The 55,951-nt window shown below is 71.5% G+C and carries 50 protein-coding genes, 1 pseudogene and 1 riboswitch; of the genes and pseudogenes, 29 read left to right on the top strand and 22 right to left on the bottom strand.

Translation table 11 applies throughout. The annotated features are described in order from the left end of the window. Positions 1-20: 20 nt before the first annotated feature. From hppD to JG616_RS05915, 4 genes are all read left to right on the top strand, one after another. Positions 21-1,121, top strand: a complete 1,101-nt coding sequence (hppD, locus tag JG616_RS05930) for a 4-hydroxyphenylpyruvate dioxygenase (protein ID WP_199362320.1) — start codon at positions 21-23, stop codon at positions 1,119-1,121. 379 nt (positions 1,122-1,500) lie between these two features. After that, positions 1,501-2,796 carry a homogentisate 1,2-dioxygenase gene (gene hmgA, locus JG616_RS05925; RefSeq protein WP_199362645.1) on the top strand — a complete coding sequence of 432 codons (1,296 nt, stop codon included), beginning with the start codon at positions 1,501-1,503 and terminating at the stop codon, positions 2,794-2,796. A gap of 86 nt (positions 2,797-2,882) precedes the next feature. Beyond that, a complete protein-coding gene (locus JG616_RS05920) occupies positions 2,883-3,509 on the top strand; it encodes a lectin (RefSeq protein WP_207748955.1) in 627 nt (208 codons plus the stop codon). A gap of 73 nt (positions 3,510-3,582) precedes the next feature. Further along, positions 3,583-4,536: a sodium:calcium antiporter gene (locus tag JG616_RS05915; RefSeq protein WP_199391999.1), complete on the top strand. Its 954-nt coding sequence runs from the start codon at positions 3,583-3,585 to the stop codon at positions 4,534-4,536. A 74-nt stretch (positions 4,537-4,610) separates the two neighbouring features. On the opposite strand, the pseudogene JG616_RS05910 reads toward JG616_RS05915, so the two are convergent. The 6 genes and pseudogenes from JG616_RS05910 to JG616_RS05885 all read right to left on the bottom strand — a co-directional run. Then, positions 4,611-4,922 (bottom strand): annotated as a pseudogene (locus JG616_RS05910) (Na+/H+ antiporter subunit G); the annotation flags it as partial. Further along, complete coding sequence (locus JG616_RS05905) at positions 4,919-5,161, bottom strand: K+/H+ antiporter subunit F (protein ID WP_234446655.1); 243 nt, start codon at positions 5,159-5,161, stop codon at positions 4,919-4,921. The gene JG616_RS05905 and the pseudogene JG616_RS05910, both read right to left, overlap by 4 nt. A gap of 68 nt (positions 5,162-5,229) precedes the next feature. Beyond that, positions 5,230-5,673 carry a Na+/H+ antiporter subunit E gene (locus JG616_RS05900; protein WP_199362642.1) on the bottom strand — a complete coding sequence of 148 codons (444 nt, stop codon included), beginning with the start codon at positions 5,671-5,673 and terminating at the stop codon, positions 5,230-5,232. 44 nt (positions 5,674-5,717) lie between these two features. Next, the gene (locus JG616_RS05895) at positions 5,718-7,268 is read right to left on the bottom strand and encodes a monovalent cation/H+ antiporter subunit D (protein WP_199362317.1); all 1,551 of its coding nucleotides are present in this window, start codon (positions 7,266-7,268) and stop codon (positions 5,718-5,720) included. Next, on the bottom strand, positions 7,268-7,627 hold the full coding sequence (locus JG616_RS05890; protein WP_199362316.1) for a Na+/H+ antiporter subunit C: 360 nt from the start codon (positions 7,625-7,627) through the stop codon (positions 7,268-7,270). Before JG616_RS05890 ends, JG616_RS05895 begins: the two co-directional genes overlap by 1 nt. Then, positions 7,627-10,458, bottom strand: coding sequence for a monovalent cation/H+ antiporter subunit A (locus tag JG616_RS05885; protein ID WP_199362315.1), 2,832 nt, complete (start codon positions 10,456-10,458; stop codon positions 7,627-7,629). Before JG616_RS05885 ends, JG616_RS05890 begins: the two co-directional genes overlap by 1 nt. A gap of 156 nt (positions 10,459-10,614) precedes the next feature. On the opposite strand from JG616_RS05885, the gene JG616_RS05880 reads away from it, so the two are divergent. Further along, complete coding sequence (locus tag JG616_RS05880; protein WP_199362314.1) at positions 10,615-11,487, top strand: NAD-dependent epimerase/dehydratase family protein; 873 nt, start codon at positions 10,615-10,617, stop codon at positions 11,485-11,487. 12 nt (positions 11,488-11,499) lie between these two features. Here the strand turns inward: JG616_RS05880 and JG616_RS05875 are convergent, their stop codons facing one another. The 3 genes from JG616_RS05875 to JG616_RS05865 all read right to left on the bottom strand — a co-directional run bounded on the left by JG616_RS05875 (position 11,500) and on the right by JG616_RS05865 (position 13,967). Beyond that, complete coding sequence (locus JG616_RS05875) at positions 11,500-12,387, bottom strand: DMT family transporter (RefSeq protein WP_199362313.1); 888 nt, start codon at positions 12,385-12,387, stop codon at positions 11,500-11,502. A 29-nt stretch (positions 12,388-12,416) separates the two neighbouring features. Continuing rightward, positions 12,417-12,902: an Mpo1-like protein gene (locus JG616_RS05870; protein ID WP_199391998.1), complete on the bottom strand. Its 486-nt coding sequence runs from the start codon at positions 12,900-12,902 to the stop codon at positions 12,417-12,419. A gap of 63 nt (positions 12,903-12,965) precedes the next feature. Next, positions 12,966-13,967 (bottom strand): mitochondrial fission ELM1 family protein, encoded by a 1,002-nt coding sequence (locus JG616_RS05865; RefSeq protein ID WP_343224984.1) that lies wholly within the window; start codon positions 13,965-13,967, stop codon positions 12,966-12,968. 82 nt (positions 13,968-14,049) lie between these two features. Here JG616_RS05865 and JG616_RS05860 point away from each other — a divergent pair, with 82 nt between their 5' ends. The 5 genes from JG616_RS05860 to JG616_RS05840 all read left to right on the top strand — a co-directional run bounded on the left by JG616_RS05860 (position 14,050) and on the right by JG616_RS05840 (position 18,303). Further along, positions 14,050-14,640, top strand: a complete 591-nt coding sequence (locus tag JG616_RS05860; RefSeq protein WP_199362310.1) for a malonic semialdehyde reductase — start codon at positions 14,050-14,052, stop codon at positions 14,638-14,640. Then, positions 14,637-15,548, top strand: a complete 912-nt coding sequence (locus tag JG616_RS05855; protein WP_199391996.1) for a hypothetical protein — start codon at positions 14,637-14,639, stop codon at positions 15,546-15,548. The genes JG616_RS05860 and JG616_RS05855 overlap by 4 nt, the downstream gene beginning before the upstream one ends. 62 nt (positions 15,549-15,610) lie before the next feature. After that, a complete protein-coding gene (locus tag JG616_RS05850; RefSeq protein ID WP_199362308.1) occupies positions 15,611-15,805 on the top strand; it encodes a zinc-finger domain-containing protein in 195 nt (64 codons plus the stop codon). Between the two features lie 25 nt (positions 15,806-15,830). After that, a complete protein-coding gene (locus JG616_RS05845) occupies positions 15,831-16,958 on the top strand; it encodes a glycosyltransferase (protein ID WP_199391995.1) in 1,128 nt (375 codons plus the stop codon). Next, positions 16,942-18,303, top strand: a complete 1,362-nt coding sequence (locus JG616_RS05840) for an O-antigen ligase family protein (protein WP_199362306.1) — start codon at positions 16,942-16,944, stop codon at positions 18,301-18,303. The genes JG616_RS05845 and JG616_RS05840 overlap by 17 nt, the downstream gene beginning before the upstream one ends. Here JG616_RS05840 and lpxL read toward each other — a convergent pair. Beyond that, complete coding sequence (gene lpxL / locus JG616_RS05835; RefSeq protein ID WP_199362305.1) at positions 18,297-19,202, bottom strand: LpxL/LpxP family Kdo(2)-lipid IV(A) lauroyl/palmitoleoyl acyltransferase; 906 nt, start codon at positions 19,200-19,202, stop codon at positions 18,297-18,299. The genes JG616_RS05840 and lpxL overlap by 7 nt on opposite strands. 68 nt (positions 19,203-19,270) lie before the next feature. Between lpxL and waaA the strand changes: the two genes are divergently transcribed. After that, complete coding sequence (gene waaA, locus JG616_RS05830) at positions 19,271-20,575, top strand: lipid IV(A) 3-deoxy-D-manno-octulosonic acid transferase (protein WP_199391994.1); 1,305 nt, start codon at positions 19,271-19,273, stop codon at positions 20,573-20,575. A 25-nt stretch (positions 20,576-20,600) separates the two neighbouring features. Here the strand turns inward: waaA and JG616_RS05825 are convergent, their stop codons facing one another. The 3 genes from JG616_RS05825 to JG616_RS05815 all read right to left on the bottom strand — a co-directional run bounded on the left by JG616_RS05825 (position 20,601) and on the right by JG616_RS05815 (position 23,416). Continuing rightward, positions 20,601-21,950: a TolC family outer membrane protein gene (locus JG616_RS05825; protein ID WP_199391993.1), complete on the bottom strand. Its 1,350-nt coding sequence runs from the start codon at positions 21,948-21,950 to the stop codon at positions 20,601-20,603. A gap of 25 nt (positions 21,951-21,975) precedes the next feature. Next, positions 21,976-22,629, bottom strand: a complete 654-nt coding sequence (locus JG616_RS05820) for a protein-L-isoaspartate O-methyltransferase (protein WP_199391992.1) — start codon at positions 22,627-22,629, stop codon at positions 21,976-21,978. Between the two features lie 130 nt (positions 22,630-22,759). Then, positions 22,760-23,416: a TetR/AcrR family transcriptional regulator gene (locus JG616_RS05815; RefSeq protein ID WP_199362301.1), complete on the bottom strand. Its 657-nt coding sequence runs from the start codon at positions 23,414-23,416 to the stop codon at positions 22,760-22,762. Positions 23,417-23,501: 85 nt separating this feature from the next. Here JG616_RS05815 and JG616_RS05810 point away from each other — a divergent pair, with 85 nt between their 5' ends. Next, on the top strand, positions 23,502-24,599 hold the full coding sequence (locus JG616_RS05810; protein WP_235972994.1) for an efflux RND transporter periplasmic adaptor subunit: 1,098 nt from the start codon (positions 23,502-23,504) through the stop codon (positions 24,597-24,599). Further along, the gene (locus tag JG616_RS05805) at positions 24,596-27,787 is read left to right on the top strand and encodes an efflux RND transporter permease subunit (protein ID WP_199391991.1); all 3,192 of its coding nucleotides are present in this window, start codon (positions 24,596-24,598) and stop codon (positions 27,785-27,787) included. Before JG616_RS05810 ends, JG616_RS05805 begins: the two co-directional genes overlap by 4 nt. A gap of 34 nt (positions 27,788-27,821) precedes the next feature. Here JG616_RS05805 and JG616_RS05800 read toward each other — a convergent pair whose 3' ends face one another. Next, positions 27,822-28,769, bottom strand: coding sequence for a homoserine kinase (locus JG616_RS05800; protein WP_199391990.1), 948 nt, complete (start codon positions 28,767-28,769; stop codon positions 27,822-27,824). A gap of 178 nt (positions 28,770-28,947) precedes the next feature. On the opposite strand from JG616_RS05800, the gene JG616_RS05795 reads away from it, so the two are divergent. From JG616_RS05795 to JG616_RS05770, 6 genes are all read left to right on the top strand, one after another. Beyond that, positions 28,948-30,786, top strand: a complete 1,839-nt coding sequence (locus JG616_RS05795; RefSeq protein WP_199391989.1) for an FAD-dependent oxidoreductase — start codon at positions 28,948-28,950, stop codon at positions 30,784-30,786. Continuing rightward, on the top strand, positions 30,783-32,621 hold the full coding sequence (locus tag JG616_RS05790) for a 2-oxoacid:acceptor oxidoreductase subunit alpha (protein WP_199391988.1): 1,839 nt from the start codon (positions 30,783-30,785) through the stop codon (positions 32,619-32,621). Before JG616_RS05795 ends, JG616_RS05790 begins: the two co-directional genes overlap by 4 nt. After that, positions 32,618-33,673, top strand: coding sequence for a 2-oxoacid:ferredoxin oxidoreductase subunit beta (locus JG616_RS05785; RefSeq protein WP_199362296.1), 1,056 nt, complete (start codon positions 32,618-32,620; stop codon positions 33,671-33,673). The genes JG616_RS05790 and JG616_RS05785 overlap by 4 nt, the downstream gene beginning before the upstream one ends. Positions 33,674-33,835: 162 nt before the next feature. Then, a riboswitch (TPP riboswitch) is annotated at positions 33,836-33,934 on the top strand. An 82-nt stretch (positions 33,935-34,016) separates the two neighbouring features. Next, complete coding sequence (thiC, locus tag JG616_RS05780; RefSeq protein ID WP_199391987.1) at positions 34,017-35,936, top strand: phosphomethylpyrimidine synthase ThiC; 1,920 nt, start codon at positions 34,017-34,019, stop codon at positions 35,934-35,936. Positions 35,937-36,044: 108 nt separating this feature from the next. Continuing rightward, positions 36,045-36,635 (top strand): DUF4136 domain-containing protein, encoded by a 591-nt coding sequence (locus JG616_RS05775; protein ID WP_199362294.1) that lies wholly within the window; start codon positions 36,045-36,047, stop codon positions 36,633-36,635. Positions 36,636-36,646: 11 nt separating this feature from the next. Then, a complete protein-coding gene (locus JG616_RS05770) occupies positions 36,647-37,399 on the top strand; it encodes an ion channel (protein ID WP_199391986.1) in 753 nt (250 codons plus the stop codon). On the opposite strand, the gene ppa is transcribed toward JG616_RS05770, so the two are convergent. Further along, complete coding sequence (gene ppa / locus JG616_RS05765) at positions 37,381-37,914, bottom strand: inorganic diphosphatase (protein ID WP_199391985.1); 534 nt, start codon at positions 37,912-37,914, stop codon at positions 37,381-37,383. The genes JG616_RS05770 and ppa overlap by 19 nt on opposite strands. 208 nt (positions 37,915-38,122) lie before the next feature. Between ppa and JG616_RS05760 the strand changes: the two genes are divergently transcribed. Together JG616_RS05760 and JG616_RS05755 are read left to right on the top strand one after the other, a co-directional pair. Then, positions 38,123-39,688, top strand: a complete 1,566-nt coding sequence (locus tag JG616_RS05760; RefSeq protein WP_199391984.1) for a M91 family zinc metallopeptidase — start codon at positions 38,123-38,125, stop codon at positions 39,686-39,688. A 92-nt stretch (positions 39,689-39,780) separates the two neighbouring features. After that, the gene (locus JG616_RS05755; protein WP_199391983.1) at positions 39,781-40,428 is read left to right on the top strand and encodes a hypothetical protein; all 648 of its coding nucleotides are present in this window, start codon (positions 39,781-39,783) and stop codon (positions 40,426-40,428) included. A 111-nt stretch (positions 40,429-40,539) separates the two neighbouring features. Here JG616_RS05755 and JG616_RS05750 read toward each other — a convergent pair whose 3' ends face one another. Then, a complete protein-coding gene (locus tag JG616_RS05750; RefSeq protein WP_199391982.1) occupies positions 40,540-42,570 on the bottom strand; it encodes a sodium-translocating pyrophosphatase in 2,031 nt (676 codons plus the stop codon). Positions 42,571-42,784: 214 nt separating this feature from the next. On the opposite strand from JG616_RS05750, the gene JG616_RS05745 reads away from it, so the two are divergent. Then, positions 42,785-43,294 carry a hypothetical protein gene (locus JG616_RS05745; protein WP_199391981.1) on the top strand — a complete coding sequence of 170 codons (510 nt, stop codon included), beginning with the start codon at positions 42,785-42,787 and terminating at the stop codon, positions 43,292-43,294. 15 nt (positions 43,295-43,309) lie between these two features. On the opposite strand, the gene JG616_RS05740 is transcribed toward JG616_RS05745, so the two are convergent. After that, complete coding sequence (locus tag JG616_RS05740) at positions 43,310-44,566, bottom strand: 6-phosphofructokinase (RefSeq protein WP_199391980.1); 1,257 nt, start codon at positions 44,564-44,566, stop codon at positions 43,310-43,312. Between the two features lie 137 nt (positions 44,567-44,703). On the opposite strand from JG616_RS05740, the gene JG616_RS05735 reads away from it, so the two are divergent. The 3 genes from JG616_RS05735 to JG616_RS05725 all read left to right on the top strand — a co-directional run bounded on the left by JG616_RS05735 (position 44,704) and on the right by JG616_RS05725 (position 47,308). Next, complete coding sequence (locus JG616_RS05735) at positions 44,704-45,270, top strand: adenylate kinase (RefSeq protein WP_199362287.1); 567 nt, start codon at positions 44,704-44,706, stop codon at positions 45,268-45,270. Then, a complete protein-coding gene (gene mpl / locus JG616_RS05730) occupies positions 45,267-46,643 on the top strand; it encodes a UDP-N-acetylmuramate:L-alanyl-gamma-D-glutamyl-meso-diaminopimelate ligase (protein WP_255531852.1) in 1,377 nt (458 codons plus the stop codon). The genes JG616_RS05735 and mpl overlap by 4 nt, the downstream gene beginning before the upstream one ends. Before the next feature lie 92 nt (positions 46,644-46,735). Further along, a complete protein-coding gene (locus JG616_RS05725; protein WP_234446511.1) occupies positions 46,736-47,308 on the top strand; it encodes an LON peptidase substrate-binding domain-containing protein in 573 nt (190 codons plus the stop codon). Here JG616_RS05725 and JG616_RS05720 read toward each other — a convergent pair. Beyond that, positions 47,305-49,329: a bifunctional DedA family/phosphatase PAP2 family protein gene (locus tag JG616_RS05720; RefSeq protein ID WP_199391979.1), complete on the bottom strand. Its 2,025-nt coding sequence runs from the start codon at positions 49,327-49,329 to the stop codon at positions 47,305-47,307. The genes JG616_RS05725 and JG616_RS05720 overlap by 4 nt on opposite strands. Positions 49,330-49,356: 27 nt before the next feature. Here JG616_RS05720 and JG616_RS05715 point away from each other — a divergent pair, with 27 nt between their 5' ends. The 3 genes from JG616_RS05715 to JG616_RS05705 are packed head-to-tail and all read left to right on the top strand — an operon-like array spanning position 49,357 to position 52,122. Then, positions 49,357-50,022: a serine/threonine protein kinase gene (locus JG616_RS05715; protein WP_199391978.1), complete on the top strand. Its 666-nt coding sequence runs from the start codon at positions 49,357-49,359 to the stop codon at positions 50,020-50,022. Positions 50,023-50,081: 59 nt separating this feature from the next. After that, positions 50,082-50,900, top strand: coding sequence for an NAD(P)-dependent oxidoreductase (locus tag JG616_RS05710; RefSeq protein ID WP_199362283.1), 819 nt, complete (start codon positions 50,082-50,084; stop codon positions 50,898-50,900). Between the two features lies 1 nt (position 50,901). Continuing rightward, the gene (locus JG616_RS05705) at positions 50,902-52,122 is read left to right on the top strand and encodes an acetylornithine transaminase (protein ID WP_199391977.1); all 1,221 of its coding nucleotides are present in this window, start codon (positions 50,902-50,904) and stop codon (positions 52,120-52,122) included. An 8-nt stretch (positions 52,123-52,130) separates the two neighbouring features. On the opposite strand, the gene JG616_RS05700 is transcribed toward JG616_RS05705, so the two are convergent. The 3 genes from JG616_RS05700 to thiE all read right to left on the bottom strand — a co-directional run bounded on the left by JG616_RS05700 (position 52,131) and on the right by thiE (position 54,848). Further along, the gene (locus JG616_RS05700; RefSeq protein WP_199362281.1) at positions 52,131-52,745 is read right to left on the bottom strand and encodes an HAD-IA family hydrolase; all 615 of its coding nucleotides are present in this window, start codon (positions 52,743-52,745) and stop codon (positions 52,131-52,133) included. Next, positions 52,742-54,034, bottom strand: a complete 1,293-nt coding sequence (gene hemL / locus JG616_RS05695; RefSeq protein ID WP_199362280.1) for a glutamate-1-semialdehyde 2,1-aminomutase — start codon at positions 54,032-54,034, stop codon at positions 52,742-52,744. Before hemL ends, JG616_RS05700 begins: the two co-directional genes overlap by 4 nt. Positions 54,035-54,155: 121 nt before the next feature. Beyond that, positions 54,156-54,848, bottom strand: coding sequence for a thiamine phosphate synthase (thiE, locus tag JG616_RS05690; RefSeq protein WP_199391976.1), 693 nt, complete (start codon positions 54,846-54,848; stop codon positions 54,156-54,158). Positions 54,849-54,927: 79 nt separating this feature from the next. Between thiE and JG616_RS05685 the strand changes: the two genes are divergently transcribed. Then, entirely contained in the window at positions 54,928-55,113 is a 186-nt protein-coding gene (locus JG616_RS05685; RefSeq protein WP_199362278.1) for a rubredoxin, read from the top strand. Positions 55,114-55,177: 64 nt separating this feature from the next. Here the strand turns inward: JG616_RS05685 and JG616_RS05680 are convergent, their stop codons facing one another. After that, positions 55,178-55,630, bottom strand: coding sequence for a DUF192 domain-containing protein (locus tag JG616_RS05680; RefSeq protein ID WP_199362277.1), 453 nt, complete (start codon positions 55,628-55,630; stop codon positions 55,178-55,180). Positions 55,631-55,951: the final 321 nt, after the last annotated feature.

Here is a 55,951-nt window from a genome sequence, read left to right as displayed (position 1 = left end):
GTCCACTGCCAGGAGCCGCCATGAGCGCCCAGACCCAGGCCAGCACCCAGCCGAACCTCGGCATGCAGGTCACCACCTTCGAAAACCCGATGGGCATCAACGGCTTCGAGTTCGTCGAGTTCGCAGCGCCCGCCGGCCGCGCCGATTCGATGCGCGACTACCTGCAGAAGCTGGGCTTCACCGCGGTCGCCCGGCACCGCCAGCGCGCGATCACCCTGTACCGCCAGGGCACGATCAACTTCCTGCTCAACGAGGAGCCCGATTCCTTCGCGTCCGGCTTCGCCGCCAGCCACGGCCCCTCGGCCTGCGGCTTCGCGATCCGCTTCAAGCGTCCGAGCGCCGAAGTGCTGGAGCACGTGCTCGCCAACGGCGGCGAGAAGGCCGACCACAAGGCCGACACCGGCGCGGTCGACTTCCCGGCGATCAAGGGCATCGGCGACTGCATGCTCTACCTGGTCGACGACGGCGCCGACGTCTACGCCGACTACGAGCCGCTGCCGGGCGTGGACCAGCATCCGCGCGGCTTCGGCCTGACCTTCATCGACCACCTCACGCACAACCTGTTCCTCGGGAACATGCAGAAGTGGTCGGACTACTACGAGACGCTGTTCAACTTCCGCGAGATCCGCTACTTCGACATCAAGGGCTCCAAGACCGGCCTGCTGTCGAAGGCGATGACCGCGCCGGACGGCGTGGTGCGCATCCCGCTCAACGAGTCGTCCGACGAGAAGAGCCAGATCAACGAATACCTGCGCGACTACAAGGGCGAGGGCATCCAGCACATCGCGCTGTTCACCGACGACATCTACGAGTCGGTGGAGAAGATGCGCGAAGCCGGCATCGCCTTCCTCGACACACCGGACACCTATTTCGACGTGATCGACCAGCGCGTGCCCGACCACGGCGAGGACGTCGATCGCCTGCGCAGGAACGCGATCCTGATCGACGCCGACATGGAAACGAAGAAGCGCCTGCTGCTGCAGATCTTCGGCCAGAACGCGTTTGGCCCGATCTTCTTCGAGATCATCCAGCGCAAGGGCAACGAAGGCTTCGGCGAAGGCAACTTCCAGGCCTTGTTCGAGTCGATCGAGCGCGACCAGATGCGCCGCGGCGTGCTGTAGACACGGCTTTGGCCACGGATTTGCGCGGATAAAGGCGGACTTGCGCGGATAGAGCGGAAAGGCGGAAAAGGCGGAGAAAGCGAAGGGCGTTTGGCCACGGATGACGCGGATGACGCGGATGACGCGGATGACGCGGATCAGTGCGGGGCCAGCGCAAACACCACGCCCCGCATCGGCTTATTCCTTCAATGGGCTTTCGGCCTCGTTCTCGCCTCGGCCAGATCCGCGCAATCCGCGTCATCCGCGTCATCCGTGGCAAAAAAAGGCTCCCGCTCTTTCCCGATAGCTCCTGCTTTATCCGTGCAAATCCGCGCCTTCAGCGTCAATCCGTGGCAAAAAAAGCGTCAAGGCTTTCCAGGAGACAACCGTGGTCGGATACATGTCGGGGTTTGGCAACGAGTTCGCCACCGAGGCGGTGGCCGGGGCGCTGCCGGTGGGGCGGAATTCGCCGCAGCGGGTGGCGCATGGCCTGTATGCCGAGCAGCTCACCGGGACGGCGTTCACCGCGCCGCGGCATGCCAACCGGCGCAGCTGGCTGTACCGGATCCGGCCTGCGGCGATGCATGGCAGCTTCGAGCTGGTGTCGCAGCCGCGCCTGCATGAGGACTTCTGCGCCGGGCCGGTGACGCCCGACCAGCTGCGCTGGGATCCGCTGCCGATGCCGGCCGACGGCCAGCGGGTCGACTTCGTCGACGGGCTGTTCACCATGGCCGGCAACGGCGGGTCCGCGGCCGGGACCGGCGTCGGCATCCACATGTACGCGGCCAATGCGTCGATGCAGGGGCGCTTCTTCTACAGCGCCGACGGCGAACTGTTGATCGTTCCCCAGGAAGGGCGGCTGCGCATCGCCACCGAGCTCGGCGTGCTCGAGGTCGAGCCCCAGGAGATCGCGGTGATCCCGCGCGGCGTGCGCTTCCGCGTCGAGCTTCCCGGGGCCGGGCAGGGCGGCGGCGCTGCGCGCGGCTACGTCTGCGAGAACTACGGCGCCCTGCTGCAGCTGCCCGATCTCGGACCGATCGGCTCGAATGGCCTGGCCAACCCGCGCGATTTCCTGGCCCCGGTGGCCGCGTACGAGGAGGACGAGGGCGACTTCGAGCTGGTCGCAAAGTTCCAGGGCCACCTCTGGCGCGCCGCGATCGGCCACTCGCCGCTGGACGTGGTCGCCTGGCACGGCAACTACGCGCCATACAAGTACGACCTGCGGCGCTTCAACGCGATCGGCTCGATCAGCTACGACCACCCGGATCCGTCGATCTTCCTGGTGCTGCATTCGCCAAGCGACACGCCCGGCACCAGCAACATGGACTTCGCGATCTTCCCGCCGCGCTGGCTGGTGGCCCAGGACACCTTCCGTCCGCCGTGGTTCCACCGCAACGTCGCCAGCGAGTTCATGGGCCTGGTGCACGGTGCCTACGACGCCAAGGCCGAGGGCTTCGCGCCGGGTGGCTGCTCGCTGCACAACTGCATGACCGGCCACGGCCCGGATGCCGCGACCTTCGAAAAGGCTTCGGCGGCCGACCTCTCCAGGCCCGACGTCATCAGCGACACCATGGCCTTCATGTTCGAGACCCGCGGCGTGATCCGGCCAACGCGCCAGGCGCTCGACGCCGCCCACCGGCAGCAGCAGTACCAGGCCTGCTGGGCCGGCCTGCAGCGGCATTTCCGCGCGGGGTGACGCCCGCCCCGCGCTGCCGGCGGCGTGCATGTCGCCTGCGCCCGGTTTTGTCGTAGCCTTGGGCTCCCGCTTCCGGAGCCCCACGCATGCGCCTGATCCGTACCGCCGCCCTGCCGCTCGCCCTGGTCCTTGCCCTCGCTGCCTGCAACGCCGACCGTGACACCGCCGCGGCGGTGGACGCGTCCACCGCGGCCATCGAGGCGCTCGAGCCCGGCACCGAACCTCCGGGTGCAGCGGATGCGATCCCGGCGTCCGGCGATTCGCGCATGGACGGCTACGCCGTGCTTGACTTCGGCATGTCCGCCGAAGAAGCGCGCACGGACTGGACCGGCAATCCGCTGGAGCCGGCCGGGCCCGCGGAGGATCCGATGGCCTGCCATCACCTGAGTCCGGCGGGGCAGGAGACCCCGGCGCAGCTCGCCTTCATGTTCGAGGACGACATCTTCGTCCGCTACAGCGCCGAGTCCGACCAGATCACCGCGCCCGGCGGCGGCCGCGTCGGCATGGACGAGGCCGCGCTGGCCGGGCTGTACGGCGCGCGCCTGGAGTCGATGCCGCACAAGTACGTCGAGGGCGGCAAGGTGCTGATGAGCCCCGAGGACGCCGGCACGCTGCCCTCGCAGCTGGTCTTCGAACTCGACGCCGCCGGCCGCGTGACCAGCTGGCGCGTCGGGCTTGCGCCGCAGATCGGCTACGTCGAAGGCTGCAGCTGAGCGCCGCGGCCGTCACGGCCATCGCCGCTCCCGCGGGAGCGGTCCGTCTCCAACCGCGCTGAGGGGAAGCCCGATGTTCGAAGCGATCATGTTCACCCTGTTCGGCCTGCTGCTGCTGGGACTGGGCGGTGACTCCCTGGTCAAGGGCGCCTCCGGGCTCGCGCAGGGCCTGCGCATCCCGCCGTTCACCGTCGGCCTGTGCCTGGTGGCGGTGGCCACCTCGCTTCCGGAGCTGGCGGTGAACGCCCGCGCGCTGGTGTCGGGCGACCGCGCGTTGGCGCTCGGCAACGCGGTGGGCAGCAACATCGTCAACATCGGCCTGACCCTCGGCCTGGCGGCCCTCGCGGCGCCGCTGGTGCTGCGCTGGCGCGCGCTCTCGCCGTTGCTCGCGGTGCTGCTGCTGGCGACGCTGGCGGTGGCGCTGATGTCGCTGGACGGCGGGCTGTCGCGCATCGAAGGCGTCATCCTGCTGCTGGCCTTCGCGGCCGTGGTGGCCTTTACCGCCATGCGCGCCGGCGACGAATCGCCCGAGGTCCGGGCCGAAGTCGATGCCTTCATCGCCACCCGCGGCGGCACCGGCCTCAACGTGATCCGGGTGGTGGTGGCCGCGGCCCTGCTGTGGCTGGGCGCAGGGTGGATCGTCGGCCACGTGCCGGTGATCGGGCACGCGCTGGGCATGGACTCGCTGGTCGCCGGCCTGGTGCTGGTGGCGATCGGGACCGCGCTGCCGGAGGCCGCCGCGGCGGTGGCCGGCGCGCGCCGCGGCCAGGGCGACATCGTGGCCGGCCACGTCATCGGCTCGAGCGTCTTCAACCTGCTGCTGGTGCTGGGCGGCATGGCGGCGGTCGGCGGCACCGTGCCGGTGCCAGCCTCGTTCGTGCGCCTGGAGCTGCCGGTGGCCTTCCTGTTCGCGCTGCTGCTGGTGCCGCTTCTGCGCGGCAACACCACGGTCAGCCGCGGCGAGGGCGGGCTGCTGCTGGCGGCCTTCGCGGCCTGGGTGGTGCTGGAGCTCGCGCTCCTGCGCTGAGGCGCGGCTCAGTATCCCTCGTCGTCGCCGCCGTCGGGACGCGGTGGCACGTGCGTGTCCTCGTCCGACTTCCCGGGCAGCTGCGGCCATTCGTCCATGCGCAGCGACAGCGCGGCCTTCGACATCAGGTGCGCGCTGATCGGCGCGGTGATCAGCAGGAAGGCGGTGATCAGCAGCTCGCGCGGCTGCGGGTCGCTGCCCAGGAACAGGTGGTAGCCGACCGACGCGGCCAGCACGCAGCCGACGCCGAGGGTGCTGGCCTTGGTCGGCGCGTGCAGGCGGCGGAAGAACTCGGACAGCTTGACCAGGCCGATGCCGCCCATCAGCAGGAAGAAGCTTCCGACCAGCAGCAGGGCCACCAGCAGCAGTTCCCAGAAGACGTTCATTCGACGATGTCCCTCCGGATGACGTACTTGCTCAGCACCACCGTGGTGACGAAGCCCAGCATCGCGATGATCAGCGCCGCCTCGAAATAGATCGCGGTCTTGAGGTACATGCCCAGCAGCATCAGCTCGGCGATGGCGGTGACGTTGAGCGTGTCCAAAGCGAGGATGCGGTCGGGCACGGTGGGGCCGCGCAAGAGGCGCCACAGCGCGAGCAGCATCGAGGCGCCGACCACGTACATCGACACGCCGATGGCGACGTCGATCAGGCTGTGGCCGAACAGGTGCAGGCCGGCGAATTCGGGCGTGTTCACGGGAAGATCTCCATCAGCGGGCGCTCGTAGCGGCGCTTGATGTCGGCCACCAGCGTCGCTTCGTCGGCCAGGTCGAGCACATGCACGAGCAGGTAGCGGCGGTCGTCGGAGAGCGCGGCGGTCACGGTGCCCGGGGTGAGCGTGATGCAGCAGGCCAGCGCGGTGATGCCGTGGATGTTGCCGATCTCCAGCGGATACCAGATGAAGCCGGAGTGGATCCGCGACTCCTTGGCCAGCACCTGCCGCGCGACGCGCACGTTGCACATCAGGATGTCCCAGAGCAGCACCACGAAGAGCTTCGGCAGCGGGCGCAGCGTGCCGAAGCGGGCGAACTCGCGGTCGATCCGGGTGGCGTAGAGCGGGATCACCAGGCCCAGCACCAGGGCCAGGGTGAACTGCGCGGCGTTGATCTCCGACACCATCAGCAGCCAGAACGCCATGATCGCCAGGGTCAGCGGCAGCGAGGGCAGGAAGGCACGGCGGTTCACGGCAGCCTCCTCGCCGGCATGGCCGCGCGCACCTGCTCGATGTAGGTCGACGGCGCCAGCAGCTGGTCCGCGGTGGCGCGGGTGTAGGCGGTCACCGGTCCGGGCGCCACCGACATCGCCACGCCGTAGCTCAGCAGGAGCATGGTGGCGACGGTCTCGGGCAGCCTCAGGCGGCCACGTGCGTTGCGCGGGAGGTCACCGGGCAGGGACGCCTGCACCGGTGCGGGCTTCCAGAAGATCCGCGTGCCGGCACGGGTCAGGCCCACGATCACCAGCATGCTGCTGCCCAGGATCGCCGGCCAGGCCCACTGGATGTCGGCCTCGGGCACCGCTTGCAGCAGCATCGTCTTGCCGATGAAGCCCGACAGCGGCGGCAGGCCGGCCACCGAGACCGCGCCCACCAGGAACATCACGCCCGCCATCACGCGCACGCCGGGCGCGGGGACGAAGGCGCGCAGCGCGTCGCCGGCATCGCCGCGCCCGCGACGCACCAGGTCGGCGATCAGGAACAGAGCCGCCGCGACGAAGGTGCTGTGCACCAGGTAATAGAGGCCCGCGGCGATGGTGCCGGCCGAACGCAGGCCGAAGGCGATGAACAGCGTCGTCGCCGAGACGATCACGATATAGGCCACCAGCACCCGCAGCCGCGAGGCGGCCAGCACGCCGAGCGTGGCCAGGGCCAGCCCGCCGACCGCGGCCGGCAGCATCCACTCCCAGCCGTAGCCGGCCAGCGGACCGGCGTGGTCGCCCAGGACCAGCGAGCCCACGCGCAGCACCGCGTAGATGCCGACCTTGGTCATGATCACGAACAGCGCCGCGACCGCCGCCGGTGCGCGCGTGTAGGCCTCGGGCAGCCACAGGTACAGCGGCAACAGGGCGGCCTTGGCGCAGAACACCGCCAGCAGCAGGCCGATGGTGGCCTTGGCCAGCGGCAGGCTCGCTTCCGGCACCTCGGCCACGCGCGCCGCCAGCTCGGCCATGTTGAGCGTGCCGAAGACGCCGTACACCAGGCCCAGCGCGATCAGGAACAGGGTCGATGCGGCGATGTTGAAGGCCACGTAGTGCAGGCCCGCGCTCATGCGCACGCCACGGCCACCGGAGAGCAGCAAGCCGTAGGAGGCGATCAGCATCACCTCGAAGAACACGAACAGGTTGAACACGTCGCCGGTGAGGAAGGCCCCGTTGAGGCCCATCAGCTGCAGCTGGAACAGTGCGTGGAAGTGCGGCGCGCGCCGGTCCCAGCCCGAGCACGCATGCAGCAGGCAGGCCGCGCCCAGCAGCGAGCTGGTGAGCACCATCATCGCCGAGAGCCGGTCCACCATCAGCGCGATGCCGATCCGGGCCGGCCAGTCGCCGACCAGGTAGACCAGCACCGAGCCCTGGTGCGCGCGCGCCACCAGCAGCGCCGAGACCAGCACGGTGGCAAGCATGAACACCCAGCCCACCGAGCGCTGGACCACGGTGCCCACGCGCCGGTGCTCGACGAACAGCGACAGCGCGCCGCCCAGCAGCGGCAGCAGGATCGGGAGGATCGGCAGGTGGGTCATCAGCGCTGCTCCCGGTCGTCGCGCACGTCGCCGGCATCGACATGGTCGCTGTCGTTGTCGGCGCGGCTGCGCATGGCCAGGACGATGGCCACCGCGGTCATCGCGAACGAGATCACGATGGCGGTCAGCACCAGGGCCTGCGGCAGCGGATCGGCGTGGTTGGCCAGGGTGGCATCCAGGCCGGGCTGCAGCACGGGGGGCTTGCCCACGACCAGGCGGCCGCTGGAGAAGATCAGCAGGTTGGTGGCGTAGGACAGCAGGGTCAGGCCGAGGACGACGTCGAAGCTGCGCGCGCGCAGGATCAGGTAGACGCCGGCGAAGACCAGCACGCCGATGCCGCTGGCGATGGCCATTTCCATCAGATGGCCTCCCCGGTGATGGCCGAGCGTGTGGCCGGGTCGATCGTGCCGCGGTGGGCGATCATCTTCTTGGAGGGCTTGAGCGTGCCCATCATCGACAGGATCAGCATCGTGCTTCCGAACACCACCAGGTAGACGCCGAGATCGAACACGGCGGCGCTGGCCAGGGGGATCGTGCCCAGCAGCGGCAGCTCGAGGTCGTAATGGCCGCTGGACAGGAAGGGCAGGTCGAGCAGCATCGCCCCGGCGCCGCCGAACAGGGCGATCAGCAGGCCCAGGCCGATCGCGCGGATGTAGTCGAAGCCGAAGCGCGCCTCGACCGACGCCGCGCCCTGGATCACATACTGGATCAGCAGCGGCACCGCCAGGGTCAGGCCGGCGATGAAGCCGCCGCCGGGCGAGTTGTGGCCGCGCAGGAACAGGAAGATCGAGACCACGAGCGTCAGCGGGAACATCATCTGCGCCAGGTCGGCCGGCACCGGCAGCTTGATCGGCGGGCCGGGCATGACCTTCTCGGGCGCCATGCGCGCGCGGCGCAGCATGGCGTGCACCGCAAGCCCGGCGATGCCGAACACGGTGATCTCGCCCAGGGTGTCGAAGCCGCGGAAGTCGACCAGGATCACGTTGACGATGTTGCTGCCCCAGGCCTCGGGCAGCGCGCGCGCGGTGATCTCGGCGGCGGCGCCGTTGATCGGCGGGCGGGTCATCATCACCCAGGCCAGGGCGGCGGTGCCGGCGCCGGCCACCAGTGCGACCGCGCCATCGCGCAGGCGCCGCCAGATCGAGCGCTCTGGGGGCGAATCCTTGGGCAGGTAGTGCAGGCCCAGCAGCATCAGCGATACGGTCACCAGCTCCACCAGCAGCTGGGTGAGGGCGAGGTCGGGCGCCGACAGCGCCACGAAAGTCATGCTGACCGCCAGGCCGCAGCCGCCGATGATGATCACCGCCAGCAGCCGGTTGCGGTACAGCGCGAGCGTCGCCAGCGCGCTGCACACCAGCAGCAGCCACAGCACCCAGGCCAGGCGGACCATCGGCTGGGAGACGAACGCGACCGGCGGCCGTGGTTCGCCCCAGGCGGCGACGAAGGGCGCCGCGCCGGCGGCGATCGCCACCAGCACCAGCCACAGCAGGCTGCGCTGCATGCTGCCGTTGGCGACGGTGTGGGTGAAGCGGCGGCCGAGGCGGAACAGCGCCTCGATGTTGAGGTGGAACAGCCGGCGCCCCTGCGACTGGCGCACGATCGCATGCAGGTCGAGCACGCGGTCGAGGCCGAGGTAGAGCAGCACGCCGCAGACCACGCCGCCCAGGCTCATCAGCAACGGCGTGTTGATGCCGTGCCAGACCGCCAGGCTGTAGTCGGGCAGCGCGTCGCCGAGCACGCCGCGCGCCGCGGTCTCCAGCGCCGGGCCGACGGTCCACTGCGGCGCGATGCCCACCGCCATGCAGGTCACCACCAGGATCGCCACCGGCACCTGCATGAAGCGCGGCGGCTCGTGCACCGGCGTGTCCACGGCCCGCGGCCCGCGGCCGAGGAAGGTGTCGCGGACGAAGCGCAGGCTGTAGGCCACGCCGAAGGTCGCGAACAGGAAGGCGGCGACGGTGATGAAGCCGCGCATCTCCTCGTGCCCCTCGATCTCCAGCGCCTGGGCGAAGAACATCTCCTTCGACAGGAAGCCGTTGAGCAGCGGGATGCCGGCCATCGCCAGCGAGGCGATGATCGCCAGCGCGCTGGTGTAGGGCATCAGCCGGCGCAGGCCGCCGAGGCGGCGCATGTCGCGGGTGCCGGTCTCGTGGTCGATGATGCCGGCGGCCATGAACAGCGAGGCCTTGAAGGTGGCGTGGTTGAGGATGTGGAACATCGCCGCGACCACGGCCATCGGCGTCGACAGGCCCAGCAGCAGGGTGATCAGGCCGAGGTGGGAGATGGTCGAGTACGCCAGCACGCCCTTGATGTCGTGCTGGAAGATCGCGTTCCAGGCGCCGATCAGCAGCGTCAGCGCGCCGACGCTGGAGACCACGTAGAAGAACAGGTCGGTGCCGGCGAGCGAGGGATGCAGGCGTGCGAGCAGGAACACGCCGGCCTTCACCATCGTCGCCGAGTGCAGGTAGGCGGAGACCGGCGTGGGCGCGGCCATCGCGTGCGGCAGCCAGAAATGCACCGGGAACTGCGCGCTCTTGGTGAACACGCCGGCCAGCACCAAGCCCAGGATCCAGGGATAGAGCGCGTCGGCGCGGATCGCGTCGCCGGCCGCGAGCACCGCGTCGAGCTCGTAGCTTCCGACCACGCGTCCGATCAGCACCACGCCACCGAGCAGCGCCAGGCCGCCGGCGGCGGTGATGGTCAGCGCCATGCGCGCGCCCTCGCGGGCATCGTCGCGATGGAACCAGAAGCCGATCAGCAGGAACGAGCTGATCGATGTCAGCTCCCAGAACACGACGGTGAGCAGGAGGTTGCCCGACAGCACCATGCCCAGCATGGCGCCCATGAACACCAGCAGGAAGCAGAAGAAGCGGCGGGTCTTTTCCTGCGGGCCGAGGTAGTAGTGCGCATACAGCACCACCAGGGCGCCGATGCCCAGCACCATCAGCGAGAACATCCAGCCCAGGCCATCCAGGCGCAGGCTGAAGGCGAGGCCGGCCTGCGGCAGCCATTCGTGCATCGCGCGCGGGATGTCGCCGGCCATCACCGACGGCGTGAGCCACGCCAGCACCGCCAACGCCAGCAGCGGCGCGAGACCGGCGAGCCACGCGACCGCCCGGGCTGGCGCATCGCGCAGGATCGCGAGCACCAGCGCCAGCACGAATGGCAGGGCCAGCATCAGTTCAAGCATCAGTGTCCTTGGGTCTTGCAGGGGGACGCCGCGCTCCGCACGGCCCTGCCGATTCTAGCAGCGCGGGATGTCACGCCCCGGTGGCCGCGTCGCCTATCCTGCGTCGATGCGTTCCACTGCAGCCGCCATCGCCATGCGCCACCGGACGCCGTTCGCGTGAGCGCCACGGGCGCGCGTGCGCTGCTGTTCGGCGGAAGCGGACAGGTGGGTGCGGCCGTGCTCGCGCGCCTGCTGCACGCGGGCTGGGAGGTCGATGCGCTGTCGCGCAGCGACCAGGTGCCGGCGCCGGGACTGCGCTGGCTGCGCGGCGGGTTCGACGCCATGCCCGCGCTGGCGCGCCGCTACGATGCGATCGTCAGTTGCGGCCCGCTGGACCATTTCGCGCACTGGCAGGCGCGCACCGGCATCGACGCGTCGCGCGTGGTGGCCTTCGGGTCGACCAGCCTGGCGGTCAAGCGCGGCTCGGCGGATGACGGCGAGCGCGGACTGGCGGCGCGGCTGGCCGCGGCCGAAGGCGCGCTGTTCGCCGCCGCGAAGGCGCGCGGCACGACGGCGATCGTGCTGCGCCCGACCCTGGTCTACGGGGCCGGACGCGACCAGACCCTGACCCGCATCGCGGCGATGGCCCGGCGGGCCGGGGCGTTCCCGCTTCCGCGCGGCGCCGTCGGCCTGCGCCAGCCGGTGCACGTGGACGACCTGGCGGCGACCGCGCTGGCCGCGCTGGCCGCGCGCGGCGCCGGCGGCCGCGGCTATGACCTGCCCGGCGGCGAAACCCTGGCCTATCGCGACATGGTCGCGCGCGTCCTGGCGGCCCTGGAGCCACCCGCGCGCCTGGTGGAGCTGCCGGCGCCGCTGTTCGCGCTGCTCGCCGGCGCGCTGCGCGCCACCGGCCGGCTGCAGGGCTTCGGCGCCGAAGCGCAGGCGCGCCTGCGCCAGGACCTGGTGTTCGACCTCGCGCCGGCGGCCAGGGCGCTGGGGCACGCCCCGCGGGCCTTCAATCCCGACGCGGCGATGTTCCAGGCGCGATGAGCGCAGCGGCGCTCAGATCTCGCGCGCCGGCGGCAGCGGGCGCGCCTTGGCCAGCGCGCGCAGCGCGATCGCCGCCACGCCGCCCAGCACCAGTGCGCCACCGATCCACAGCTGCGGACCCGGCTCGTCGCCCCAGAACACGATGCCCAGCCCGACCGCCAGCAGCGGCGTCAGCAGCAGCCACGGCGTGAGCTGGGCCACCGGATGGCGCTGCAGCAGCAGGAAGTACACGCCGTGGCCCAGCAGCGAGGCCACCAGCGCCGAATAGGCCACGCCGATCCAGGCGCGCGGGCTGGCTTCGGCCAGCGCGGCCAGCCCGCCCGGCTCGAAGGCGAGGCTGATCGCCAGCAGCGGCCCGATCGCGATCAGCGCGCTCCAGCCCTGCTGGGTGACCAGGCCGATCCCGCCCAGCCGGCGCATCAGCACCGTGCCGAGGGCGAGGAACGCGGCCGAGGCGAGCATCGCCAGCATCGCCGCGGGCTTGTCGATGAGCGAGGGATCGAAGCCGATCACCATCACGCCGATGAAGCTCGCCGCGATCGCGGTGCCGGTGCGCCAGGCGAAGCGCTCGCCGAGCACCACCCATGCCAGCAGGGCGGACATCGGCACGTAGCTCTGCATCACGATCGCGACCGCGGACAGCTCGCCGGCCAGCCGCAGCGCCCAGAAGCTGAGGCCGAAATGCAGGACGTTCATGCACACGGCCACGGCCAGGAAGCGCGGCCACTGCGCGCGCCGCACCGGCTTGAGGAAGGGCGCCAGCACCAGCGCCACGATCGACATGCGCAGCGCGGTGTACAGGAAGGCCGGCAGCTCGAGCAGGGCATAGGCGGAGAACAGGAAGTTCCCCGCCCAGGCCAGGCAGATGGCCAGGACCAGCAGGAGGTCGCGAGGTGACATGCGGCATTGTCACCCGCGCGGCCCGCGGCCTACCAGCGCAGGCCGAGCCGGCGGTAGAGCTTGGCCAGCACCCAGGCGGGTCCGATCAGCAGGTAGACCAGGTCGGTCAGGAAGCTCGGCTTGCGGCCCTCGAGCTTGTGGCCGACGAACTGCGCGATCCAGGCGACGACGAACACCGGGATCGCGAGTTTCAGCAGGCCGCCTCGCCCCAGTTCGGCGAACAGCCACCAGGTCAGCGCCGAGAACGCCACGAACACCAGCAGCATGCCGACGCCGAGCGCACGCGAGCTGCGCTGGTAGAACAGCCACGCCGCGAACATCGGCAGCGCGGCCCAGATGCCCGGCTGGAACAGCGTGCCGGGCGCGGGGATGCACCACAGCAGGGCGATCACGCTCCACGCGATCGCCGGGACCGCCAGCACGTGGATGGCCTGGTTGGTGTGGTTGCGATGGTCGCCCGAATAGCTGTCGAACCAGCGGTCGATCGGGCGGTCTGCGTGTCCCTGCGCTGCCATGCGGGCTCCCCGGCGCGTGTCTCGCCAGAGCATAGGCCAAAAGCGGGCGCGGCTGGCGGGTCCTCAGCCGTCGTGGAGGGCGGCGTCCGGGATGCCCGGCCCAAGGCCCAGCCGCGCCCGGACTTCGGCGGCGACGCGCGCGGTCTCGCGCAGGGGCAGCGCCTCGAAGGGCATCGCCGCCGCGTCGAGCGGCCGGATGCGCCCGCGCGCGAGCAGGGCATCGACGAAGCGGCGCGGACGCCCGCGCATCGCCGTGGGCCGGTGGACGAAGACCGGCGCACGGGTGGCGCAGGCCTCGGACAGCATGTTGACCGAGTCGGCCGTGCAGGCCAGCAGGTCGGCCCAGGCCAGCATGCCGGCATACGGGTTGGCGCCGTCGCCCGCATCGGCCCAGCTGCGCGCGGGGACCGGCGGCGACCAGGCACGCAGCGCGGCGCGCACCGCGTCGGGCGTGCGGCGCGAGGCCACCACCATCAGGCTGCCGCCTTCGCGCAGCGCCATGGCGCCGGCGTCGCGCAGCAGCGTATCGAACTCCTCCACGCCGAAGCCGGCGTGGCCGCTGGGGCCGCCCACCAGCACCGCGATCCGCGGCGCGGGCAGGGCGGCCAGCGCGGGGAGTGCGCGGCGAGCCTCCGCCAGCCACGCGTCGTCCACCGGATGCAGGCTGCCGGCCAGGGTGATGACGTTGTCGCCGCGGAGGCCGTCGTGTTCGGGCGCCACGACCAGGTCCCAGTGCCGCGGCGGCAGGCGCGGATCGAGCACTTGGACCACGCGCGCGCCGTGCCCGCGCAGCAGGCGGGTGGCCAGTGCCGCCTGGCGTCCACAGCCCACCGCGAGCGCCGGCGGCGCGGACAGCAGGTCACTGAACGCCGGGCCGAACGCATGGCGGTCGCCCGGGCTCCTGCGCGGCGCCAGCCAGCGCCACGGCGCCCGCGGTTCCAGCACGTGGCCGGCAGCCGCGAGTGCGAGCGCCTGCGCCAGCGCCAGCGCCTGGCGCGCATTGCCGGCGCGGCCATCGCTCAGCGCCAGGGTGCGCGGTGCAGCGCCATCTGCGGGAATCGACACCATGCGTTGCGGCCGTGGGACGTGGGAACTCCGCCGGGACTCTACACTGGCGCTCCACTGCACCGAACCACGAGGGATCCTGATGTCCGAAGCGCTGTCCGACGCCACGCTCGCGCGCCTGTTCCGCGAAGCGCGCACCCACAACGCCATCGGTGGCGAGGTGGATGACGCCACCCTGCGCGCGCTGTACGACCTGGTGAAGTTCGCGCCCACCGAGGCCAACGCCTGTCCCGCGCGCTTCGTCTTCGTGCGTTCGCCCGAGGCCAAGGCGAAGCTCGCGCCCGCACTCAGCGACGGCAACCGCGACAAGACCCTCGCCGCGCCGGTGACCGTGATCGTGGGCCACGACATGGCGTTCTTCGACAAGCTGCCGGTGCTGTTCCCGCACACCGACGCGCGCTCGTGGTTCGCGGATTCGGACGAGGCGCGGCTGGATCGCGTCGGCCTGCGCGGCTCGAGCATGCAGACCGCCTACCTGATCCTCGCCGCGCGCGCGCTGGGCCTGGACTGCGGTCCGATGACCGGCTTCGACAACGCGATGGTCGACGCCGCGTTCTTCGCCGGCACGTCGGTCCGCTCCAACATCCTGGTCAACCTCGGCCATGGCGATGCGGCGCAGCTGTTCCCGCGCTCGCCGCGGCTGTCGTTCGACGAGGCCGCGCGCATCGAATGAGCGCCGTTGCCGGACAGGTTCCGGGCGGGCCGCGGCTGCGGCGCGCCGGCGCACGCGGCCACGTCGCGGGTGCCGGTGGCATCGACGCGGTCGAAGCCTTTTCCCGCGCGGACGCGATCGATCCGGCCTGGATGGGCTGGGGCGCGCTGCGCGTGCTGTCGACCCAGTCCTGGCCGCCCGGTGCCGCGCGCGACGAGGGCCGGGTCGCCAACATGGAGCGGCTGCTGCTGGTGCTGTCCGGGGCCATGGACGCCGACTGCGGCGAACTCGGCCGCCAGCGCGTCGAGGCCGGCGCAGCCCTGTACATCGGGGCCGGCCACGGCGTGGTCGTGCGGCTGGCCAACGCCTCGTCCACGCAGCCCCTGCGCCTGGTCGAAGCCTGGCTGCAGCCCGATCGGGTCAATGCGCCGCCGCGGATCGAGTTGCGGGCCGCTTCGCCTGCGCTCGATGCGGAGCATGCGGCTCCATCCGCGTCCGCGTGGACGCTGCTGGCCGCGGGAGAGGGACCCGTGGCGGGCGCATCCGCGGCGGTCGAAACTCCGGCCGCTGCCGCTGCCGCTGCCGCTGCCGCTGCCGCTGCCGCTGCCGCTGCCGCTGCCGCTGCCGCTGCCGCGAGTTCGCCCGCGTCGGCCGACCCGCTGCCCATCCGTCTGCGGGCGCAACTGCTGTCGGCCTGCCTGGCCCGGGGATCCAGCCTGGACCTGCCGGTGTGCGCTGCCGGCCGGTACTGGCTGGAGGTGATCGACGGCGAGCTGGTCGTGCAGGCCCCGGCGGCCGTCGCCGATCCCGGTCTGCGCTTGCTTGCGGGAGACGGCATGGCCTGGCCCGCAGACGGGCTGGCGCCCGTGGCCGTGGCTGCCGCTGGCGATCGTCCGGCCCGCGTGCTGCTCGTCGCCCTTCCGGCCTGAGCGGACCCGCGCCGCCGGGGCAGGCTAAACTGTCGCGGTTCCCCAGCCCCGGTCACGCCACGATGTCCACCGCCCAGCCGCAGCCCGCCAACGCCGAGAAGCAGTACGAGGTGCGTCGCGCCGACCTGCCGCTGAGCTGCCCGCTGCCGGCGATGGCGCTGTGGAACTCGCATCCGCGCGTCTACCTGCCGATCGAGAGCGAAGGCGGCCAGTCCGACTGCCCGTATTGCGGCGCCCATTTCGTCCTGGTCGACTGAGCGCGGCGCCGCGGGCCGCCGGCACGTGCCCCGGCCGCTGACCGTCCTGCAGCTGCTGCCGGCCCTCGAGTCCGGCGGGGTCGAACGTTCCACCCTGGAAGTGTCCGCGGCCCTGGTCGCGGCGGGACACCGCGCGCTCGTCGCCTCGGCCGGCGGACGCCTGCTGCCCGCGCTGCTTGCCAGCGGCGCGGAGCATGTGGAACTCGACCTCGGCCGCAAGTCGCTCGCGACCCTCGGCCTGGTGCGGCCGCTGCGACGGCTGATGGCGGAGCAGGGCGTCGACATCGTCCATGCGCGCTCGCGCCTGCCGGCGTGGATCGGCTGGCGCGCGCTGCAGGGCCTGCCCGTCGCGTCGCGTCCGCGCTTCGCCACCACGGTCCACGGCCTCAATTCGCCCTCGCGCTACAGCCGGGTGATGGTGCGCGGCGAGCGCGTGGTCTGCGTTTCCGACACCGTCCGCGACTACGTCCTGCGCCACTACCCGGACACCGACCCGGCGCGGCTGCGGGTGATCCCGCGCGGGATCGATCCGGCGGCGTTTCCCCGCGCGGCCTTCCCGGACCGCGCCGCGCGCGCCGCCGCCGCCCTCGAAGCGCCGAACCTGGCCGGCGATGGCCCGCTGCTGCTGCTCCCGGGGCGCGGCACGCGGCTGAAGGGCCATGCCGATGCCCTGGAGCTGCTGGCCGCGCTGCGCGCCGACGGCCTCGATGCCCGGCTGTGGATGCCCGGTGCCCGCGACCCGGCGCGCGCGGCCTACGTCGCGGAGCTCGAGGCCCGCGCGGCCGTGCTCGGCGTGGCCGGGGCGCTCGCGATCACGCCGCCCACCGCCGCGATCGCCGCGGCCTACGCCGCCTGCGACCTGGTGCTGCAGCTCTCGCGCAAGCCCGAGGCCTTCGGCCGCACGGTGATCGAAGCGCTGGCCAGCGGCCGCCCGGTGCTGGGCTGGGACCACGGTGGCGCGGGCGAGCTGCTGCGCGAGCTGCAGCCCGCCGGCACGGTCCAGCCCTTCGACGCGTCCGCGCTGCACGCCGGCGCGGGCGCGCTGCTCGCCCGCGGCGCGTCCGCAGCGGCTACGATTCCAGCGCTGCCCCGCCGCTACACGCTCCGGTCCATGCAGGACGCCACGCTCTCGGTCTATGACGAACTCCGCTGACGCCGCCATTCCACCGCACAGGAGCGCCGCCACCGGCTGGCGCTGGGCGCCGCACTGGGTACTGGCCTTCGTCGCGCTGTGGCCGGCACCGGGCTATGCCGAAGGCATCGTGGTGCTCGGCGCGCTGGCGGCGATCATCAAGCTCGCCGCCAGCCGCTTCCGCGGCGGCGCGCAGCTGCTCAGCGGCCCGGCGTGGGCGCTGACCAGCGTGCTGTTCTTCGCCTATTGGCTGCCCGAGCTGCTGTCGACGGTGGGTTCGGTCGATGCCGGGCGCGCGCTGCGCGAGGCTGCCGTCGACCTGCGCTACCTGCCGTTCCTGTGGCTGGTGGCGATCGCCGTGGCCGACGACCGTGGCCGGCGGCTGACCTTCACCGGGCTCGCGGTCATCGTCGCGATCTGGACGCTCGACGCGCTGGTCGAGGTGGCCTTCGACACCAGCCCGCTGTTCTGGGGGATCGATGCCGCCAAGCAGGCGATCAGCGGCCGGCCGATGTGCAACCTCGACGAACTGGCCGAGGCCGACCGCCTGGGCGGCGTGCTCGGGCCCTGCAACCTGAAGCTGGGCGTGGTGCTGGCGAGCCTGTCGCCGTTCGCGCTGTATGCCGCCGGCCGGCGCTGGAGCACGCTCGGCTGGGTCGTCGCGGCCGCCGCGATCGGGGTCGCGATCGTGTTCGCCGGTTCGCGCGCCTCGTGGCTCACCTATGCGCTGGTGCTGCTGCTGTCGGGCTGGCGCCTGCTCGGATGGAAGCGCCTGCTCGGCGTGTTCGCCGGCGGCGTGCTGGTGACGCTGGCGATCGCGATCACCTCGCCCGAGGTGCGCGACCGGTTCGAGCGCACCACCCAGGCCTTCCAGGCCAGCTCCACCGGGGTCGATGCCGCGCTGTCCGGGCGCACGCGGATCTGGGGCGCGGCGCTCTGCATGGTGCGCGAGCATCCGCTCAACGGCGTGGGCGCGCGCGGCTTCCGCGAAGCCTTCCCGGCCTGTGACCCCGAGGCTGGCGCACCCGCGGCCTGGGGTGCCGGCCCTGCGCTGCACGCGCACCAGATCGTGCTCGAGGTGCTGAGCGAGACCGGCATCGTCGGCCTGCTGCTGTGGCTGTCGGGCGTCGCCCTGGCGCTGCGTGCGTGGCGCTTCGCCTCGGCCGCCGCCCGCGAACGCGCGCGTCCGGCGATGCTCGCGCTGCTGGTGACGGTGTTCCCGCTCAACACCCACCTGGCGTTCTATTCCACCTTCTGGGGCGCGCTGACCCTGATGCTGGCGGCGCTGTATGCCGGCAGCCTGCTGGCGCGCGCCGGCCAGGCGCCACCGGACCCGGACGCCGCCACGCCGGCGCCCGCTCAGTAGGCCGAGCTGCCGTCCGGCTGGCGCTTGAAGCGGCGGTGGATCCACAGGTACTGCGCCGGCGCCGCGCGCGCCATGGTCTCGATCGCGGCCATCACTTCGGCGGTATCGGCGGTGGCGTCGCGCGAGGGAAAGCCCTCGGCGGCCGGGAACAGGCGCAGCGTGTAGCCGCCGTCGGCGCGGCGCGCATGCTGGAAGAACAGCACCGCGGCGCCCGACATCCGCGCCAGCTGGTGGGTCGAGGCGAGGCTGTTGGCGGGGCGTCCGAAGAACGGCACGTACACGCTTTCGCCACGGCTCGGGTCCTGGTCGGGCGCGTACCACAGCAGGCCGCCGCGCTTGAGGTGGCGCACCGTGCCGCGCAGGTCCTGCTTGGGGAACATCGCGGCGGCATAGCGCATGCGTCCGCGACGCACCGCCCATTCCATCGCCGGCTGCGCGTGCGGGCGGTACATGCCGGCCAGCGGCACGTGGTCGCACATCAGCCGCCCGCAGACCTCGAGCGTGGTGAAGTGGCCGCTCACCACGATCACGCCGCGGCCGCCGGCGCGCGCGGCCTCCATGTGTTCCAGGCCTTCGACCACCAGGCCGCGCCGCAGCGGCGCCACCGAGCCCCACCAGGCGCGCGCGAACTCGAACAGGCCGGTGCCGATGGCGGCGAAGTGCTCGCGCAGCAGCGCCTCGCGCGCGGCCGCGTCCAGTTCCGGGAAACACAGCTCGAGGTTGCGCGCGGCCACGCGGCGGCGTGCCGGCAGCACGCGCTGCAGCAGCACGCCGATCGCGCGGCCCAGCACGCGCTGCAGCGTCCAGGGCAGGCGCGCCAGCAGCGCCATCGCGCCGATGCCGATCCAGGTCGGCCAGTTCCGCAGGCCCAGCGGCGGTGTGTCGGCGTGGGTGGTCATGGCTGGATTCTACCGGCGTACGCGGCACCGGCCGCCCGCTGCCGCGGCGGCTTCGCTATCCTTGGTGCATGGAGGCCACCCCCCGAGACCGCGCCGTCGAACGCCTGCTGCGCGGCCTGTACTCGGCCATGCTGTATGTGCTGGCGCCGGTCACCGTCTACCACCTGATCTGGCGCGGCTTCCGCCAGGCCGAATACCTCGAGCGCTGGGGCGAGCGCTACGCCGCCTACCGCACGCCGCCGCTGGACGGCTGCATCTGGGTGCACGCGGTCTCCGTGGGCGAGGTCAACGCCGCCGCGCCGCTGGTCAACGCGCTGCTCGAGGAGCGGCCGGACCTGCGCCTGCTGGTCACCACCATCACCCCGACCGGATCGACGCGCGTGCGCGCGCTCTGGGGCGACCGCGTCGAGCACGTCTACCTGCCATACGACCTCTCGGGCGCGGTGCGCCGCTTCCTGGCGCACTTCCGCCCGCGGCTGGCCCTGGTGCTGGAAACCGAACTCTGGCCGAACCTGCTGTTCTGCTGCCGCGACCACGGCGTGCCCGCCTACCTGGTCAACGCGCGGCTGTCGGAGCGTTCGCTGCGTGGCTACCGCGCGCTGCGTCCGCTGGTCGGGCGCGCGCTGCGCACGCTGGCCGGGGTTGCCGCGCAGTCGGATGCCGACGCCGGGCGCTTCGTCCTGCTCGGCGCGCACCAGGAGGCGGTGTCGGTGCTCGGCAACCTCAAGTTCGACATCCGCATCGACGGAACCGCGCGCCGCACGGCGGCCGCCTTCGCCACCCACAGCGGCGGGCGCCGGGCCTGGATCGCCGCCAGCACCCACCCCGAAGAGGAGGCCGCGGTGATCGCCATGCACCGGCGGCTGCGCGCGCGCTGGCCGGACCTGCTCCTGCTGTGGGCGCCGCGGCACCCGGAACGCTTCCGGCCCGTCGCGCAGGCCTGCGTCGAGGCGGGATGGCGCGTGGCGACGCGCAAGCTGACCCAGTGGCCCGACGGCGGCGACGACGTGTTCGTGATCGACACCCTGGGCGAACTGGTGCACTTCTACGCCTGCGCCGAGGTCGCCTTCGTCGGCGGCAGCCTGCAGGCCGTGGGCGGGCACAACCTGCTCGAGCCCGCGGCGCTCGGCGTGGCGGTCGTCACCGGTCCGCACCTGCACAACTTCGCCGACATCGCCCAGCGCATGGACGAGGCCGGCGCGCTGCGCATCGGCGCCGATGCCGACGCGGTGGTGGCGGAGCTGGACGCGCTGCTGGGCGACGAGGCCGCGCGCGCGGCGATGGTGGTCGAGGGGCAGCGGCTGGTGAAGGAAGGCCGCGGTGCGCTCGCGCTGACCCTGGACATGATCAGGCCGGCGTTGCCGCCGGCCTGAGCGTGCGCGGAGCGGGCGGCCGGACTCAGCCGCCGCTGGTGACCTGGGTGTCCGGCGTCGCGGCCTCGGCGGTCAGCAGGCGGTTGATCTCCTGCACGTCGTCGATCCCGAGGGTGCCGGCGGCCTGCGCCAGCAGCAGCCGGTTCTGCAGGAAGTTGTAGCGGGCCAGGGCGTACTCGCGCTCGGCGTTGAACAGGTTCTGCTGGTTGATCAGCACGTCGACGACGGTACGCGTGCCGACTTCGAGCCCGACCTGCGAGGCCTCGTAGGCGCTGCGGGCGGAGACCAGCGCCTGGCGGCGGGCGGCGATCTCGGACACGCCGGCGACCACGGTCTGGTAGGCGTTGCGGGTGTTGCGGTCCAGCGAGCGGCGGGACTGCTCGAGCTGCTGCTCGGAGATGTCGCGGCGCGACAGCGCCTGGCGGACCTGCGACTGGGTCGCGCCGCCGGCGAAGATCGGCACGGTCAGGGTCAGGCCCACGCTGTGGCCTTCGCCGGTCGAGGTGCCGCCCACGCCGCCCGGGCCGAGGTCGCCCCAGGCCGCGCCGTTGTCATAGCCCGCGCCCAGCGTCAGCCGCGGCAGGTGGCCCGAGCGCGCGGTGTTGACGCTGTGCTCGGAGGCGCTGAGGGCGTACTCGGCCGCGCGCAGCGACGGATTGTTCTCCATCGCGGTGGCCAGCCAGCGGCCCAGGCCGTCGCCCTCGGGCGCCTGCGGCTGGAAGTCCTCCGGCAGGGCGCGCAGCGTGCGCACCGGGCGCCCGGTGATTTCCGCCAGCGCCTGGTAGGCGTCTTCCAGCGCATTGCGCGACAGGATGGTGTTGGCGCGCGCGGCGTCGTACTGGGCGCGCGCCTCGTGCACGTCGGTGATCGGCGCCAGGCCGACCTCGAGGCGCTTGTCGGCGAAGTCGAACTGTTTCTGCAGCGCGGCCTCGGCGGCCTCGGACGCGGCCAGGGTCTCGATCGCCACCAGCACGTTGAAGTACGCCGCCGAGGTGCGGGTGATCAGCTCGTGGTTGGCGGCGTCGAGGTCGAAGCCGGCGGCCACGTCGAGGTCGCTCTGGGCGCGCAGGTTGGAGATCGCGCCCAGGTCGAACACCGTCTGGCTGAGGTCGACGCCCATGCTGCGGCGGCGCGCGTCGCCGTCGACGCCGGCGGCGTAGCTGCGGCTCAGCGAGGCGCTGCCGTTGATCTGCGGCAGCAGCGCCGCGCGCGCCTGGACCCGGCCTTCGCGCGAGATGTCGCGGCTGGACTCCGAGATCGCCAGCTGGGTGTCGCTGCTGCGTGCCAGCTCGTAGGTCTGCAGCAGGTCTTCGGCCGAGGCCGCGGCGGGCAGCAGGGCGAGGAGAAGCGCGAGTGCGAGGGGACGACGGGTCATCGGGGAGTCCTTGTGGGGGCGGCGGTCAGAGCGAGAACGCCGGGACGGGCGCCGCTCCGGCCAGGTAGGCGAGGTCGGTTTCGAACAACGATTCCAGGCGCGGTCCGTTGACGTCGGCATGCACCAGCACCGCCTCCATTGCCGGCGCGCGGCCGCGGACCACGAACAGGCGTCCGCCCGGGCGCAGCCAGCCGAGGAAGCGCTCGGGGATGCTGTCGACGGCACCGCCGACGACGATCGCGTCGAACTGGCGGCCCGGCTCCCAGGCGAAGGCGTCGGCGTGCGCCACCGAGACATTGGTCGCGCCCTGGGCGAGCAGCGTCGCCTGTGCATGGGCCGCAAGATCGGCATGGCGCTCGATCGAGGTCACCGAGCGCGCGAGGCGTCCCAGGCAGGCGGCCAGGAAGCCGCTGCCGGTGCCGATGTCGAGCACGTCCTCGGTTCCGTCCAGCGCGAGCGCCTGCAGCACGCGGCCCTCGACCACCGGCTTCATCATCGATTCGCCCTGCGCCAGCGGCAGCGCGATGTCGGCATAGGCCAGCGCACGGTGCGCCTCGGGCACGTAGGCCTCGCGCGGCAGGCGCAGAAGCACGTTGAGCACGCGCGGATCGAGCACGTCCCAGGGGCGGACCTGCTGCTCGACCATGGCTTCACGGGCTTTGGCGAAATCGAGGGTCATGGTGTCGGAGCCTGGCTGATCGGGGGGACCGGCCATTTTACGTCGAATCGCCGGGATTGGCCGGGACAGCATCGCCGCCGCGCCGGCGGCGCACTGAGTGCCGGAAGTCACCGGGCCGGCCGGCGGCGGGTCAAGGCGCCGGGCGAACGGCGTAGGCGCGCAGGAAGGTGTCGACGGTCGCCTGGATGTGGGCCTCGACATCGAATCCGGCCAGCGCATCGCAGCCCATCACCAGGCGCGGATGCAGGTCGCCGCGGAGCAGGGCGAAGAACTGGCTCGCCGCGCGCGCAGGATCGTCCACCGCGAGCTCGCCGGCCGCGGTGCGCCGCGCCAGCAACGCGGCGAAGCCCGACTGCAGGTGGCCGGCGCCGGCGCTCCAGAAGCGGTCGGCCAGGGTGCAATCCGCGCGCAGCGACGCACACATCAGGCGGAAGCCGGACACCGCTTCGGGGGAGGCCATGAGCGCGTACACCGCGCGGGCGATTCCGGCCAGCCGCTCCGGGAGCGGCTGGTGCGGCGCCGGCGTGAACAGCGTGGTCGGGACCTGGTCGTCGCAGTAGGACTCGACCGCATCGATGAACAACGCGTCCTTGTCGCCGAAATGGCTGTAGACGGTCAGCTTGGAGACCCCGGCGCGGGCGGCGATCTGGTCCATGCTGACGCCCTCGAATCCGTGTTCGAGGAACAGCGCCTTGGCCGCATCCAGGATCGCCGCGCGCTTGGCGGGATCCTTGGGACGGCCCGGCGCGGGGCGCTGTACCGCCTGGCTGTCGCTGGGCTTGGACATCGGCACTCAAATACTGGACCGTGTAGTTCTGTAACTATAGCATCGCGCTTCGCGGCAGGCCGCGGACGACCGATCAGGAGCGACGATGTCGGGGATGCGAAGGATCCGCTGGGCGGTCCCGGGTGCGATCGCGCTGGTGCTGGCCGCATGCGGCGACGGCACGGTGCCGGAGCCGCCGCCGCGCGCGGTGCTGGTGGCGCAGCCGCAGCCGGGGTCCGCCCTGGCGCGCAGCTTTCCGGGCGAGATCCGCGCGCGCGCCGAAACGCCGCTCGGCTTCCGGGTCGGCGGCGAACTGGTGCGGCGCCTGGTCGACGTGGGTGACCGGGTCGCGCGCGGCCAGCTGCTGGCGGTGATCGATCCGGCCGACTTCGAGGCCCAGGCCCGCGCCGCCAGCGCGCGACTGGCGGCGGCCGAGGCGCAGCTCACGCGCGCGGCGGCCGATCGCGCGCGCTACGCGACCCTGGCGCGCGACCAGCTGGTCAGCCGCTCGGCGCTCGACGCCCAGGACGCCGCATGGCGCGCCGCGGACGGCGAGGTGCGCGCGGCGCGCGCGCAGGCCGAGGTGGCCGGCAACCAGGCCAGCCATGCGGAGCTGCGCGCACCGGCCGACGGCGTGATCGCGAGCCGGCAGGCCGAAGCCGGGCAGGTGGTCGCGGGCGGGCAGGCGGTGTTCACCCTGGCCGGCGACGACGGTCGCGAAGTCGCGATCGCGCTGCCGGAGTCGGCCGTGGGCGATTTCAGCGTCGGCCAGCCGGTCGAGGTCGAGCTGTGGTCGGCGCCGGGCGAGCGCCTGCGCGGCCGCTTCCGCGAGATCTCGCCGGCGGCCGATCCGGTGGCGCGCACCTATGCCGCGCGGGTCGCGCTGGAAGAGGCCGACGCCGCCCGCGTCGCACTCGGCCAGAGCGCGAAGGTCCATGTGACCGGTGCCGGTGCCGCCCTGTCGGTGCCGCTGTCCGCGATCCAGGCCGACCGCGACGGCAGCGCGAGCGTCTGGGTGTTCGACCAGGGCCGCGTGCGCGCGGCCAGGGTCGAAACCGGGCGGTTGGGCGCGGAGCGGGCGCCGGTGACGTCAGGCCTGGCCGCCGATGACTGGGTGGTCGTGGCAGGCGGCCACCTGCTGCGCGAAGGCCAGGACGTGCGCGCCGTGGATCTGCGCAACCGGCCGGTCGCCGCGTCGCGATGAGCGCCCCGTCGCGCTTCAACCTGTCGGAGTGGGCGCTGCGCAATCGCGCGCTGGTGCTCTACGTGATGCTGGTCGCGGCCCTGGTCGGGGCCTGGTCGTACCGGCAGCTGGGCCAGTCCGAGGATCCGCCCTTCACCTTCAAGGCGATGGTGGTGCGCACGCTGTGGCCCGGCGCAAGCGCCGAGGACGTCGCGCGCCAGGTCACCGACCGCATCGAGCGCGCGGTGATGGAAACCGGTCGCTACCAGATGGTGCGCGCGTACTCGCGGCCCGGCGAATCGCAGGTGATCTTCATGGCCACCGATTCGCTGCCTTCGCGCGACGTACCCGAGCTCTGGTACCAGGTGCGCAAGAAGGTCGGCGACATCCGCGCCACCCTGCCGGCGGACGTGGTCGGGCCGTTCTTCAACGACGAGTTCGGCGACACTTTCGGCAACATCTACGCGTTGACCGGCGACGGCTTCGACTATGCCGTGCTCAAGGACTACGCCGAGCGCATCGAGCTGGAGCTGCAGCGCCAGCCTGACGTGGGCAAGGTCGAACTGATCGGCCTTCAGGACGAGAAGGTCTTCATCGAGGCCAGCAACGTGCGCCTGGCCAACCTCGGCATCGCGCCGGGCGCGATCCAGCAGGCGCTGGCGCAGCAGAACGCGGTCACCCCGACGGGCTTCGTCGAGACCGCCAGCGATCGCGTGCAGCTGCGCGTGGACGGCGCCTTCCGCTCGATCGACGACATCCGCGCGCTGCCGGTGCGCGCCGGCGACCGGACGCTGCGCCTGGGCGACGTCGCCGAAGTCACCCGCGGCTACGCCGACCCGGCCGCCCCGCGCATGCGCTTCATGGGCGAGGAGGCGATCGGCATCGGCGTGGCGCTGCGCGCGGGCGGCGACATCCTGGCCCTGGGCGAGACCCTGGCGTCCGAGGCCGCGCGCCTGGAGGCGACGCTGCCGCTGGGCATGGCGCTGCACAAGGTCTCCGACCAGCCGGCCGCGGTGCGCGAATCGGTGGGCGAGTTCGTCAAGGTGCTGGCCGAGGCGGTGGTGATCGTGCTGCTGGTCTGCTTCTTCTCGCTGGGCCTGCGCACCGGACTGGTGGTGGCGGTCTCGATCCCGCTGGTGCTGGCGATGACCTTCGCGGCGATGCACGCGTTCGGCATCGGCCTGCACAAGGTCTCGCTGGGTGCGCTGGTGCTGGCGCTGGGCCTGCTGGTGGACGACGCGATCATCGCGGTCGAGATGATGGCCATCCGCATGGAGCAGGGCGACAGCCGCTTCACCGCCGCCGGCTATGCCTGGTCGCATACCGCCTTGCCGATGCTGACCGGCACGCTGGTGACCGCCGCCGGCTTCCTGCCGATCGCGACCGCGGCCTCGTCGGTGGGCGAGTACACGCGTTCGCTGTTCCAGGTGGTGACGATCGCGCTGGTGGTGTCGTGGATCGCCGCCGTGCTGTTCATTCCCTGGCTGGGCGAGAAGATGCTGCCGGACTTCGCCGGCCGCGCGCCGCCGAAGCCGGGTTCGCTGGCCGCGCGCCATCGCGCCTGGCGCGAACGCCTGGCCGACCGCTGGCCGCAGTACGCCTTCGCGCTCGGGCCGCGGGAGCCGCACGCGCACGACAAGGACCCCTACCAGCGGCCCTTCTACCGCCGCCTGCGCCGCCTGCTCGGCTGGTGCCTGGTGCACCGCTGGCTGGTGATCACCGCGACCGTGGCCCTGCTGGTGCTGTCGCTCCTGGGCTTCCGCTTCGTGCCGCAGCAGTTCTTCCCGGATTCGCAGCGGCTCGAGCTGATGGTCGACCTCGAGCTGGCCGAGGGCGCCTCGCTGCGCGCGACCGACGCCGCCGCGCGCCGCCTGGAAACCCTGCTGGCCGGGCGCGCCGACGTCGACAACCACGTCGCCTACATCGGCACCGGCTCGCCGCGCTTCTACCTGCCGCTGGACCAGCAGCTGCCGCAGACCAACCTGGCCCAGTTCGTGGTGCTGGCGCGCGACGTCGAAGGCCGCGAGGCGCTGCGCGACTGGCTGATCGACAAGGCCGCGCCGCGGTTCCCCGAGCTGCAGCTGCGCGTGACGCGGTTGGAAAACGGGCCTCCGGTGGGCTATCCGCTGCAGTTCCGCGTGTCCGGCGAGCACGCCGACCGCGCCCGGGACATCGCCCGCCAGGTCGCGGACCAGGTGCGCGCGAATCCGCACGTGGCCAACGTCAACCTGGACTGGGACGAGCCGAGCAAGGTGGTGCGCCTGGTGGTCGACCAGGAGCGTGCACGCGTGCTGGGCGTCGACTCGCAGGGGCTGGCGCGCTTCCTCTCGGCCTCGCTGTCCGGGCAGGCGGTGGCGGTCTACCGGGAAGGCGACGCGCTGATCGAAGTGCTGGTGCGCGGCTCGCTGGACGAGCGCTCCGGGCTCGACACGCTGGGCGACCTGGTCGTGCACGGTGCCGGCGGCCGGCCGGTGCCGCTGTCGCAGGTCGCGCGGCTGGAGTACGCATTCGAGGACGGGATCATCTGGCACCGCGACCGCCTGCCGACGGTCACCGTACGCGCCGACGTGCGCGGCGACGCGATGCCGGCTAGCGTGGTGGCCGAGATCCTGCCGACGCTGGAAGGCATCCGCGCAGCACTGCCCGCGGGCTACCTGCTGGAGACCGGCGGCACGCTGGAGGACTCCGCGCGCGGCCAGGACTCGATCAAGGCCGGGATGCCGCTGTTCCTGTTCGCGGTGGCGACCCTGCTGATGCTGCAGCTGCGCAGCTTCCCGCGCAGCCTGCTGGTGTTGGCCACCGCGCCGTTGGGCCTGGTGGGCGCGGTGCTGTTCCTGCTCGTGTTCCGCGTGCCGTTCGGTTTCGTCGCGCTGCTGGGCACGATTGCGCTGGCCGGCATGGTGATGCGCAACTCGATCATCCTGGTCGACCAGATCCAGCAGGACATCGACGCCGGGCACGCGCGCTGGGACGCGGTGATCGACGCCACCGTGCGCCGCTTCCGGCCGATCGTGCTGACCGCGCTGGCGGCGATCCTGGCGATGATCCCGCTGTCGCGCAGCGTGTTCTTCGGCCCGATGGCGGTGGCGATCATGGGCGGGCTGACGGTCGCAACGGTGCTGACGCTGCTGTTCGTCCCGGCCCTGTACGCCGCCTGGTTCCGCGTGCGCCGCGACGAGCCGATTCCTGCCCGCCGCGCCCCCCTGTAGGAGCAGCTACAGCTGCGATCCGCCCTCGCCGGCTTCAATCCGCCCCAAGCAGCTCCGCCCGCGGGCCGGCCACGGGTGACACATGGGCCTGCGCCGCGCAGCCGGCCTGGTTGAAGCCGGCAACCATGGCCGGCGTTGCGGCCTCGGCTTCGGCGCGGGATTCGAACCAGGCGAAGCAGGTCGGGCCGCCGCCGGAGATGCTGGCGCCGAGTGCACGGTGGTCCATGGCGGCCTGCTTCACGGCGGCGAAGCCGGGGATGAGCGGTGCGCGCCGGGGTTCGACCAGGATGTCGCGCAGGCCTTCGGCGATCAGTGCGGCGTCGGCGCGCGCAAGGCCGGTGAGGAACACTGCCAGGTGTGCGGAATGCGCCACGACCTGCGGCAGTGGATAGGGTTCGGACAGGACGGCACGCGCGCGGCGCGTCTCGAGCACCAGGTCGGGCTGCACGGCCACGCAATGCAGCCACTCGGGGACGTCCAGTCGCAGCAGCCGTGTCTGCGTGGCCAGTGCGACGCCCCCGACCAGCATCGGCCCGACGTTGTCGCCCTGGCGGCTGTGGGTCGAGGCCCATTCGCCTTCGAGGGCGAAGGGATAGAGCGCCTCGCGCGACAGGGGCGCGTCGAGCAGGGCGTTGGCCGCCACCAGGGCCGCGACGCAGGACGCCGCCGAGCCGCCCAGGCCCGAGCCCAGCGGAATGCCCTTGTCGAGTTCGATCGCGAAGCCATGGGCGAGTCCGAGGGCCTCGCGCAGCGCCATGAGCGCGCGACCGGCGGTGTTCGCGGCCGCTTCCAGGGGAATGTCTTCGATGCCGCGGACCCTGCCGCGCACGGCGTCCACGCGCACCAGGGGTTGCTGGATCAGCCGGACGGTGGCGATGTCGCGCGGCCCGTCGATCGCGTGGCCGAGCAGGTCGAAGCCGACGCCGATGTTGCCCACGCTGGCGGGGGCGAACGCGCGGGCCTGTGTCGGGTGCAGGGTCATGCGCTGATTGTCACATCCGGCGTGCTCCCCGGCAGCCGTCGGTGCAGCGACGCCCTGCGCGGCATTGCCACGCCGCCCATGGCGTTGCTGCGCCGCCGCAAGCAGCGCCGGCGCTTGCGCCTAGACTGGGGCCGCTTGCGACGGCCGGGGCGTCCGGCCGCCAGCCACGGGGGGCGCAGTGAACCCGACCGATATCCGCGATCCCGACACCTTCCACAAGGTCGTCGACTGCCAGTGGGCCTGTCCCGCGCACACGCCGGTTCCCGAGTACATCCGCCTGATCGCCGCCGGCCGGTTCGCCGACGCGTACATGGTCAACTGGGTGAGCAACGTGTTCCCGGGGATCCTCGGCCGCACCTGCGACCGTCCCTGCGAGCCCGCCTGCCGCCGCGGGCGGGTCGAAGAGAACAACGGTCCGCCGTCGATGCGCGACAAGCCGCAGCCGGTGGCGATCTGCCGCCTGAAGCGCGTTGCCGCCGACCACAAGGGTGATGTCAGCGGGCGCATGCCCCGGCCCGCGGTCCAGCGCAACGGCCGCCGCATCGCCTGCGTCGGCGCCGGGCCCTCTTCACTCACGGTGGCCCGTGATCTCGCGCCGCTGGGCTACGACATCACGGTGTTCGAGGCGGACCCGAAGGCGGGCGGCTTCATGCGCACCCAGGTGCCGCGGTTCCGCCTGCCGGAAGAGGTGATCGACGAGGAGACGGGTTACATCCTCGACATGGGCGTGGAATTCGTCGGTGGCCGGCGCATCGACTCGATGCGCGACCTGCTTAGGCAGGGTTACGACGCGATCTTCGTCGGCAGCGGCGCGCCGCGCGGGCGCGACCTGGACCTGCCGGGGCGGAAGGAGTGTGCCGACAGCATCCGCGTCGGCCTCGACTGGCTGGCCAACGTCTACTTCGGCCACGTCACCCGGGTCGGCCGTCGCGTGCTGGTGCTGGGCGGCGGCAACACCGCGATGGACTGCTGCCGCTCGGCGCGGCGGCTGGGCGGGGACGAGGTGACGGTGGTGGTGCGTTCGGGCTTCGACGAAATGAAGGCCAGCCCCTGGGAAAAGGAAGATGCGATGCACGAGGGCATCCCGATCCTCGACTACCGCGTGCCCAAGGCCTTCGAACACGCCAGTGGCCGGCTGACCGGCATGCGTTTCGAGCGCGTGCGCGCGGAGTACGACGAGCGTGGCCGCCGTCGACTGGTGCCCACCGGCGAGCCGGACGAGGTGATTCCCTGCGACGAGGTGCTGATCGCCGTCGGGCAGGAGAACGCCTTCCCGTGGATCGAGCGCGATCTCGGCATCGACTTCGACGAGTGGGGCATGCCGGTGGTCGACACGGTCACCCATCAGTCCTCGCTGCCGCAGGTGCTGTTCGGCGGCGACGCGGCCTTTGGGCCGAAGAACATCATCTGGGCGGTGGCGCACGGCCACGCCGCGGCGATCTCGATCGACCGCCTGCTGCAGGGCGGGGACCCGTACGAGCGCCCCGCGCCGGGCGTCACCCTGGCCTCGCAGAAGATGGGCATCCACGAGTGGCGCTACGACAACGCGGTCTCGCCCGACGAGCGCTTCGCGGTGCCGTGGTCGGAGGCGGCGAAGAAGCTCGACAGCATGCATGTCGAAGTCGAGCTCGGCTTCGACGCCGCGACCGCATGGAAGGAGACCCAGCGCTGCCTCAACTGCGACGTGCAGACGGTCTTCACCGATGACAAGTGCATCGAGTGCGATGCCTGCGTCGACATCTGTCCCACCGACTGCATCACCTTCACCATCAACGGCGAGGAGGGCGAACTGCGCACGCGCCTGACCGCGCCGGCGCTCAACCTCGACCAGCCGCTGTATGTGTCCGGGCCGCTGAAGACGGCGCGGGTGATGGTCAAGGACGAAGACGTCTGCCTGCACTGCGGCCTGTGCGCCGAGCGCTGCCCGACCGGCGCCTGGGACATGCAGCAGTTCCTGCTGCGCGAAACGCACGCCGGCGGCGACCGCGCCGCGGTGAACACGGAGGCCGTGGCATGACGCCTGCGCACGCGCCGCTGCGGGCGGTCAACGACTTCGTGGTCAAGTTCGCCAACGTGAACGGGTCGGGCTCGGCTTCGGCCAACGAACTGTTCGCGAAGGCGATCCTGCGCATGGGCGTGCCGGTCGGCCCGCGCAACATCTTCCCCTCGAACATCCAGGGGCTCCCGACCTGGTACGAGGTGCGGGTCAGCGAGCGCGGCTGGCTGGGCCGCCGCGGCGGCGTCGACATGATGGTGGCGATGAACCCGCAGACCTGGGACGCCGACGTCGCCGAGATCGAGCCCGGCGGCTACCTGTTCCACGACAGCAGCAAGCCCATGCCGCGGTCGCGCTTCCGCGACGACATCACCGCCATCGGCGTGCCGCTGACGGACATCTGCAACACGCACTACAGCGATCCGCGCCAGCGCCAGCTGTTCAAGAACATCATGTACGTGGGCGCGCTGTCGGCGCTGCTGGACATCGACACGGCGGTCATCGAAGCGCTGATCGGCGAGCAGTACCGCAGCAAGCCGAAGCTTCTGGCGCCGAACATCGAGGCGCTGCACCTGGGCCGCGACTGGGTGCGCGAACACCTGCCGCATCCGATCGGCCTGCGCGTGCAGCCGGCCGACGCGGTCGGCGACCGGATCTTCGTCGACGGCAACGACGCCGCGGCGCTGGGCTGCGTGTACGGCGGCGCGACGGTCTGCGCCTGGTATCCGATCACGCCCTCGTCCTCGCTGGCCGAGGGCTTCCAGAAGTACTGCCAGAAGTACCGCGTCGACGGCGAGGGCCGCGCCCGCTACGCCATCATCCAGGCCGAGGACGAGATCGCTTCGATCGGCATGGTGGTCGGCGCCGGCTGGAACGGCGCGCGCGCCTTCACCACGACCTCCGGCCCCGGCGTATCGCTGATGAACGAGTTCATCGGCCTGGCCTACTTCGCCGAGATTCCGGTGACGATCCTCAACGTGCAGCGCGGCGGGCCGTCCACCGGCATGCCCACCCGCACCCAGCAGTCCGACGTGCTGGCCTGCGCCCATGCATCGCACGGTGATACCAAGCATGTGCTGCTGTTCCCCGAAGACCCGCGCGAATGCTTCGACTTCGCCGCCGCCGCGCTGGACCTGGCCGACCGCCTGCAGACGCCGGTGTTCGTGATGAGCGACCTCGACATCGGCATGAACCAGCGGCTGTGCGCGCCGTTCGCGTGGGACGACGCGCGCGTGCATGACCGCGGCAAGGCGATGACCGCCGAGCAGCTGGACTCCGGCCGCGAGTTCGCACGCTACAAGGACGTCGACGGCGACGGCATCCCCTGGCGGACCTGGCCGGGAACGCATCCCGACAAGGGCGCGTACTTCACCCGCGGCACTTCGCGCAACCCGCAGGCGCAGTACTCCGAGCGCGGGCCGGACTACGTCTACAACATGCAGCGCCTGCTGCAGAAGTTCGACACCGCGAAGACGCTGGTGCCGCAGCCGGTACTGGTGCAGTCCGACGTGCCCGCCCGCTACGGCGCGATCTTCTACGGATCCACCAGCCCGGCGATGGAAGAGGCCATGGAACAGCTGCGGGATGCCGGCGTCGCGCTGGATACGCTGCGGGTGCGCGCCTATCCCTTCCCGGACACGGTGCGGAACTTCATCGACACCCACGCGCAGGTGTTCGTGGTCGAGCAGAACCGCGACGCGCAGCTGCGCCTGCTGCTGATCGATGCCTTCGGCACCGATCCCGCGCGCCTGGTCGCGGTGCTGCACTACGACGGCACCCCCATCACCGCGCGCTTCATCACCGGCGCCATCGAGGCCCATATGCGCAGGCACGCGACGCAGGAGAAGGTGGCATGACCTGGCTCGCCAAACCGAAACTCCACCACCCGACGCTGCCCTGCAACGCCATCGGCTTCACCCGCCGCGACTACGAGGGCAAGATCAGCACGCTGTGCGCGGGCTGCGGCCACGACTCGATCTCGGCGGCGATCATCCAGGCCTGCTGGGAGCTCGACATCCAGCCCCACCGCATCGCCAAGCTGTCGGGTATCGGCTGCAGTTCCAAGACCCCCGACTACTTCCTCGGCCAGTCGCACGGCTTCAACACCGTGCACGGGCGCATGCCCTCGGTGCTGACCGGTGCCAACCTCGCCAACCGCACGCTCACCTACCTCGGCGTGTCCGGCGATGGCGACTCGGCCTCCATCGGCATCGGCCAGTTCGTGCATGCGATCCGGCGCGGCGTCGACATGACCTACATCGTCGAGAACAACGGTGTGTACGGGCTGACCAAGGGCCAGTTCTCGGCCACCGCCGACCAGGGTTCGGTGTCCAAGCGCGGCGTCGCCAATGCCGACAGCCCGATCGACCTGGTGACGATGGCGCTGCAGCTGGGCGCAAGCTATGTCGGCCGCGGCTTCTCCGGCGACAAGCAGCAGCTGGTGCCGCTGATCAAGGGCGCGCTGTCGCATCGCGGCGCCGCCTTCCTTGATGTGATCAGTCCTTGCGTGGCGTTCAACAACCACGCGGGCAGCACCAAGAGCTACGACTACGTGCGCGAGCACAATGAGGCCGTCAACCGCCTGGACGTGATGCCGTCGCGGACGGCGATCGAGGTGGAGCAGGAGGCCGGCACCACCATCGATATCTCCCAGCACGACGGCCGCACGCTGCGCCTGCACAAGCTCGATGCCGGCTACGACCCGCGCGACCGGATCGCCGCCCTCAATCTGATCCACCAGGGGAATGCGCGCGGCGAGGTGGTGACGGGCCTGCTGTTCGTGGATCCGGACGCCGACGATCTCCACGGCCACATCGGCACCGTCGATACCCCGCTCAACGCACTGGGCGCCGCCGAGCTGTCGCCGGGCGCGGCGGCCCTGGACAGGATCAACGCCGCCCTGCGCTGACCGGGCCTGCTGCCCGCCTCTGTAGGAGCGGCTACAGCCGCGATTGCGGAGTGTCGGAGGATCGCGGCTGTAGCCGCTCCTACAGGGGAGGCTGCGGCACGGTGCCGTTGGCGACTTCGGTACGCCGGCATTGGCCCGGACGCATGCCGCGTGGTCAAATGCCGGCTGAAGCGGGGGTACCGCGCCATGGGCGCGGTTGAGACAGACCCTTCGAACCTGATGCGGTTGATACCGCCGTAGGGAAGCTTCGCGGCAAGCGGCCACCGTTCCCGGTGGCGGCGGCCGCGCCTTCGCTTCGTCCGGCACGCGGGATCGTCCCGCAGCCACCGACAGGACGATGCCGATGAACGCAGTGCCCTCCCAGCTGCTGCAGCAGGCGCAGCAGCTTTCCGATTCCGTCACCCGGCCGATCCCGGGTTCACGCAAGGTCTTCGTCGAAGGCTCGCGTCCCGACCTGCGCGTGGCCATGCGCGAGATCGCGCAGACCAGGACCCCGACCCTGTTCGGCGGCGAGGACAATCCGCCGATTCCGGTCTACGACACCTCGGGCGCCTATACCGACCCCGGCGCGCGCATTGACCTGTCGGCGGGCCTGCCTGCGCTGCGCGCGCGCTGGATCGAGGAGCGTGGCGATACCCACGCCCTGGCGGAGCTGGGTTCCGAGTTCGGCCGCGCGCGCGAAGCCGATCCGAAGCTCGATGCGGTCCGGTTTCCGGCCCGCCCGCAGCCGCGGCGCGCGAACGCCGGCGCCAACGTCACCCAGATGCACTACGCCGGGCGCGGGATCGTCACGCCGGAGATGGAATACGTCGCCATCCGCGAGAACCAGCGCCTTGACCTGTTGGAACAGCTACAGCTGCGATCCGTGGAGGACATCGCGGCCATGGCCGCTCCTGCACTGTTTTCCCAGCATCCCGGGCAGTCGTTCGGCGCATCGATCCCGAAGCGCATCACACCGGAGTTCGTCCGCGACGAGATCGCCCGCGGCCGCGCCATCCTGCCCTGCAACATCAACCACCCCGAGAGCGAGCCGATGATCATCGGCCGCAACTTCCTCACCAAGATCAACGCCAACATCGGCAACAGCGCAGTGTCGTCGGGGATCGCCGAGGAGGTGGAGAAGCTGGTCTGGGCGATCCGCTGGGGCGCGGACAACGTGATGGACCTGTCCACCGGCAAGCACATCCACGAGACCCGCGAGTGGATCATCCGCAACTCGCCGGTGCCGATCGGCACCGTGCCGATCTACCAGGCGCTGGAGAAGGTCGACGGCCGCGCCGAGGAGCTGACCTGGGAGATCTTCCGCGACACGCTGGTCGAGCAGGCCGAGCAGGGCGTCGACTACTTCACCATCCACGCCGGCGTGCTGCTGCGCTACGTCCCGCTCACCGCGAAGCGCGTCACCGGCATCGTCAGCCGCGGCGGCTCGATCATGGCCAAGTGGTGCCTGGCGCACCACCGCGAGAGCTTCCTGTACGAGCACTTCGAGGACATCTGCGAGATCATGAAGGCCTACGACGTCGCCTTCTCGCTGGGCGACGGCCTGCGCCCGGGCTGCATCGCCGACGCCAACGACGCGGCCCAGTTCGGCGAGCTGGAGACGCTGGGTGAACTGGCGAAGATCGCCTGGAAGCACGACATCCAGACCATGATCGAAGGCCCCGGCCACGTGCCGATGCAGCTGATCAGGGAGAACATGGACAAGCAGCTGGCCGAATGCGGCGAGGCGCCGTTCTACACCCTCGGCCCGCTGACCACCGACATCGCGCCCGGCTACGACCACATCACCAGCGCCATCGGCGCGGCGATGATCGGCTGGTACGGCTGCGCGATGCTCTGCTACGTGACGCCCAAGGAACACCTGGGCCTGCCCAACCGCCAGGACGTGCGCGACGGGATCATGGCCTACCGCATCGCCGCCCACGCCGCCGACCTGGCCAAGGGACACCCGGGCGCGCAGGTTCGCGACAACGCGCTGTCCAAGGCGCGCTTCGAGTTCCGCTGGGAAGACCAGTTCCACCTCGGCCTGGATCCGGAGAAGGCCAAGGAATTCCACGACGAGACCCTGCCGAAGGACGCGCACAAGCTCGCCCACTTCTGTTCGATGTGCGGGCCGCACTTCTGCAGCATGAAGATCACCCAGGACGTGCGCGACTATGCCGCCGGCCAGGAGGAGGCCAGGGTCGCGGCGGTGGAGGCAGGCATGGCCGGGAAGGCCGCCCAGTTCCGGACCGAAGGCGCGGAGCTCTACCGACCAGGCTGAACGGAAGAAAACAGTCGACGGGGCGGGTCTGCCGGCCCCGTCGGGATCACGCGTTGCCGCGCGGGCGCGTGCTAGCGTCCCGCCAAACCAGGACCAGGGAGATCCGCCATGGCACGTGTTCCCCACCCATTCCGCTGGCTGCTGGCGGCGCTGCTGCTGGCGTTGCTCGCGGCCTGCGCCACCGGCCCGCGCATCAGCTCGGACTCCGATCCACGCGCGGACTTCAGCGCCTATCGCACCTTCGCCTTCTATTCGCCCCTGGCGATCGAGCGCGAAGGCTACGCGAGCCTGGTCAGTGGGCGGATGAAGGCCGCCGCGCGAGCCGAGATGGAGGCGCGCGGCTATCGCTACAGCGAGACCGACCCCGACCTGTGGCTCAACATCAATGCCTACATGCAGCAGCGCACCGACGTCAGCACGATTCCCGATGTCGATTATGCCTACTACTACAGCTATCGCTACCGGGGCTACGTCGCGGTGCCGTTCTGGCACGACCGCACCACGGTGCATCGCTACACCGAGGGCACGATGAACGTCGACCTCGTGGACGCAAAGCGCAACGCCCTGGTGTGGGAAGGCATCGCGGTTGGCCGGGTCAAGCGCAACCAGGATGCGGCCGCCCGCGACGCCGCGATCGATGCCACCTTCCGCGACATCTTCGCCCAGTATCCCCACCGCGCCGGCGGGACGTCCTACTGACCACCTGAGGCGTGAGCCTGCTCCGCACTCCACTGCACTGGCCGGCGATCGCGGCCCGGCATCCGTCGGCCCTGCTGCTGGCGGTGCAGCTCGCCAGCCTGCTGGTCTACCCGCTGGTCGACGGGCAGGACAGCCGCGTGCTGTTCAGCGCCTTCACGCTTGTGGCCGTGCCGCTGGCGGTGTGGGTGGTGTCGCGCAGCCCTGCGGCGAACGGGGTCGCCTGGGCCCTGGCCGTGCCGGCAATGCTGCTGGCCGTTGCGGCCATTGCACTCGGGATGCCGGCGCTGGTCGTGCTGTCAGCGGTGCTCGAATCGCTGCTGTACTTCTATGCCGCCGGCGCGCTGATCGTGTACATGCTCGAGGACCACACGGTGACCGTGGACGAGCTGTTCGCGGCGGCCGCGGCGTTCACCCTGCTGGCCTGGGGCTTCGCCTACGCCTTCCTGGTCTGCCAGGCGCTGGACCCGGGCAGCTTCGCCGGCATGGTCGAGCCGGAGCGCCCGCGACGCTGGCTCGAGCTGCTGTCCCTCAGCTTCTCCACCCTTTCGGGCACCGGCAACGGCGACGTGGTGCCGCTGGCGCCGTATGCGCGCGTGCTGGTGATGCTGGAGCAGTTCGCGGGCGTCGGCTATATCGCCGCGGTGGTGTCGCGGCTGATCGCGTTGAGCATCGTGCGCCAGCGCAGCGGCCGGCGCGCCCGCAAGCGGAGGCGCGCGGGGCGTGAGCCCGGCGCGCCCACGGAGAATCAGCCGCCGGCCTTGTAGCGCTCGATCGCCTCGAGCAGCAGGGCCTTGGCTTCGGCGGCGTCGCCCCAGCCTTCCAGCTGGACCCACTTGCCCTTCTCGAGATCCTTGTAGTGCTCGAAGAAGTGGCCGATGCGCTCCAGCCAGTGGCCCGACACCTGGCCGATGTCGGTGATGTGCGCATAGCCGGCGAACACCTTCGGCTCCGGAACCGCCAGCAGCTTCTCGTCGCTGCCGGCCTCGTCGGTCATCTTCAGCACGCCGACCGGGCGGCAGCGGATCACCGAGCCCGGCACCAGGGGCAGCGGCAGGATCACCATCACATCGGCCGGATCGCCATCGCCGCAGACGGTCTCCGGCACGTAGCCGTAGTTGCAGGGGTAGCGCATGGGCGTGGAGAGCACGCGATCGACGAAGATCGCCCCGGACTCCTTGTCGACCTCGTACTTGACGGGTTCGGCGTCCTTCGGGATCTCGATGATGACGTTGATCTCGTCCGGCGGGTTCTTGCCGGTCTTCACATGGTCCAGGCCCATGGGTGCTCCAGTCGTGGGAAGGCGGCGCCGGTGATCGGTGCCGCTGGGAAACCACGCATTCTACGCCCCGCTGCTGCGACGCACCAAAGGCCGGCGGCCGGCCGATGAATGGCCAGGGGCGCACCCGAGGTGGGGTACGCCCCAGCTTGGTGACGCGGGAACGGCGGCTTAAACAGTACGCCACCGTATCCACAGCGAGTCCGGCCCCATGACCATCCAGTCCGCGAGCTTCGACCCCGGCGCCAGCGCCGCCGCCCAGCTGGAGCGCGCCGGCTACTGGAACAACCCCGAGGCGCCGGGCCGCAACCACGGACCGGACGGGCTCGGCAGCGATGCCTCCGCGCCGTCGGCCACCGCCGCGGGCGGCGTCGACGACGTCATCGGCCGACAGGACGACGCGAGCGAAGGCCGCAGGATCGATGGGTCCGCGGAGAACGCCGGCCAGCGCAGCCAGCGCAGCACCCCCGACGGCAAGCCGATCGTCGTCGATCCGCTGTTCTCCGGCACCGGTGTGGAGATCGCCCGCGAGCGCACCGTTGCCGACGGCAGCTACGTCAGCAGCGACCAGCTGGTGCTCACCACGGGTGCGCGCGACGACGTCATCGGTGTCCGACAGCGCGACGATGGCACGCTCGATGTCAACGTCAACGGGGAAAGCTACGAGGTCAGGCTGGGCGAGGGCCAGGAGCTCACCCTGCGCGCGGGTGCGGGCGACGACGTGATCGAAGTGGCCGCGAACGTGAAGGTGAACATCGTGGTCGAGGGCGGCGATGGCGACGACACCATCACCACCGGTGCCGGCGACGACCGCATCGACGGCGGAGCGGGCAACGACACGATTGCGTCCGGCGCGGGCCGCGACGATGTCTTCGGCAACACGGGCAACGACGCGATCACCGGCGGCGCGGGGGTGAACATCATCCACGGCGGCGACGGCGACGACGCGATCACCGCGGGCTCCGGCACCAACTTCATCGAGTCCGGTGCCGGTGATGACCTCATCCGGGGTGGGGGCACCAGCGACATCCTGTCCGGTGGCACCGGCAACGACCGCATCGTGGTCGGCAACGGCGACAGCCGCGTCTACGCCGGCGCGGGCAAGGACACGGTCGAGAATGCCGGCACCAGGGCCACGGTCTACGCCGAGGTCGGCGACGTGGTGAACGCGGCGGCCAACGCCAGGCCGACGGTGGTGAACGTGGTGATCGACGCCAGCGCCGGCCAGAGCATCCGGGTCGAGGGCTCGGAAGGCTTCGTGCAGCGCATCCAGGCCGAGCTCGACTTCCTGCGCGCCTCCCCGGTGGGCCAGCAGATGCTGGCCGAGTTCGACCGGGCCGCGGACGTGAAGGGCAACGTGGTCACGATCAAGGAACTGGCCAACGAGCAGAACGGCTATGCCCAGACCTTCAGCGGCGACGCCGACATCCGCAACGGCCGCGCCGGCGCCGGCGGCAACGTCGACATCAGCTACAACCCGTCTTTCCACATGGACGCCTTCCCCGCACCCGTGGTCGTGCTCTACCACGAGATGTCGCACGCCTACAACGGCGTGAACGGCAGCTTCCAGCCCGGGACCTACCGCGGCGAAGGCCCGGATTCCGGCCGGGTGCCCAATGCCGAACGACAGGCCGTCGGCCTCGAGACCAGCGCGGCTCCCTTCGATTTCGACGGCAACCCCGCCACCCCCGCCACCACGACCAATCCCGACCACCTGACCGAGAACGGCCTGCGCGAGGAGCTGGGTCTTCCGGATCGCCCGAGCTACGCGCTCTGATCCCGGCTGCCCGGCCGTCCCTGGAGCCCGCGTTCACCGCGGGCTCCACGCGTTCCACCTGTCCCCCGATCGTCCGCTGCCGAGTCATGCCCATGAGTTTGAACCCGCGCGCCGCCGCGATGCCGACCCTCTTGTCCGCGGCGCTGCTCGCTGCGCATGCTGCCGGCGCGCAGCCGCCAATGGAGTCCACGCCAATGCATGAGGAAGACCAGGTGGCCCGGACCACCGTCGAGGGCGACGGCGCGCGCCTCGAAGTCGCGTTCGACCCGGACGGCAGCGCGCTTGCCGTCCGCTACCGCATCCGCAATACCGGCACCGCCGAGCTGGCCGTGTTCGATCGCGGCGACCGGCATGCCGTGCTGACCAGGCGCCTGGTCGCCGGCGAAGTGCCGCCGCCGCGCTTCGACGCCGGGCCGGACGGTTTGGTGCTGTCGCACGCGGCGCGCGGGTTGCCGCGGCCCACGCCGACCGTGCCGCCGGTTCCCCTGGCTGCGCGCCTGTCCGCTGGCGAGGCCCTGGACGGCGCCTTCGCGTTCGACCTGTCGCTGGCGTCCACGGAAGGCCCGCGACGGGTGCGCTGGTGCCTGGGTGTGGCGCCGTTCGACGGCAACCGGTTCGACGCCGCGGAGTCCGCCGGCGAGGTCGCGGTGTGGACCGCGCCGTTCGAGATGGCGCAGGCGCAGCAGCGGCTGTGCACGCCGTGGTTCGACCTGGACGCGGGCACGTTCGACGCGTCCTGACATCCGCGGCGGGCGGCGCCCGCCGACAGCCGCTCACGACGAAGGCGGCCTCGCGGCCGCCTTCGTCGTGACATCCCGGGGGCTTCCGCAGCGGACGCCCCGGCCAGCCGACTAGAGCAGCGGCACCAGCAGCAGGGCCACGATGTTGGTCACCTTGATCAGCGGGTTGATCGCCGGGCCCGCGGTGTCCTTGTAGGGATCGCCCACGGTGTCGCCGGTGACCGCGGCCTTGTGCGCCTCGGACCCCTTGCCGCCGTGGTGGCCTTCCTCGATGTACTTCTTGGCGTTGTCCCAGGCGCCGCCGCCGGTGCACATCGAGATCGCCAGGAACAGGCCGGTCACGATCGTGCCCATCAGCAGGCCGCCCAGCGCATCCGCGCCCAGCGTCAGGCCCACGATCACCGGGATCCCCAGCGGCAGCAGCGAGGGCACGATCATTTCCTTGATCGCCGACTTCGTCAGCAGGTCGACCGCGCGGTCGTACTGCGGCTTGCCGGTGCCCTCCATGATGCCGGGGATCTCGCGGAACTGGCGGCGGACTTCCTCCACCACCGCGCCGGCCGCGCGGCCCACGGCCTGCATCGCCAGTGCGCCGAACAGATAGGGAATCATGCCGCCGATCAGCAGGCCGATCACCACGTTCGGGTTGTCGATGGAGAAGTTGACCGCGGTGCCCGAGGTTTCCAGCTTGTGCGCGTAATCGGCGAACAGCACCAGCGCCGCAAGCCCCGCCGAACCGATCGCATAGCCCTTGGTGACCGCCTTGGTGGTATTGCCCACGGCGTCCAGCGCGTCGGTGGTTTCGCGGATCTCCGGCGGCAGCCCGCTCATCTCGGCGATGCCGCCGGCGTTGTCGGTGATCGGGCCATAGGCATCGAGCGCGACGATCATGCCGGCCATCGACAGCATCGCCGTGGCCGCGATCGCCAGGCCGTACAGGCCGGCCACCGCATAGCAGGCCCAGATCGCCGCGGCGACCACGATCACCGGCGCCGCGGTCGACTTCATCGACACCGCCAGCCCCGCGATCACGTTGGTGCCGTGGCCGGTCTCGGAGGCCTTCGCCACCTGCTGCACCGGCGCGTATTCGGTGGCGGTGTAGTACTCGGTGATCACCACCAGCAGCCCGGTCAGCACCAGGCCGACGATGGCGCACCAGAACAGCGGCATGCCGACCTCGGCGCCGAACATGCTGTCGGTGACGAACCAGAACGCGATCGCCGCCAGCACGCCGGAGACGGCGAGCCCGCGGTACAGCGCGTTCATGATCTTGCCGCCCGGGCGTGCCTTGACGAAGAAGGTGCCGATGATCGACGCCACGATCGAGACCGCGCCCAGCACCAGCGGATAGACCACGCCGGTCCAGCCGTAGGTGGCGAAGAAGATGCCCGCCACCAGCATCGAGGCGATGATGGTGACCGCGTACGTCTCGAACAGGTCGGCGGCCATGCCGGCGCAGTCGCCGACGTTGTCGCCGACGTTGTCGGCGATCACCGCCGGGTTGCGCGGGTCGTCCTCGGGGATGCCGGCCTCGACCTTGCCCACGAGGTCGGCGCCGACGTCGGCGCCCTTGGTGAAGATGCCGCCACCCAGGCGCGCGAAGATCGAGATCAGCGAGGAGCCAAAGGCCAGGCCGATCATCGGCTGCAGTGCCGCCTCGACGGCCAGCGCGTCGCGCCCCTCGCCGATGACGAACATGAAGTAGCCGGCCACGCCCAGCAGGCCCAGGCCGACCACCAGCAGGCCGGTGACCGCACCGCCGCGGAAGCTGACCGCCAGCGCCTCGTTGAGTCCGACGGTGGCCGCTTGCGTGGTGCGCACGTTGGCGCGCACCGAGACGAACATGCCGATGAAACCGGCGAGTCCCGACAGCAGCGCGCCGATGGCGAAGCCGATCGCCGTGGACCAGCCCAGCGCCGGCACCAGGCCGATCACCAGGAACAGCACCACGCCCACGATCGCAATGGTGGTGTACTGCCGCCGCAGGTAGGCGCTGGCGCCTTCCTGGATCGCGGCCGCGATCTGCTGCATGCGCGCGTTGCCCGCGGGCTGCGCCAGGATCCAGCGTGCCGAAAAGATGCCGTAGATGATCGCCAGGCCGGCGCACGCCAGCGCCAGCCACAAGCCTTGTTGCTCGAGCATTGAAACCCTCCCCAGGGTGTGGACGGAAACATCTGTTGGAGCTCGTCGCGTTGGAGCTGGAACCGGCCGACTATGGCACAGGCCCCCATCCCGGTATTGCCGCGCTGCAGCGCATCAGACCGGCTGGTCCAAGGGGCTGGCGGACAGGGCGTGGAGGCCTGATTCAGGCCCGGCGTGCCAGCCTGCGCCGCACCCCACCCGTGGAGTCCATGCGATGCGCCCTGCCGTCCTGATCCTGCTCGCGCTCGCCGCCGCGGCGCCCGCCATGGCCGCCGATCCCAGGCCCGAAATCACCCGCGATGCCGTGCAGGCGCAGGCCGTCGGCGTTGTCCACACGCTGCGCCAGATCCCCGAGGCCTGCGCGCGCATCGAGGGTGCCTTCACGGGCGATGCCGCCGAGCCCTACCGCTTCGCCGTGGTGCGCACCAGCCCGAACTGCCAGCCGCGCGCGCGCTTCGTCGACGCCGCCAAGGCACGCCCGTCGGTTTCCGCTGGCTGGGTGTTCAACGACCTCCTGCGCGTGCCGAATGCCGCATGTCCTTCGCAGCAGGCCGTGGTCCGGGTCTGGCGCAAGCCGGTCGACCAGACCATGAATCTCGACGGGCAGGGCCAGTCGCGGATCTACGTCGAGGAATCGAAGCAGGCCGCCGCCGGCGGCAAGCTTGCCGCCATTCCGATGTTCGCCGCCGAGATGGGCGTGGAAGGGGATGCGTGTGGGTCGTGAGCCCGGTGTTTCGGCTCAGCCCTCCCAGGCCGGCAGTTTCTTCGCCACCATCATGTTCTTCAGCGCCACGTACTTCGGCAGGCCGTCGCGCCCGTAGGGCGGATAGGCCTCGCCGCGGATCAGCGGCTCCAGGTAGGCGCGCGCCGCCGCGGTGATGCCGTAGCCGTCGCGGCGGATGAAGCCCTTGGGCATGGTCTTTTCGCGGTTGGCGATCCGGTTGAGCGGTGCCGGCTCGATCTTCCAGCGATAGGGGGCGTCCGACGTGCGGATGATCGCCGGCATGGTCGCGTTGCGGCCCTCCAGCGCGTAGCGCACCGCGGCCTTGCCCACGGCCATCGCCTGGTCGAGATCGGTCTTCGATGCGATGTGGCGGGCCGAGCGCTGCAGGTAGTCGGGCAGGGTCCAGTGCACCTTGAGCCCCAGGGCGTCCTTCACCCGTCCGGCAAGGTGCGAGGCCACGCCGCCCAGCTGGGTGTGGCCGAAGGAGTCCTTGCCGCCGCCGGCGTCGGCGACGAAGCGGCCGTCCGCGGTGCGGATGCCCTCGCTGGCGACCACGACGCAATAGCCCACGCGGTCCACCACCTTCTGCACGCGCGCGAGGAAGTCGGCCTCGTCGTAGGCCCGCTCGGGGAACAGGATCAGGTGCGGCGCGGCGTCGGGACCGTCTCCGGCCAGGCCCGCGGCGGCGGCCAGCCAGCCGGCGTGGCGGCCCATGGCCTCGTAGACGAAGACCTTGGTCGAGGTGTCCGCCATGGCGGCGACGTCCAGCGCGGCCTCGCGCACCGAGACCGCGGTGTACTTGGCCGCGGAGCCGAAGCCCGGGCAGCAGTCGGTGACCACCAGGTCGTTGTCGACGGTCTTGGGCACGCCGATGCAGGTCAGCGGATAGTCGAACTCCGCCGCCAGCTGCGAGACCTTGTTGGCGGTGTCGGCCGAATCGTTGCCGCCGTTGTAGAGGAACCAGCGCACGTCGTGGGCGCGCAGCACGTCGAGAAGGCGCTCGTACTTCGCACGGTCCTCCTCCAGCGACTTCAGCTTGTAGCGGCACGAGCCGAAGGCGCCGCCCGGCGTGTGTGCCAGGGCCCGCACGGTGGCGGCCGATTCCTTCGAGGTATCGAACAGCTCCTCGCGCAGCGCGCCGAGGATGCCGTTGCGGCCGGCGAGTACGCGGACCTTGCGCGCCCGGGCCTCGGTGAGGACCGCCGAAGCGGTGGCATTGATGACGGCGGTGACGCCGCCGGACTGGGCATAGAACAGGCTACCTTGGGGCATCTCGGGTCCGGGCAAGTGGTTTCGAAGCTGGGGGTTTCGAAGCAGGGGGGCGATGGGTAAGCTGGCACGGTGAAGGCCGCAGGCGGGGGATTCTACGCTCCGCCCGGTCCACGTCCTGCGATCAATTGGAGCGTTCGATGCGACTGGTACTGCTTGGTGCGCCGGGGTCCGGCAAGGGGACGCAGGCCACGCGCCTGAAGGAGCACCTGCAGGTGCCGCACGTGTCGACCGGCGACCTGCTGCGGGCCGAGGTCAAGGCGGGCAGCCCGCTCGGCGTGCAGGCGAAGGAAGTCATGGCGCGCGGCGAACTGGTTTCCGACGCGATCCTGCTCGGCATGCTCGAGGACCGCTTCTCGCGCGAGGACGTGGCCAACGGCTTCATCCTCGACGGCTATCCGCGCAACCTGGCCCAGGCGGCGGCGCTCGACGCCCTGCTGCAGCGCATCGGCCAGCCGATGGACATGGCGATCCAGCTCGAGGTCGACAACGAACTGCTGATCGACCGCCTGGCGGGGCGCGCGCAGGCCGAAGGCCGCGCCGACGACAACCCGGAGTCGGTGCGCAAGCGCCTGCAGGTCTATGACGACCAGACCGCGCCCGTCATCGGCTACTACCGCGAGGCCGGCAGGCTCGGGGTGGTCGACGGGGTCGGCAGCCTCGACGAGGTCTTCGGCCGCATCCTGGCCGCCTTCGAACGGCAGTGAAGCTCCACATCCTCGGGATCGCCGGCACCTTCATGGGCGGGGTGGCGGCGCTGGCGCGCGAGCTCGGCCACGCGGTCGAGGGCAGCGACCAGGCGGTGTATCCGCCGATGTCGACCCAGCTCGAACGGCTCGGCATCGATCTCCGCCAGGGCTACGACCCGGCGCACATCTCGCCCGGCTGCGACCAGGTGGTGATCGGCAACGCGCTGTCGCGCGGCAACGCCGCGGTCGAGCACGTGCTCGACCATGGCCCGGCCTGGACCTCGGGCGCGGAATGGCTGCGCGAGAACGTGCTGCCGGGCCGCGACACGATCGCGGTCGCCGGGACCCACGGCAAGACCACCACCACCACCATCCTGGCCTGGCTGCTCGAGGCCGCGGGCCGCGGCCCGGGCTTCCTGATCGGCGGCGTGGCCGAGGACTTCGGCGTCTCCGCGCGCGTCGGCCAGGGCCGCGAGTTCGTGGTCGAGGCCGACGAGTACGACACCGCGTTCTTCGACAAGCGCTCGAAGTTCGTGCACTACCGGCCGCTGGTCGCGGTACTCAACAACCTCGAGTTCGACCACGCCGACATCTTCCCGGACCTGGCCGCGATCCAGCGCCAGTTCCACCACTTCATCCGCACCGTGCCGCGCCGCGGCCGGCTGGTGGTCAACGGCGAGGACGCGCACCTGGCCGAGGTGCTGGCCATGGGCTGCTGGACGCCGGTGGTGCGCTTCGGCATCGACGCCGGGCCGGGCGCGCCGTTCGACTGGCAGGCGCGGCTGCTGGCCGACGACGGCAGCGCCTTCGAGGTGCTGAAGGCGGGGCAGGCGCTGGGCGAGGTGCGCTGGCCGCTCCTCGGGCGCCACAACGTGATGAACGCGCTGGGCGCGCTCGCCGCCTGCGATGCGGTCGGCGTGGATGTGGCCTCGGTCCTGCCGGCGCTGTCGGCCTTCCGCAGCGTCAAGCGGCGCATGGAACTGCTGGGCGAGGCGGGCGGCATCAGCGTCTACGACGACTTCGCCCACCACCCGACCGCGATCGCGACCACGCTGGAAGGCCTGCGCGCCAGGATCGGCGCAAGCGGCCGCATCGTGGTGGCGATGGAGCCGCGCAGCAATTCGATGCGTCTGGGCGCGCATGCCGCGGCGCTCGCGCCGTCGCTTGCGCTGGCCGACGCGGTGGTCTTCCTGCATCGCCCGGCGCTGGAGTGGGATGCCGGCGCCGTGGTCGGCGCGCTCCGTGGCGAAGGCGTGGCGGCGCCGGACGCCGATGCGTTGCTGGCACGCCTGCACGCGATGGCGCGCGCCGGCGACCATGTGGTGTTCATGTCCAACGGCGGATTCGACGGCGCTCCGCGGCGCTTCCTGGCCATGCTGCGCGGCGACTGAGCCGCCGCGCGCCGGTGGGGCGCCCGCGGGCCGCCGCCGACGGTGGCTTCGCCTCCGCCTCGCCTTGACACCCGATGGTTAGACTGTCGGTGATGTCAGAGACCCCGATGCTCCCGCTGTTTCCACTGCAGGCCGTGCTGGTCCCCGGCGCGGTCATGGGCCTGCGCGTGTTCGAGCCGCGCTACCTGGACATGGTCGGCGAATGCGGCCGCAGCGGCCGTGGTTTCGGCATCTGCCTGATCACGGAGGGCGAGGAGGTCGGCGGGCCGGCCGTCCCTTCCGAGTACGGCACCGAAGCGGTCATCGAGGACTTCGGCACCGATGACGACGGCCTGCTCACCCTGCGCGTGCGCGGCGCACGGCGCTTCCGCGTGCTGCGCAGCGCGGTGCGCGAAAACGGCCTGGTCGAGGCCGGGGTCGAGTGGCTCGGGGACGCGCCGGCGACGCGCCTGCGCCCGCAGCACGCGCTGCTGGGCACGCTCCTCGAGCGCATCTTCGACCAGGTCGGGCGCCCGCCCGGCGCCGAGGGCAGCGTCGAGGATGCGGTCTGGGTCGGCTGGCGCCTGCTCGAGATGCTGCCGATGCCGGAAGAGAGCCGAGCCGCCATGCTCGGCGTCGACGATCCACATGCGCGCCTCGACGGACTGCTCGAGCTGATCGGCTAGCGCGCGGTCCCGGGAATGCGCGGCGTCCGCAGGCGCAACACGGGCTCGCCGGACGCCGGATGCGGGTCCTCGCGCTGCTCCAGTCCCGCCAGGTCCTCGCGCAGCAGGGCGTACGCGCCGCTGGCATCCGCCTCCGGCGACCACAGTCCGAACAGGTCGAACGGCCGCGCGTGTGTCAGCGTCTGCGCGGTGCCGATCCACAGCAGTCCGCCGTCGCGCGGCTGGCGCGGCGCGCGCCACAGGCGCAGCACGATGATGCGCCCGTCCTCGAGCGTTCGGCGCATCAGCAGCGCTTCGGCGCTGGCGCCGAGCGCGGCCGGCAGCACCTTCTGCTGCAGCGCGGAGATGTCGTCGTCGAGCAGCAGCAGGGTGTCCCGCCAGTCGGCCTGCGGCTGGGTGGTCCAGCCACGGGATGCCAGGTGCCGTTCGATCGGCGCCAGCGGCCCTGCCACCTGGACGTCCAGCGGCCAGCGCCGGCTGGCGTCGCGCTCGTTGCGCTGCCAGGGCAGCTCCGCCCAGCCATCCTGCCACCAGGTGTCGATGTCGATGTTGGCCGGCGGCGGCGTGGGCGCGAAGCGCTCGAGCAGGGGATCCACGGCGCGTGGCGCATGCCACAGCGCCGCCACCATGAACGCCCCGTAGAACAGCGCCGCCAGCGGCCGCATCCAGAACGAGCGCGCGACGTGGCGGCGGTAGGCGATGCCCAGGGCCAGCAGCCAGGCGACGCCCAGCAGCATGCCGCCGACCAGGTCGGTCAGCCAGTGCGCGCCCAGGTACAGCCGCGCGAAGCCGAGGATGGCGACCACGGCGCCCGACACCAGGTAGGGCCAGACGCGCTGGCGCCCCGGCAGTTCGCGCGCGATCAGCACGGCGAAGAAGCCGAAGGTGATCGTGGTCATGGTCAGCCCGACCGCCGGGAAGCCGAAGCCGCTGAGCGCGGTCGGCGGACGCGGCATGTCGATCGCCGCCTCCAGCGCCGCGGTCAGCACCAGGCCGAAGGCCAGCGCCGCGAGCCAGTGCGCCGCCGCCATCCAGCGCCGCCGCCACAGCAGCCACAGCGTGGACAGCGCGATCGGCAGCGCCAGCACCACCGGGTCGCCGATCGAGGCCAGCGCCGCCATCAGCCGGTCGGCGAGCGGGTTGCGCAGCGCGTACATCGCCTCGTGGATGCGCAGGTCGAGTGCCAGCGGCCCGCCGCGCGCCAGCATCGTCGCCAGCAGGGTGAACCAGGCCACGCCGATCGCCAGCAGGCAGGCCGCCAGCAGCGCCAGCGAGGCCGACTCCGGGCGGTTGGGGGAAATCAGCGCGGCGCCGTAGCGGCCCAGGCGCGGGTGGTCGCGGGTCCAGCGCAGGGCGCGGGCGAGCAGGGCGTCGGCATGGTTGGCGAACCAGCGGTAGGTGTAGAGCACCAGCGCCCAGGCCAGCGCGATGGCGGCCAGCAGCGCCCCGACCACCAGGGCCAGGCGGTCGGCCACCGCGGCCACGGCCTCGTAGGCTTCGCCGAACATCCAGCCCGGGGCGAGGAACAGCACGGCCCAGGTGACCGCGGCGATCAGGCTTGCCGGCAGGTAGCGCCGGAGCGGCATCCGCGACATGCCGGCGATCGCCGGCACGAAGGGGCGCACCGGGCCGACGTAGCGCGCGATGAAGATGCCCTTGGTCTCGTTGCGCCGGAACAGCAGTTCGGCCCGCTCAAGCAGCTGCGGATACTTGCTGAACGGCCAGGTCGCGCGCAGCTGCGGTCCCCAGCGATGGCCGATCCAGTAGCTGCTGGCGTCGCCCAGGAAGGCGCCGGCGGCGGCGCAGGCGACGGCGTACGGCCCCGAGATCTCGCCCAGCCCGATGAGCACGCCGATCGCGAACAGCATCGGCAGCGCGGGCACGATGGCGCCGAGGATGATCACGGCGTCGCAGAAGGCGATGAGGAATACGGCCACGCCGGCGGCCACGGGATGGGCGCCGATCCAGGCAACGAGGCTGTCGAACCAGGCACTCACCGCCGCGATTATGGCAGCCGCCATCGCGCTTGCGCCGCCTACAATGCCGGCATGGATCACGAGGGTTCAGTCGAAGTCGCGGCGCTGAAGGCGGACAGCTTCGGACGCATCGCGCTGATGCGCGACGGCGGCGGCCTGTGTTTCGTGCGCCGCGACCTGCGCCACGTGCCGGCCTGGCTGCGCCTGCCCGCGTGGTGGCTGGCGCGACGCGAGGCGCGTGGACTGCAGGCCGTGGCCGGGATGGCCGACGTGCCGCAGCTGCTGCGCTGGGACGGGCGCGTGCTCGACCGCAGCTACATGGCCGGCCATGCGATGTACCAGCGACCGCCGCGCGGGGACCTCGACTACTTCCGGCGTGCGCGGCGGCTGCTGCAGCTGCTGCACCGGCACGGCGTGGCCCACAACGACCTCGCCAAGGAAGCCAACTGGCTGGTGCTGGAGGATGGCCGGCCCGCGCTGATCGACTTCCAGCTGGCGGTGCGCGGCCGGCCGCGGTCGCGCTGGATGCGCCTGCTGGCACGCGAGGACCTGCGCCACCTGCTCAAGCACAAGCGGACCTACTGTCCCGGGTCGATCACCCCGGTCGAGCGGCGGGTGCTGAAGCGCACCTCGTGGCTGCGCGACGCCTGGTTTGCCACCGGAAAGCCGGTCTACCGGGTGGTGACGCGGCGCATCCTCAAATGGGAAGACAACGAGGGGCAGGGACCGAAGCCCTGAGCGTGCCCTATCATCGGGCCGTCGCGGCCACGGCCGCTCCTGCAGTGGATGTGTTCCGAATGGCCACCCTCGCCGGCAAGACCCTTTTCATCACCGGTGCCTCGCGCGGCATCGGGCTCGCGATCGCGCTGCGCGCCGCGCGCGACGGCGCCAACGTCGCCATCGCCGCCAAGTCCGACGTGCCCAATCCGAGCCTGCCGGGCACCATCCACAGCGCCGCCCAGGCCGTCACCGAAGCCGGCGGCCAGGGCCTGGCGCTGAAGTGCGACATCCGCGAGGAGGACCAGGTGCGCGCGGCAGTGGCGGCCACGGTCGACACGTTCGGCGGCATCGACATCCTGGTCAACAACGCCAGCGCGATCTGGCTGCGCGGCACGCTGGACACGCCGATGAAGCGCTTCGACCTGATGCAGCAGGTCAACTCGCGCGGCAGCTTCCTGTGCGCGCAGGCCTGTCTGCCCTACCTGCTGGAGGCCCCCAACCCGCACATCCTGACGTTGGCGCCGCCGCCGTCGCTCGACCCGAAGTGGTGGGGACCGCACACCGGCTACACGCTGGCGAAGATGGGCATGAGCTTCGTGACCCTGGGCCTGGCCGCGGAGTTCGGGCCGAAGGGCGTGGCGGTGAACGCGCTGTGGCCGCGCACCATCATCGCGACGGACGCGCTGAACATGATTCCCGGCGTCGAGCCCGGCAACGGACGCCGCCCGGAGATCATGGCCGACGCCGCGCATGCCGTCCTGGTGCGCGAGGCGAAGGGATTCAGCGGCCGCTTCCTGATCGACGACGAGGTGCTGGCGGAGGCCGGCATCACCGACATGGACCCGTACGCCGTGGACCCTGCCGGCCGGCTGCTGCCGGACCTGTTCCTGGACTGACATGGCGTCCGTCCACGACCTGCTGGCCATCGGCCGCGACCATTATCTGCCGGTCTACCGCCAGCGGGCGCTGGTGCTCGAGCGCGGGCAGGGCGCCCGGGTCTGGGACAGCGAGGGCCGCGACTACATCGACTTCTCCGCCGGCATCGCGGTCTGCAGCCTGGGGCACGGCGATCCCGACCTGGTCGCGGCCCTGGTCGAGCAGGCCGGCCGGCTCTGGCACACCAGCAACGTCTTCCACAGCGAGCCGCCGCTGCGGCTGGCGCAGGAGCTGGTGGACGCCTCGCGCTTCGCCGAACGGGTGTTCCTGTGCAACTCCGGCACCGAGGCCAACGAGGCCGCGATCAAGCTGGTGCGCAAGTGGGCCACCGCCCAGGGCCGCGAGCCCGCGCGGCGGGTGATCGTCACCTTCCGCGGCAGCTTCCACGGCCGCACCCTGGCCGCGGTCACCGCGACCGCGCAGCCGAAATACCAGGCCGGCTACGAGCCGCTGCCCGGTGGCTTCCGCCATGTCGACTTCAACGACGTGGACGTGCTGGAGGCCGCGATGGCCGGCGGCGACGTGGCCGCGGTCATGCTCGAACCGATCCAGGGCGAGGGAGGCGTGCTGCCGGCCGCGCCGGGTTTCCTGCAGGCGTTGCGCGCGCTGTGCGATCGCCACGGCGCGCTGCTGGTGCTGGACGAGATCCAGAGCGGCATGGGACGCACCGGACAGCTGTTCGCGCACTGGCACGACGGCGTGGTTCCGGACGTGGTGACCCTGGCCAAGGCCCTGGGTGGCGGATTTCCGATCGGCGCGATGCTGGTGGGGCCGAAGGCGGCGGATGCCATGCAGTTCGGCGACCACGGCACGACCTTCGGCGGCAACCCGCTCGCGGCGGCGGTGGCGCGCGTGGCGCTGCGCAAGCTGGCGTCGCCGGCGATCATCGCCAACGTGGCGCGCCAGGAAGCCGCGCTGCGCGCCGGCCTGGAGGCGATCAACGCCGAGCTCGGCCTGTTCTCCGGCGTGCGCGGCCGGGGACTGATGCTGGGCGCGGTCCTGGCGCCCGCGCATGCGGGGCGCGCCGGCGACATCCTCGACCTGGCCGCGGCGGAAGGGCTGCTGATGCTGCAGGCGGGTCCGGACGTGCTGCGCTTCGTGCCGGCACTGAGCATCAGCGACGAAGAGCTGGCGGAAGGCCTCGCGCGGCTGCGCACGGCGCTTGCATCGATGGCGCGCTGAGCCGCGGCTCAGGCCAAGCGGTAGCGGACCAGGACGCGACGCAGCGCGCGCGCGTCGCCTGCGGTGTCGGCATGCAGCCCGGCCTTGCGCGCGCCCTGCACGTTGGCGAACGTGTCGTCGATGAACAGCGTGCTGCGGGCGTCCCAGCCGAGCAGGCCAAGCGCGCGCTCGAAGACGCGCGGATCGGGTTTGCGCATGCCCAGGGTGCCGCTGACCAGGACCGTATCCACGAGCCGCGCCGACAGCGGCGCGACGATGCGCGGGATCAGGTCCTGCATCAGCGCGCCGTTGTTGGTCAGCACGCCCAGCGCGACGGACGCGTCGACCGCGTCGAGGCAGGCCAGCGCCTGCGCATCGGCCACGGTGCCGGCGAGCCGCGCGGCGGCCCACGCCTCGTGGTCCACGCGGCAGGCCAGCGCGCCGCCGAGCCGTTCAAGGTAGCCGCCGGTGTCGACCCGCCCGCTGTCGTATTCCGCTTCCAGCCCGGAGGCGAACAGCGCCGCGTCCACGCGTGCCGGCTCGCAGCCGGCGTGCGTGGCCAGGTACGCCAGGCGCCGCCGGTGGTCGTAGCGTGCGAGCACGCCGTCGAAATCGAGCAGCAGCTGGCGGATGCGCGGCTTCACCCCGCGGCGACCACCCGGAACGCGTCTCGCGCGGCGACCAGCGTCGCCTCCACCACGTCCCCGGTGTGGGCGCTGGAGACGAAGCCGGCTTCGTACGCCGATGGCGCCAGGAACACGCCGCGCTCCAGCATCGCGTGGAAGAAGCGGTTGAACGCCGCGGTGTCGCAGGCGGTGGCGTCGGCGTAGGTGTCGACCTTCCGGTCGGTGAAGAACAGACCGAACATCGCGCCGACGCGGTTGGTGGTCAGCGGCACGCCGGCCGCCCGGGCGGCGTCCTCGAAGCCGTCGCAGAGCAGGTTGGTCGTCTGTTCCAGCCGGTCGTGGAAGCCGGGTTCCTGGACCAGTTCCAGCATCGCCAGCCCCGCGGCCATGGCCACCGGATTGCCGCTGAGCGTGCCGGCCTGGTAGATCGGGCCGGCGGGTGCGATCTGCTCCAGCAGGTCGCGGCGGCCACCATAGGCGCCGACCGGCATGCCGCCGCCGATGATCTTGCCGAAGGTGGTGAGGTCGGGCACGACGCCATAGCGCGCCTGCGCCCCGCCCAGCGCGACCCGGAAGCCGGTCATCACCTCGTCGAAGATCAGCAGCGCGCCGTGCTTCGTGCACAGCTCGCGCAGATGCTGCAGGTAGCCCTCGCGCGGAGGCAGGCAGTTGGCGTTGCCGACGACGGGCTCGATGATCACCGCCGCGATCTCGCCGCCGATGTCGTCGAACAGCTGCGTCGCACCGTCGAAATCGTTGTAGCTGATGGTCGTGGTGAGTTCGCTGAGGCCGGCCGGCACGCCGGGCGAGGTCGGAACGCCCAGGGTCAGCATGCCGCTGCCGGCCTTGACCAGGAACGAGTCGCCATGGCCGTGGTAGCAGCCCTCGAACTTGACGATGCGCTGGCGGCCGGTGGCGCCGCGCGCGAGGCGGATCGCCGACAGCGTGGCCTCGGTGCCCGAGTTGACCATGCGCACCATCTCGCAGGACGGCACCAGGCGGGTGAGGGTCTCGGCCATCGTGACCTCGGCGGCGCAGGGCGCGCCGTACGACAGCCCGCGGCCGATCGCGTCCGCCACCGCGTCGCGCACGCGGGGATGGTTGTGGCCGACGATCATCGGTCCCCAGGACCCGACGTAGTCGACGTAGCGGTTGCCGTCGACGTCATGCAGGTACGCGCCGTCGGCACGTTCGACGAAGAACGGTTCCCCGCCCACCGACTTGAACGCGCGCACCGGTGAATTGACGCCGCCGGGGATCAGCGTCGTGGCGCGGGCGAAAAGGGCCTCGGAGTGTTCGTGTTTCATCGGGCTGGATCCTCGGGTCGTCGGGCGACCGGTTTCATGGGTGTGGGGAGCGCGGGGCGCGGCTGGCGTCGTGCGGCTTTCCGCTGTCGGTGGTCCGCAGCCGCGTGTCGCGAGGCGGCCGTCAGGCGGTCGGCGCGGAGCTGTCCGACGTGTCCGGCGACCGGCCCGGGACTTCGTCGAAGGCCCGGAGGTAGGCGCGTGCTGCCTGGACCGGATCCGGCGCGTCGAACACGCCGCTGATCACTGCCACGAGGTCGGCGCCGGCCTCGACCACGCGTGGTGCATTGTCCGGCGTGATGCCACCGATGGCCACCACCGGCAGGCCGAGGGCGCGTGCGTCGTGCAGCAGGGCGGGTGCCGCGCGGCGCGCCTGTGGCTTGGTCGGGGATGGGAAGCAGGCGCCGAACGCGACATAGCTGGCGCCTGCCGCGGCGGCGGACTGCGCCAGCTCCAGGCTGTCGTAGCAGGAGGCTCCCAGGATCGCCCGGGCCCCCAGGACGGCACGCGCCATGGCCAGGTCGCCGTCACGCTCGCCCAGGTGGGCGCCATCGGTTCCGTGGCTGGCGGCCAGGCGCCAGTCGTCGTTCACCAGCAGGGGCACGCCATGTGCCCTGCACAGCGGCAGCAGCGCGGCCACCTGTGCATCCGCCAGCGCCGCGTCCGCGCGCTTGTTGCGGTACTGGAGCAGCGATGCATGGTCGATCACCGCGGCCACGCGGTCGAGCAGGCGCGGCGTATCGCATTCGTCCGGCGTCAGCAGGTAGAGCCCGCGCCGGATGCGGCGCGGCGACTCGGCGGCGGCATGTTCGCCCATGGCGTGAGTGTCCTGTTGCCGGAGGGGATGTGAGAATGGCCACCCGCGTCGCGTACGCAGCTGCCACAGCCATTATCCGATGAACGACTCCACCACCGCCCTCCGCACCTGGATGTGCGTCGTCTGCGGTTTCATCTACGACGAAGCCCTCGGGCTGCCCGAAGAGGGCATCGCCCCGGGCACGCGCTGGGAGGACGTCCCGGACACCTGGACCTGTCCCGACTGCGGCGTGACCAAGGATGACTTCGAGATGATGGTGGTCTGAGCGCCCCGGGCGCTGCCGGCAGTCCCGGCGCGCCCGGTCCCGCGGTTTCGGGTTGGCCTGGCGGTCAGCGCTGCGCGGCGATTGCCGGGGCCAGCTCCATGACCGTCCCGTCGCGCAGCCCCAGCCGCCGCGCTTCCCCTGCATTCAGCTCCAGGACGTACAGCGCCGGTGCATTGCTGGGGTAGGGCGGGCAGCGGTCGCCGGCCGAGCACGGCGGCACGTCGCGCTGCTGCGACACGAGCCGCAGCGACCCGTCGAAGTACAGGATGTCGAGCGGAATCCGCGTGTTCTTCATCCAGTAGGCCTGTCGCTCCTCCTGGTCGTGGATGAACAGCATGCCGTGTCCGTCCGCGAGCGCATCGCGGAACATCAGCCCGCGCGCCCTCGAGGCGTTGTCGTTGGCGACTTCCACGGTGAAGCGCTCGCCGCCCACCTCGACCCAGGGCTCGTCGCCTGCGCATGCGGTCGCCAGCGCGCTCGCGCACAGCAGAGTGAGGTAGAGGCCAAGTGCACGCATGGCGGTTCCCGCAGGGGTGGAGACGGCCACACTCGGGGAGGCGCGCGGTCGGGTCAAGGGGTCCGCGTCAAGCCCCTTCCCGGATCCTCCGCGGACAGGCACAATGCGCGCCCCGCATGACATGGCCGGCGACGCGCCACGGCATGCGGGGTCGAAGAAGATCCTTCACAGGGTGTTGACGTTCTTCGAAACCGCGCTAATATGTGCGGCTCCCCGGCGGACACGGCCAACACGGCGCGGCGGCGGGGGAGGCGGAAGTTTCCACCCACAGGGTGTTGACGGACGCGAAAGTCGCGCTACAATGTGCGGCTCACCCCGGCG

It is taken from the genome of Luteimonas sp. MC1895, from assembly GCF_016457215.1.
Classification (GTDB): domain Bacteria; phylum Pseudomonadota; class Gammaproteobacteria; order Xanthomonadales; family Xanthomonadaceae; genus Luteimonas.
Note: the sequence above shows the minus strand (reverse complement) of the source record. Positions and strands in the feature narration are given on the sequence as shown.

Excerpts from the sequence above, each read along its gene's own strand:
- hppD (WP_199362320.1), top strand. The coding sequence starts at position 21 with ATGAGCGCCCAGACCCAGGCCAGCACCCAGCCGAACCTCGGCATGCAG.
- hmgA (WP_199362645.1), top strand. The coding sequence starts at position 1,501 with ATGTCGGGGTTTGGCAACGAGTTCGCCACCGAGGCGGTGGCCGGGGCG.
- JG616_RS05920 (WP_207748955.1), top strand. The coding sequence starts at position 2,883 with ATGCGCCTGATCCGTACCGCCGCCCTGCCGCTCGCCCTGGTCCTTGCC.
- JG616_RS05915 (WP_199391999.1), top strand. The coding sequence starts at position 3,583 with ATGTTCGAAGCGATCATGTTCACCCTGTTCGGCCTGCTGCTGCTGGGA.
- JG616_RS05905 (WP_234446655.1), bottom strand. The coding sequence starts at position 5,161 with ATGTACGTGGTCGGCGCCTCGATGCTGCTCGCGCTGTGGCGCCTCTTG.
- JG616_RS05900 (WP_199362642.1), bottom strand. The coding sequence starts at position 5,673 with ATGGCGTTCTGGCTGCTGATGGTGTCGGAGATCAACGCCGCGCAGTTC.
- JG616_RS05895 (WP_199362317.1), bottom strand. The coding sequence starts at position 7,268 with ATGACCCACCTGCCGATCCTCCCGATCCTGCTGCCGCTGCTGGGCGGC.
- JG616_RS05890 (WP_199362316.1), bottom strand. The coding sequence starts at position 7,627 with ATGGAAATGGCCATCGCCAGCGGCATCGGCGTGCTGGTCTTCGCCGGC.
- JG616_RS05885 (WP_199362315.1), bottom strand. The coding sequence starts at position 10,458 with ATGCTTGAACTGATGCTGGCCCTGCCATTCGTGCTGGCGCTGGTGCTC.
- JG616_RS05875 (WP_199362313.1), bottom strand. The coding sequence starts at position 12,387 with ATGTCACCTCGCGACCTCCTGCTGGTCCTGGCCATCTGCCTGGCCTGG.
- JG616_RS05870 (WP_199391998.1), bottom strand. The coding sequence starts at position 12,902 with ATGGCAGCGCAGGGACACGCAGACCGCCCGATCGACCGCTGGTTCGAC.
- JG616_RS05860 (WP_199362310.1), top strand. The coding sequence starts at position 14,050 with ATGTCCGAAGCGCTGTCCGACGCCACGCTCGCGCGCCTGTTCCGCGAA.
- JG616_RS05855 (WP_199391996.1), top strand. The coding sequence starts at position 14,637 with ATGAGCGCCGTTGCCGGACAGGTTCCGGGCGGGCCGCGGCTGCGGCGC.
- JG616_RS05850 (WP_199362308.1), top strand. The coding sequence starts at position 15,611 with ATGTCCACCGCCCAGCCGCAGCCCGCCAACGCCGAGAAGCAGTACGAG.
- JG616_RS05840 (WP_199362306.1), top strand. The coding sequence starts at position 16,942 with ATGACGAACTCCGCTGACGCCGCCATTCCACCGCACAGGAGCGCCGCC.
- lpxL (WP_199362305.1), bottom strand. The coding sequence starts at position 19,202 with ATGACCACCCACGCCGACACACCGCCGCTGGGCCTGCGGAACTGGCCG.
- waaA (WP_199391994.1), top strand. The coding sequence starts at position 19,271 with ATGGAGGCCACCCCCCGAGACCGCGCCGTCGAACGCCTGCTGCGCGGC.
- JG616_RS05825 (WP_199391993.1), bottom strand. The coding sequence starts at position 21,950 with ATGACCCGTCGTCCCCTCGCACTCGCGCTTCTCCTCGCCCTGCTGCCC.
- JG616_RS05820 (WP_199391992.1), bottom strand. The coding sequence starts at position 22,629 with ATGACCCTCGATTTCGCCAAAGCCCGTGAAGCCATGGTCGAGCAGCAG.
- JG616_RS05815 (WP_199362301.1), bottom strand. The coding sequence starts at position 23,416 with ATGTCCAAGCCCAGCGACAGCCAGGCGGTACAGCGCCCCGCGCCGGGC.
- JG616_RS05810 (WP_235972994.1), top strand. The coding sequence starts at position 23,502 with ATGTCGGGGATGCGAAGGATCCGCTGGGCGGTCCCGGGTGCGATCGCG.
- JG616_RS05805 (WP_199391991.1), top strand. The coding sequence starts at position 24,596 with ATGAGCGCCCCGTCGCGCTTCAACCTGTCGGAGTGGGCGCTGCGCAAT.
- JG616_RS05800 (WP_199391990.1), bottom strand. The coding sequence starts at position 28,769 with ATGACCCTGCACCCGACACAGGCCCGCGCGTTCGCCCCCGCCAGCGTG.
- JG616_RS05790 (WP_199391988.1), top strand. The coding sequence starts at position 30,783 with ATGACGCCTGCGCACGCGCCGCTGCGGGCGGTCAACGACTTCGTGGTC.
- JG616_RS05785 (WP_199362296.1), top strand. The coding sequence starts at position 32,618 with ATGACCTGGCTCGCCAAACCGAAACTCCACCACCCGACGCTGCCCTGC.
- thiC (WP_199391987.1), top strand. The coding sequence starts at position 34,017 with ATGAACGCAGTGCCCTCCCAGCTGCTGCAGCAGGCGCAGCAGCTTTCC.
- JG616_RS05775 (WP_199362294.1), top strand. The coding sequence starts at position 36,045 with ATGGCACGTGTTCCCCACCCATTCCGCTGGCTGCTGGCGGCGCTGCTG.
- ppa (WP_199391985.1), bottom strand. The coding sequence starts at position 37,914 with ATGGGCCTGGACCATGTGAAGACCGGCAAGAACCCGCCGGACGAGATC.
- JG616_RS05760 (WP_199391984.1), top strand. The coding sequence starts at position 38,123 with ATGACCATCCAGTCCGCGAGCTTCGACCCCGGCGCCAGCGCCGCCGCC.
- JG616_RS05755 (WP_199391983.1), top strand. The coding sequence starts at position 39,781 with ATGAGTTTGAACCCGCGCGCCGCCGCGATGCCGACCCTCTTGTCCGCG.
- JG616_RS05750 (WP_199391982.1), bottom strand. The coding sequence starts at position 42,570 with ATGCTCGAGCAACAAGGCTTGTGGCTGGCGCTGGCGTGCGCCGGCCTG.
- JG616_RS05745 (WP_199391981.1), top strand. The coding sequence starts at position 42,785 with ATGCGCCCTGCCGTCCTGATCCTGCTCGCGCTCGCCGCCGCGGCGCCC.
- JG616_RS05740 (WP_199391980.1), bottom strand. The coding sequence starts at position 44,566 with ATGCCCCAAGGTAGCCTGTTCTATGCCCAGTCCGGCGGCGTCACCGCC.
- JG616_RS05735 (WP_199362287.1), top strand. The coding sequence starts at position 44,704 with ATGCGACTGGTACTGCTTGGTGCGCCGGGGTCCGGCAAGGGGACGCAG.
- JG616_RS05725 (WP_234446511.1), top strand. The coding sequence starts at position 46,736 with ATGTCAGAGACCCCGATGCTCCCGCTGTTTCCACTGCAGGCCGTGCTG.
- JG616_RS05720 (WP_199391979.1), bottom strand. The coding sequence starts at position 49,329 with ATGGCGGCTGCCATAATCGCGGCGGTGAGTGCCTGGTTCGACAGCCTC.
- JG616_RS05715 (WP_199391978.1), top strand. The coding sequence starts at position 49,357 with ATGGATCACGAGGGTTCAGTCGAAGTCGCGGCGCTGAAGGCGGACAGC.
- JG616_RS05710 (WP_199362283.1), top strand. The coding sequence starts at position 50,082 with ATGGCCACCCTCGCCGGCAAGACCCTTTTCATCACCGGTGCCTCGCGC.
- JG616_RS05705 (WP_199391977.1), top strand. The coding sequence starts at position 50,902 with ATGGCGTCCGTCCACGACCTGCTGGCCATCGGCCGCGACCATTATCTG.
- hemL (WP_199362280.1), bottom strand. The coding sequence starts at position 54,034 with ATGAAACACGAACACTCCGAGGCCCTTTTCGCCCGCGCCACGACGCTG.
- thiE (WP_199391976.1), bottom strand. The coding sequence starts at position 54,848 with ATGGGCGAACATGCCGCCGCCGAGTCGCCGCGCCGCATCCGGCGCGGG.
- JG616_RS05685 (WP_199362278.1), top strand. The coding sequence starts at position 54,928 with ATGAACGACTCCACCACCGCCCTCCGCACCTGGATGTGCGTCGTCTGC.
- JG616_RS05680 (WP_199362277.1), bottom strand. The coding sequence starts at position 55,630 with ATGCGTGCACTTGGCCTCTACCTCACTCTGCTGTGCGCGAGCGCGCTG.